Origin of the sequence: Calothrix sp. FACHB-168 (assembly GCF_963889195.1) — a bacterium.
GTDB classification, from domain to species: Bacteria; Cyanobacteriota; Cyanobacteriia; order Cyanobacteriales; family Nostocaceae; genus Aulosira; species Aulosira anomala_A.
Map to the genome: position 1 here is coordinate 1 of NZ_CAWPNJ010000063.1, position 57,671 is coordinate 57,671.

Below are 57,671 nucleotides of genomic sequence, written 5' to 3' on the forward strand. Positions count from 1 at the left end.
GATTCTGGAGATAGCAAAGATAATATCGCCATTGTCACAGACAACGAAATTCGCGGCTTGGGAATGGGTGGGAAAATTGACTACGGTAGCTTTGAGAAATTAAATCTACAAACAGGTGATGGTGAGGATAACGTCACTGTAGAAAGCACCCATAACGGTGAAACCAACCTAAATACTGCTGATGGTAATGACAACATTTATATCGAAAGTATTTACGGTAATACCACAGTTAGATCTGCTCAAGGAGATGATAATATTACCGTCAGCAGTTCTCAACAATTGTTGGATAATATCGCCAATACTTTAACCGTTAGCGGTGGGATAGGTGGGGATATCTTGAATCTGGATGATTCTGGAGATAGCAAAGATAATATCGCCATTGTCACAGACAACGAAATTCGCGGCTTGGGAATGGGTGGGAAAATTAACTACGGTAGCTTTGAAAAACTCAATCTGCAAACAGGTGACGGTGAGGATAACGTCACTGTAGAAAGCACCCACAACGGTGAAACTAACCTGAATACTGCTGATGGTAATGACAACATTTATATCGAAAGTATTTACGGTAATACCACAGTAATAACTGGTAACGAAGGTGACACCGTAAATGTAGAAAACTCAAGCCTGCTATCTTCTGTGTTAATAATAGATGGGAAAAAATGGCAGGATTAGTAGCGAGTTGCGCTAAACACAATATGTAGCGATCGCTTGGTGATTGACTCGTTATATTGGTCATTACTGGTAATTTTGATGCAAATTACAGCTAGTTTCAGGTAAATAAACCACACTGTAGGGGCACGGCACCAGTAAAATTATTTTATGTGCCAAAAGATTGTCGGTGTTCCCTACGACAGATGTGGTTTAAATACTGCTCGGTTAAGGAAAATTGTAGGTTGGGTTGAGGCTCTGCGAAACCCAACCTAAGCGGGTTAAGGTTTTTGAGCTTAACCGAGCAGTATTGGATGTGGTTTAAATAGGTGAAAACTGCTGTAAATAGACTCTGGGATAAGTAGGGCGATAGTGCGAGCATCTTGCTCGCGCGGGCAAGATGCCCGCACTACAAATATTCAATTGTTTATTTTTACACGACTCCTTAAGCAACCGTGCAATGTAAATTTGCTGTGGTTTGCTTTCTCAACAAACTTCCACAAAGATTTATAATTCGTTATGATTGTGATTTATCTTGGTTGCAGGGTGCTGAAATGAACTGTAGTAATTTTTGATATTTTATGGCTAAACTTTCCCACGAGTTAGAACGCTTTTTTTTTGAAACTGAACAACCTACTCACGTTAAACTAGCAGATATTTTGTTGCTGGCAAAGGAACGAACCTTTGGATTTTTACTTGTTATTTTATCTTTACCTTCAGCTTTACCAATACCCGCACCCGGTTACTCTGTCCCTTTCGGTATCCTAATTTTTTTACTAGCGATACAAATGATCGCAGGTTCTAAAACGCTGTGGTTACCGCAGAAGATGATCAATCATCCAATTAAACTAGAAACAGCCCAAGGAGTTGTGAAAACAGGAATTCCCTGGTTGCGCAGAATTGAAGCGATCGCTCGTCCGCGTCTGTCCTATATCTGCGTTACTTTACCCGGTAGAGTTGTCATCGGTAGTGCGATCGCCTTAATGGCAATTTCCATGATGATTCCCATTCCGGGAACTAACACTCTACCAGCAATGGGAATTTTTGTGACTAGTTTTGGTTTACTCGAAGATGATGGTGCAATTAGTCTCGGTGGTTTAGTGCTTTGTCTTATGGGCGCTATTCTCACTAGTTCGATTTTAATTGCCCTGATGTGGGGAGGTTCTAGTATACTTGATTACATCAAAATTTGGTTAGGCCGTTAAAAAAGGTAATCCAGGAACTTACAAAAAATAAATTACCCATATTTCGTAGTGCGAGCAGCGTTCGACTGAGCGCTCACGCCGAAGTCTTGCTCGCTGGTGTTCAAAAGCGAGCAAGATGTTTGTCCTTCCCTGCGGGAGGCTGCGCCCTAAGCGAAGCCTCTCGTTCGCGTAGCGTCTCCCCTTGGGAGAAGAGAAGGCTTTACGCACTAAAAATTTATTGGGTATCTAAAAAATTGCATGTCCCGTATGTATATTATTTACCGTAGTTGAGAAGCGATCGCCTGCCCTGTGTTGTCTGGTTGTGGCAGAACTTGACAGGAACGGTAAACGCTACCACAGGAGTAGATGAGAGTGGCAACTAACCCCGTCCAACCTGTTTGATGATTGGCTCCCAATCCCGCACCATTATCACCGTGAAAGTATTCGTAGAACAAAATCAAATCACGCCAATGAGGGTCAGTTTGAAACAGAGAATTACCACCATGAACGGGACGATATCCGGCTTCATTACGTGCAAAAATACTCATCAACCTGTGGGATAACTCAATTGCAACTTCTTTTAAATTGGCAAATTGACCAGAACCTGTAGGACATTCAATTTGAAAATCATCCCCTAAGTAATGATGAAATTTTTCCAAAGATTCAATAATTAAATAATTCATGGGAAACCAAACAGGGCCGCGCCAATTAGAATTACCACCAAACATCCCATTACTTGATTCTGCGGGTTCGTAACTGACACAATGGTTCTGTCCATCAACTGCAAAAATATAAGGATGTTCAGCATGAAATCTCGACACAGAGCGAATACCATGCGGACTTAAAAACTCTGTTTCATCTAGCATTTTTTGCAGAATTAATTTCAGTTTTTCGGGGTTGACAATGGCGAGTAATCGTCTAGCTTCACTGCCTGTAGTTTCTAAACAAGCTATATTTTGTTGCAGACTGGGACGGTTTTTAATAAACCATTCAAAGCGTTTTTTAAACCCAGGAAAAGCCTGTAAGACATTAGCCTCTAAAGTTTCCACGGCAAATAGAGGCACTAAACCTACCATTGACCGTACCTTTAAATGCAGCCACTTACTATCAGGTAAATTCAGTACATCATAGAAAAATTTATCTGTCTCATCCCACAGGTTAATATTCGCCTCACCCATGTGATTCATGGCATGGGCAATATAAAGAAAATGTTCAAAAAACTTACTAGCTATGTCTTCATAGGTAGGATTAGTTTTAGCAAGTTCCAGAGCAATGGTTAACATATTTAAGCAATACATTCCCATCCAGCTTGTAGCGTCAGATTGCGATAAATAACCACCTGTAGGTAATTTATCACTACGGTCAAAAATACCGATATTATCTAGACCTAAAAACCCGCCTTGAAAAACATTATTGCCATCATGATCTTTGCGGTTAACCCACCAAGTAAAATTGAGTAATAGCTTTTGAAATACTCGCTCTAAAAACTCTGTATCCCCACGTCCATAAATTTCCTTTTCAATTTGATAAACTCGCCAAGTACCCCAAGCATGAACTGGAGGATTAACATCACTAAAATGCCATTCATAGGCAGGAATTTGTCCGTTGGGATGCAGATACCATTCTCGCGTTAATCTATCCATTTGGCGTTTAGCAAATTCTGGATCAATTATGGCTAAGGGAATGACATGAAAAGCTAAATCCCAAGCAGCATACCAAGGAAATTCCCATTTATCAGGCATGGAAATAATGTCATCATTATAAAGATGCATCCATTCTTGATTACGGGGCTGATTTCGTTGGGGAAATGGTTGGTTAGAGTCACCACTCAACCAGTCTTCTACTACATAGTAATAAAACTGTTTTGTCCATAATAAACCAGCAAAAGCTTGTCGCTGTACTTGGCGAATATCTGCTGATAAATTATTCGCAGAAATAAAGTGATAAAATTCGTCGGCTTCTTGCTGGCGCAGTTGTAATGTGGTATTAAATTCTTCAGCTAAAGGTTCTGCTAAATTTTCAATATCAGACAATCTTAGGCGAATAATTTGCGTTTCTCCGGCACCAATTTCTAATTGGTAATGAGTCGCTGCTTTTGTACCTGTTTGGCTGGGATTTACCGCTTGCTGATCGTCGTGAATAATATAGTCGTTAATTCCATCTTTCACATAGGGAGAATGATTTTCAACTCCAAATAATCGCTGGTAGTTAGTTTCATTTTCAGTAAATAAAACATTGTGGCAATTTTCAAAGTAAAGCCAGCGATTGCCTAAAGAAGGGTGAGATGCATGAATAAAATTGTCAGAATAACTTAAAATTGGCTTTTGGCTGTCACCTTGCCAAGACCAAGTATTACGAAACCAGACTGTAGGTAAAATATGCAGGGTTTTAGCTGACGCAGCCCGATTAACAATGCTAATTTGAATGAGAATATCTTCGGGTGAATGTTTGGCATATTCGACAAACACATCAAAGTATTCATGACGATCAAAAATGCCTGTGTCTACTAATTCAAATTCTGGTTCGTCGTAGCCCCGACGCTGATTTTCTGCTACTAATTTTTGGTAGGGAAATGCTTTTTGGGGATATTTATAAAGGTATTTCATGTAGGCATGAGAGGGAGTATTGTCAAGATAAAAGTAATATTCTTTGACATCTTCCCCGTGATTACCTTCTGGCCCAGATAGCCCAAATAGCCGTTCTTTGAGAATGGGATCTGCACCATTCCAAAGCGCGATCGCAAAACATAACCGTTGATGATTATCACTAATACCCGCAATCCCATCTTCACCCCAACGATAGGCGCGAGAACGAGCCTGTTCGTGGGGAAAATATTCCCAGGCTCTACCATCTGTACTGTAATCTTCGCGCACTGTTCCCCATTGGCGATCGCTCAAATAAGGCCCCCATCTGCGCCAATAGGCTTCACGGTTGCGGTCTTGTTCCAGTCTGTTTTGTTCTGCGGTCATGTTTTTTACTCTTTTTGCTAGTTTTATTTACGCAGACCAAGCTTCTCGAAAGTCAGCGTATAGCGTCAGTCCACCGTCAATAAATAGGGTTTGTCCGGTAATATATGCAGCTTCATCAGAGGCTAAAAAAGCTACCGTCGCCGCCATTTCCTCCGCAGTTCCCGCACGACCCATCGGGATATGACTTTCCACAACAGCTTTCTTTTCGGGGTCGTTTACCCAATCTTCGTTGATGGGGGTGATAGTTGCGCCTGGTGCGATCGCATTCACGCGAATACCCCGGTTTGCATATTCCAACGCCAGGGTTTTGGTCATATTTTCCATCCCACCTTTGCTGATGGAGTAGCTGACATACATCGGTCGGGGAATAATTTCGTGAACGCTGGAAATATTAATGATGATTCCCGGTTGATTTCGGGAGAGGAATTGTTTGATTGTTTCCCGTGCGCAGATATAAGCACCACGCAGATTTACCCCAATGACTCGGTCGAAGTCTTCAGTTTTGATTTCATGGGATGGACATTCAGTTTGAATGCCAGCATTGTTGATTAAAATATCAATACTGCCAAATTTATCCACTACAGTATTGACCATTTCGATAATGTCGGATTCCTGAGACACATCACCTTGTATCAATAGAGACTGAACGCCGCAGTTATCGATATCGCCACAGGCTTTCTGCATAGCCATTTCCTCAGTATCTTCCGCAGCTTCGGGACTTTTGCGGTAGTTAATCGCGATATTGCAACCTTCTTGTGCCAGACGAATAGCAACAGCTTGTCCAATTCCCGAACTTGCACCTGTAATCAAGGCGTTTTTACCTTTTAATCCTTTCATAAAATTTTTCCTCTATAAGTAATCAACTAATTGCTAGGACTTACGCACCGAACATCAAAACCCTCACAAGGGTGGTCAAAAGTCAAAAGTCAATGGTCAAAATTCAGGTTTTGGACTATGGACTATTGACCATTGACAAAAAGCATGAAAAATATCTGACACTGCGTAAGTCCTAATTGCTATGAATCTTTTTTTATCGGGTAATCCGGAGAATTTTATCTTGCTGTGCTGGACAATTCCCCCGTCCATCACAATTACTGGTTGTGACATATAATTCACCATCAGGCCCCATAATCGCCTCGCGCAGTCGTCCATATTGACCTTGTAAATACACCTCATGACGCTCAACTTGTTGGGGAGATTGGGGGTTGAAGGCGACACGTTGCAAATGTTGGGAACGCAGAGTTGCAATAATTAAGCTACCTTTCCACTCCGGAATAGAATTACCAGTATAAATTGCTGCTCCTCCAGGCGGTAAAGCTTCGCGCCACACAATCGACGGCGTTACAAGTCCTTCCCCAGTTTCGCAACGGTAGATAGTAGGCCAGCCAAGGTTATCACCTGCTGTTGCTAAACTGAGTTTATCGTGACCTCTTCTACCCAATTCACCACTAGGGCCGTGGTCTGTTACCCATAGAGTTGATGTATCGCGCCAATCAAACCCCTGAGTGTTACGAATTCCACTGATATAAACAGGATTTTTCCCAAAAGGATTGTCTTGGGGTATTTGTCCGTCAGGAGTCACCCGGAGAATTTTTCCAGCCAGGCTATTAACATCCTGGGAACTTTGCGGTTCTCTCGCATCGCCAGTTCCAATGTAAAGCATTCCATCGGGGCCAAAGCGAATCCGACCCCCATTGTGAAATTGCGCTACAGGAATATTATCAACAATTACCCGATCTGCTGAAGCACTAAGTCCGTCTTGAGATAATCGCCAGCGTTCAACACGATTCACCTGTGACCCATTTCTATCGGCAGTATAGTACAAATAGAAAAATCGGTTCTCAGCAAAATTGGGATGAGTTGCAATTCCCAGTAACCCATCTTCACCAGTCTCCGTGACTTTGATAGTAGCTACTGGTTTAGGAATCAGTTTCCCACCCCGCACAAGGCGAACTCTTCCCGGCCTTTCCGTAACTAACATATCTTGATTGGGTAAAAAAGCAATTCCCCAAGGAACTTCTAAACCTGTTACCACTTCTTCAGCCTTTAGCTTTACCTGTCCCTGGGAACCGAAGCCACTGTCTACTAAAGTGCAGGTTTGATTGTTACTCCCAGTTTGTTGGCTGACTGGTTGGGCTGTTTGTGTTTGTTGATTATTAATATTTGTGGAATCAGTTGTAGGTAAGTTACAAGCTGAAAGTCCTAATAATACCATACTACAAAGTAATTTTGTTGTAAGAGTATTTGTCTTTTTCATAATTTATTCTCTGCCAAAAATTGCCCTTTGCATGGTTGAGGAAGTTGCTGATTAATTGAGTTTGGCTTATAATGAGTTGCAAATTTAAGAATATTAATTAAATTAGCAACTTGAATTTTTCGGCACAATGAACACCATGATAATATAGTTTGTCTGTAACCAAATTTTATTGCATCTACCCATAGACCGAATTAGAAAAATTTGCCTTGAATATTCGGGACTTCCACAAATTAAATTATCCAGCGATAGGATATTTTTTTTGAGAAGTCCCTTGTTCGCGACCTATTTATGATTGCTGTATGTACATTTAACCAGAATTTATCTAGAGATATATCCTTAACGCATCACGATATTTCGTTGAGAATTTGGTGTCTGTATAGTTATTTCATCTGTTACTTGACGGTATTGTAACCAAGCGAATAAAGCAGCAGTACCCAGAAAAATTAAAGTTATACTGGCTACAACTTGCAGCATGATACTGTAACGCATAATCAAAATTAAGGAAATGTAGATTTTGGAATTTGGTAATAAGTTGAAAGGGGAATTTTTTCGCAAAAATTCGCAAATCAACAAACTAGGAATCTTAGCTAAATCTATGAACTATCAACCTGTAAATTAAGTTAAACAAGGTTGTAATGTTCCATGTGAATATTAGTCACAGGTACATCTAAATTGTGTAAAGCTTTTTCAACTTCATTCATCATTTTTGGTGCAGCACAGATAAAGTAATTGCGAGTTGCAGGACGTTTAGGAATATAGCGTTCTAGCAGTTGTTGATCGACATATCCATTTTCCCCTGACCAATCTTCTGGAGGTTTGCGAAGAACGTGAATAACTGTCAGGTCTAATTTATCTTTTAAGGTGTCAATCTCTTCTCGGTAAGTTATATCTTCCCAAGTTTTACTCGCATAAATTAAGAGTAGAGGGCGCTCGTCTTGACGTTCTGCTAAGGTAAAAAGCATACTGATAATTGGTGTGATCCCTATCCCTCCAGCAATCAAGACAAATCCAGCTGTATTCTCATAGAGGTCTGTAGTAAACACGCCATAGGGGCCATCCAAAAAGGCTTTAGTACCTGGTTTGACATCCTTAATTGTGTTGGTGAAATCTCCTAAAGCCTTAATTCCAAATTCAATGCGATCGCGTTTTTCGGCACTAGAAGCAAAAGAAAATGGATGTTCCCGCATTCTAAACGGCGATATTTCCAAAGTCAGCCAAGCAAATTGGCCTGGTTGGAAACTAATCCCATCGTGTCCTCTAGGACGCAAAACCAAATTCCAGACATTACCTCTTTGGGGGATAGCCGCTTCCACCAAGTAGGGTTTTTTCTGCATAAAATAAGGTTTAATCAATCTCACATAAATCAACAGCCACAACGCCGTTATTGCAATAGCAGTCCAGATTAACGCTTTCCAAAACAACCCTAAGTAGTTACCCACACCCAAAGCATGTCCTAAACCAAATGCAACGATAATCACAGCTAAAATGCCATGAGCTATACGCCAAGGTTCATAAGGAATGTTCAGTTTTTGCCGCCAAATTGAGGTGACAATAATTGCAATTAGCGCCAAAGTAGCTATTACTGCTGCCCTTGCTCGCCACGGTGCTTGGATAAAATTTAATAGTTGTAGTGTCTCTGGATTATGAATGAATAGAACTATGGGATGAGCCAGGATAAAAAAGAATGCAACTATGGAAGTATAGCGGTGAAACTGAAGAATTAAGTCAACACCATAGGAGGCTTCGATGCTTTTAATCCTAGCAGTTAAGGCAAACTGCATTGCCATCATTGCTAAACCAATAAAACCCAAAGCAGCAGAAAATTCTAACCAAAAACTACGTTCATCACTGGGTGTCGGTGGGTATAAAAGTAAGATGAATAGAGGGAAAAGGATAATCAAAATATATGCTACTATCCAAGATACCCCGATAACTACAGGATTTTTCATCAATAAACTTCTCATCAGCCCATACCTCTAAACTTTTTGTTGCAATCCAGCTTGCGATCGTCTGTTAATTTCTGTCCAATTCACCACATTCCACCAATTATTGAGATACTCAGGGCGGCGATTTTGATATCTCAGGTAATATGCATGTTCCCATACATCGTTACCCATAATTGGGTATAAACCATCCATGATTGGACTATCTTGATTAGCTGTAGTTACTATTTGGAGTTGATTTTGGGCATTACGCACCAACCAAACCCATCCACTACCAAATCTGTCTCCACCTGCTTGATTAAATTGTTTTCTAAAAGCATCAAAACTACCAAAGGTTTGATTGATTTGTTGGGCTATTTCTCCTGTTGGTTGTCCACCACCATTAGGACTCATAATTTGCCAGAAAATTGTATGATTGAGATGACCACCACCATTGTTGCGTACAGTATCCCGAATATCTTCAGGGATATTATTTAAGTCGCGCAGCATGGCTTCGACACTTCTATTTTTCAGTTCAGGATACTTTTGTAAGGCTTCATTGAGATTATTAACGTATGTAGCATGGTGTCTGTCATGATGCAGTTTCATTGTTTCTGCATCAATAGCTTTTTCTAGTGCGTTATAAGCGTAAGGTAATTTTGGTAGCTGTGCGGGAGTAGCAGTTAATTCTCTATCTGGATATGCTACCGGTGGAGAGTTGGTAGTTAGAGGAGTTTGTTGTGTTACAGGTGAGACAGTAGCAGTTGGTGACTCTGTAATTTGGTTTTCTTGACAAGCAAATAGTACAGACACCAAAAAAATTCCGGCGATAAACAAAACAAATTGTTGTCGTAAAAATTTTGTCAGCATAGATTTTCTCCAATTAAAAGTTGATATTTCTCGTTTATTGAATAATTCCCAATACAAACACTCGCCTTTTATGTAAGCGGTGCTATCAGTCTTAAGAGTATAGAGTTAATAATTGCCAAGGCGATTGAGCCAAGCAAAGCACTCCAAAAACCGTATCTGAGACGAAAACCAGGTACGATCGCAGCTGATAAAGCAAAGATAATTGAATTGAGAATAAAAAAGAATAAGCCTATGGTAATGATAATGACTGGCAAGGTGAAAAAGGTTAAAACTGGAAGTAATAGAGCATTTAAGATGCCAAAAACTGCGGCGGTAATTAATGCTTTACCAAAATTATCTATTTCTACGCCTATTGGTAGTCGAGAAATAATCAAAAAACTGATAGCTGTGACTACCCAAGTAATAATCAGCCCAACCATAAAATATACTCCTGAACAATATTTTGATTATGAGCGATAAATGTGAAGAGAAAGTGACTGTTTTATCCTGCTGTTAATCAATTAAAGGGGGAATAGGAAACGGGTAACAGGGAACAGAATGTAATGTATGTGGATTTAAACTCCACTTAAAAATTCCAAATATCTTTTACCTTCTATCCCAAGAGATAATTTATTGGTTAAAATCAACAATAATGTCATTGTAAACTGCAAATGTGACTAAAATGTGATTCACAATAGCTGTAGATAATTTAGAAAAATGATTACTTCTCGATTACCAAAATGAAATATGCTGTTATTCAAGCAAACTTGATATATAGCAATCCTATTTAAGTTGCGAAAAATATCGGTTTTGGCTGTTGGCTGTTAACAACCCTGCTTGTAATATTTCACAAATCATTTAGGATTGCTATAAGTTGGGGATTAAATTAACAAATTTCTCAGTTTCTTTAATTGGTGATTTATGTTTCAAAGAGTTTTGATTTGCACAGATTTTGCCGATGGTTTACAGCGTCTCACAAATTTTGTTTCTAGTCTGGCGCTGGCTGGGATGAAGCAAATTGTGTTTCTACATGCTGTTCCATTGTGGGAGAAAGGGATTATTCCCCAAGTTGATACAGAGAAAATAGAACAAGCTCAAACCCAATTAGCAAAAACCGTTGATGCAGGTTCGACTGATGTCGAAGTTAACATAGAAGTTCAATCAGGTAAGCCTGTTGATATTATTCTCAAAGTTGCCCAAAGCTATCAATCTCAATTGATTATACTGGGTTCTCAAAGTCGCAACTTACTCACAGAAAAATTAGTGGGTAGTACAATGGCTGATTTATCTCACAAAACAACTATTCCGCTTTTAGTATTGCGTCCACAATTAATTTCTACTTATACTGCTGAAGAATTAAAACTCCGTTGTCAGCACCTTTTCCGCTCTTTACTACTTCCTTATAATGGGACTCCAGCAGCGAATTATCTTGTGCAACAGGTGAAGCAATTAGCGCAACAACAATCCGAGCCATATATACGAGATTGTACGCTATGTTGGGTATTAGAAGAAGCTCGCCGTCGAGATTTACCCCAAAAAATTTCACCCCAGCAGGCGCAAGAAAGCTTATCTAAAATCAAAGCTGATTTGCAGGAGGTAAATTTGCAAGTGGAGACAGAAGTTCGCCAAGGATACTCTATCAACCAGATTTTAGAGGCAGCAACAATGGTTGATATTAGCGCGATCGCACTTTCTTCAGCAACAATCGGTACAGTCCAAGAATGGCTAGTTTCCAGCTTTGCAGCCGAATTACTGCGTTTTAGCTGGTATCCTGTACTCTTTTTTCCACCCCAACGGCGCTAAACCTGATATCGATAAGCTAATCTGCTTTTAAGTTGCACAATCCATTGTGAGGGCTGTTGACGGTTGACGGTTGACGGTTGACGGTTGACGGTTGACGGTTGACTGTTGACTGTTGACTGTTGACTGTTGACCTAATTACCAGGATATGCCATAGTACTGAGCAAGGCATTTTCTGCTTGTCGCGAATCTAACCGAGTATGTTGCACTACAATCGGTACATCCGAGGTAATAACACTGGCAAAATCAGTATCATGCGGGATTGGTTCTGGATCTGTCAAATTATTAAAGCGGATATGCTTTGTGCGTTGTGCAGGAACAGTCACTAGGTAAGGGCCAACAGGGTTTTTATCACTGTAATAGATCGTAATTTCTACATGGGCATCCTTGTTACCAGCATTAAGAATACACACAGTTTCATGACTAATAAACTGAGGTTCCGGCCCGTTGCTGTATGGAGGAATATAACCTTCAGCTATCGCCCAACAAGTACGTCCAATTGACTGATTCATCGAAAATCTCCTGGTAAATACCGCACTTTTCTACGTGATGTCTTTCGCTGCCACATCCAAGGAATACCTATGCTTGCCAAGATACTGAATTTAGCTAACTCAAGGATTAAAAACAAATGTGATTAAAATGTGACTGCCAAAGAATTTCTCAATATCCCAAAAACTCTATTCTGCTTCTGCTTCCAAGACAACCCCTTCATACAGTAGTGCGATCGCAATTTCAAATTCGATGCTGGATAGGGTAATCATATCTCCTTCAGTATAGGGATGGTAAAGCCACATTCTTCCCTCTCCCCGACAGTAGCGTTCGACGGAAATTTTTTCTGCATCTATCAATAAATATTCTTGCAAAGAAGGGATTTGCAGGTAATTAGTGAATTTTTCGCCCCTATCTCTGCTGCTGGTACCAGGAGAGAGAACTTCGGCAATTATTTTTGGGTTTTGAATAAATTTGCGGGCATTCAGGTCTTGAGGGTCGCAGCTGACGATAACATCAGGATAATAGTAAGGACTTTTAGGCGTAACTTGCACTTTCACGTCAGACACATTCACTCGGCAACCTCTAGCACGTAAATGTGGGTATAAGGCTCTGTAAAAATTAAGTGCAATGTCATTATGAGGAATTGTACCACCAGTCATCGCAAAAACTTTGCCGTTGACGTATTCGTAGCGAAAGTCTTGCAGGGGTTCCCATGCGAGATATTCCTCGATGGTCATTTTTTGCGGTTGTTGGGAGATGGCTACCATAGCAAGATTTTTCTTTGTTTGTTTTGATTTTAGCTTGGAGCTTAGGGAGACAAGCACAAACTGCCTGAGTTTACCTTCGATAAGCAGGCTACAACCAATTTCCTACCAAAACAAACGGTGCCCAATAATAGGGATGGGAAAAATCTGCATCTTGCAAAAATGCTATTTGGGTTGTGCGCAAAGCTTCAACTTTACTGATTCCTGGTTGCTTGAGTTGTTGATAAAATTTACCCATAAATTTGGCTGTAGATTCGTCTTTGACAGCCCAAAGGGTAGCTAAGGTACTGCGGGCGCGGGAATGGACTGCTATTCCTGCCAATCCTAGAATAGCGCGATTGTCTCCTTTGGCTGTTTGGCAAGCACTGAGAACCAAAAGTTCTAGTGGACTGGCTTCATCTTCGTTTCTAGATTTAATTAATTCGGCTAAGTCTTTGATCGGAATTTTTTTATCCCAGGTGAGGATAAAGGTTTCATTAAAGCTACTACTAAACTGAGCGTGAGTCGCTAAATGCAAAACTGAAAAAGGCTTTGATTGGATAGCTTGTCGCAGGTTCACACTGGTAAATGTTTCATTGAGGAGAAGTTGACTGTTAACTGCTGAAGTGATTTCTTTGAGTTCCAATTGTACTCCTGGTAAAGCGTTAAAGCCTTGGCGTGCTTCACTCAATCCTGCTATCATCACTTGCAAATTTTCCCCTTTGAGCGATCGCGCTTGCAATAGTTGCATTCCGGGTGAGAGCGCAAGGCTATATTTCTGGATTAGATATTGTTTACCATCATGCATCGCCGCCATTGGCAGATTTCGCAAGGAACCATCTAACACAAATGCTAAGGTTTTCACTTTACTTTTGGCTAACTCAGACTCCACTGGACGAATTAGCCATTGATATAGTTGTTGATATAGTCGCAAACGTTCTTCATTGGCGTAAGCACGATTGAGGGATTGGCGCATCTGTTTGATGCTGTTTTCGATCTCAGCTTGGGATAGAAATGTGTTGTAACTTGCTAGGGGTTTTCCAGGAATAGATACAATTACGGATAAGCGATCGCGCAAAATAATCGGATAAATAACGGCTGCTGTCTGATCGATTTGGTCAATTTGCTGTGGTTTGCCTTCTAAACAGGCTTCCCGAAAAAAATTGTCTAACTCGGCTAATTGCAGGGCTTCAATTGTTTTCCGGGCTTGCTTTAAGTTCTCTTGGCTGGGGTTAGGTTGTAATAATAAATCTACCAACTCTCGATAAATAGGTTCCACTTTCTCTTGGAAAGAAAATTGCACATCCTGACTAATTGCTACTAAGTCACTACGCAAAAGATTCAGGGCATCTAGAGATAATTTATAAGCGGCGATCGCAGCTGGAATATCTCCTTGAATTTTGCGGATGCGTCCGATTTGCCAATAAGTTTGGTAGGTGATATCAGCCGCTTGCATCCCTTCAGCAAGTTGTTGGGCTTGTTGTGTTAGTTGCAATGCTGGGGCTAGCTGCTGTGTTTGCAGGTACAATCCTCCCAATTCAGTTAAAGCATAAGCTTTAGCTCGCATATCTCCCAAGTTTTCGGCTTGTTTTATCCCAAGGGCTAAAATCTGTGCCGCCTCTTGGTATTGCGCAGACTCTTTGCTATTCTCTGTCTCTAATTTAACCAGACTGCGGGCAAAGTTAACAGCTGCATACACAGAGGTACGTGAGGGGGGAAGTTTCTTCAGTTGAGATTTAATTGGCGCTAATAAAGATTGAGCTTGTTGCCATTGTAAGGTTTCTAGATAAAGACTGAGTTGGTTTAAATTGGCTTCGACTTGCACCCGCAGGTTATTTGTCTTGGCTGCTGCTTGTTGATAGTAATTTAAAGCTACTGGGGTTTGTTGTAAGTCTCTGGCATTATTTCCCAAGCTAAACAGGATTTGACTGATGTCTGCATTAGGGTTGAGGCGATCGCTAATTGCTAAACTTTGCTGTAAGACTTTTTCGGATGTTTGCAAATCTCCTATCACTTGTAAAGCCACTCCCAGACTGTGCAATGCTTGCACTTTTAGTAGAGAATCGGGCTGATTTTGCAAGTTTTCAAGGATTTTGCTGACCAAATTTCGTGCTTTGCTATAAAATCCTAAAGATTGCAAAGCTTGAGATTGATTAATTTGGCTACCTATTTCTCCTACGCGATCGCCAGCATCGCCATAGGCTTGTTCGGCTTTTTGCCAGGTTTTCAGGGCTGTTTCGGCTTTTCCTTGTGCCAGTTGCAAATGTCCTTGAGTATTGAGAGCGATCGCCCATATACTTGCATTGGCTTTGTTTTGTTGTAAAAGATTCAGGCTGTTGTTAATAGCTTTCTCAGCTTTTTGCCACTCCCCTAAATTCTGATAAGCTAAAGATAGATAGCTCAATATCCAAGCTTGATTAATTATATCGCCTTGCTGCTGAAAATTAGTTACCGCCATTTCCCAGAGTTTAGCTGCTTCCGCAAAGCGCGACGCTTCAAACAGAATTTTGCCTTCTTCTAGGGGGGATTTGTCGTCTTGATTGACACGATTGGAACCTACTAAAAATCTGCCCTTGCCCGTTTTTAACATCCATAACAAGTTAGTTTCTGCTAATGCTGAAACATTGCTGCTAATCAGCCAAAATATTATCAACCCCCAACAGTTAATCAAGTTTATAGATGGTATTAACTTACGCTTTATATACATTATTTTACTATAAAATTTCTCACGACAATTTTTCACCCTTCTGAGTTTATCGGAATTTCAATTATAAATTCTGTTCCTTCTCCTAATGTAGAAAAACAACTCAGCTTACCCTTGTGTTGTTGTTCTATAATCTCGCGAGAAATCGACAATCCTAAACCAGTTCCTTTTCCCACCGCTTTAGTAGTAAAAAACTGTTCAAATATGCGTTCTTTAACTTCTGGTAAAATACCTCCTCCATTGTCTTTTATGGAAATCATCGCATAGTTATCTTTCTTAACTGCCGTAGCAATATTGATAGTACCTTTTATTTTCCCTCCCTCTGCCAAAACTTGCTTTGCAGATTCATCAAAAGCATCTATGGCATTAGCAATAATATTCATAAATACTTGATTAAGTTGTCCAGGAAAGCATTCAATTCTTGGTAAATCACCATAGTTTTTGATAACTTCAATATCTAGACGGTTCTGGTGAGTTTGCAGCCGATACTTTAGCAGTACTAAAGTACTTTCAATCCCTTCATTAATATTAAAACAGGCTTTTTGAAAAATATCGGCACGAGAAAAAATGCGGAGACTATTACTAATTTTTGTAATGCGTTCTACACCCACATTCATCGATGAAATCATTTTTGGTATATCTACAATTATTCTGTCCAATTCGATATCTTTAGCATCTTCGACAATTTCTGCAACTGGATCAGGATAAAATTTCCGATAGAGTTTAAAATGGTACAATAGGTCAGAAATAAAGTTTTCCATAAAGTTTAAACTATTGCCGATAAAACTCAGAGGATTATTAATTTCATGGGCAACACCAGCAACTAACTGACCAAGAGCAGAAATTTTTTCAAATTGGACTAATTGCAGTTGATATTCATGTAATTCTCGCACTGCTTGATAAAGTTGTGCTGTACGTTCTTGTACTAGCTGCTCTAGTTCCGTATTATAAACTGCAAGTTTTTTCGTCAAAAAACACAGCTTTAAATGGATGTTAATTCTGGCGATAACTTCTTCTGCTTGAAAAGGTTTAGTAATGTAATCTACTGCTCCTAGAGAAAGACCTTTGACTTTATCAATGGTTTCTGAAAGAGCAGTCATAAAAATTATCGGTATCTCCTGAGTAAGAGAATTTTTCTTAAGTTTTTGGCAAGTTTCAAAACCATCCATTCCGGGCATAATTACATCTAATAAAATCAGGTCTGGACGAGCGTACACTGCTTGCTCAATCGCACTTTCTCCATCAGTAGCCACCAAAATTTCCCATCCCAAATTGGCAATTGCAGCACAAAGAACTTTAAGATTGGTGGGTTTATCATCAACAACTAAGATAATAGCCCGATCGCAATTATTAGCATTCATAAAATTCCCCCTGCAAAGATTTGATAAATTCCCGAATACTCTTAATTTCAAAGTTGTCAGCTAATTCTTGAATTTTCGTAGTAAACGGTAGATATTTTGGATCTAATTTCTCCAGTTCAGCCAATAATATTTCTATACCTTGAATATTCCCCCGCATAGCAAAATCTAACAGTTGATTTAGTTCTGCTGCTGGTGGAGGTATTAATTTATTTTGGCTGACAGCAGATACAGAATGGCTGAATATTTGGGCTTGATTACTGGTTTCTTCATAAATCCACTCTAATTGTAAATATTGTTTAATTAGCTGGAGCAGGGCATCAATTTGTATTGGTTTGGGTAAAAAATCATTGGCTCCTGCTTGCAAACTTTTTTCGCGATCAAGCTCAAATACACTAGCGGAAGAAGTGATAATTGGGAGATTTTGCAGCTTCAATGAATTTCTAATTTTCTCGATCATTTCCCAGCCATCCATCACCGGCATTTTGATATCAGTGAAAATCAAATCTGGCTGAATTACCTCTAATTGATCTAAACCGTCTTGACCGTTAGTAGCTGCAAAGCATACAAATCCCAATGATTCAAGTAATTGAATAATAACGGAACGATTTTCCCATTGATCGTCAACAATGAGCAGCTTGGGTTTTTTATCTTTAATGCCAATTATCTTTGGTTCTTCAGATACCCTAGCGTGATTTACCCAATCCTTAGCCACTAATAAGTCTAGATCTAACCAAAATTTACTCCCAACGCCCAAAGTACTGGCAACTTGGATTTTACTTCCCATTAATTCAGCTAGTTTACAGCTAATTGCTAACCCTAATCCTGTGCCTTCTATTCTTTTATTTTTTTCACCTACCTGTTCAAATGGTAAAAAAATCTCTTCTATTTCTCCTGGTAACATTCCCACGCCAGTATCTTCAACTTGAAATCTCACTTTGTGGATGATTGATGTATTTTTCTCCTCAATTTTTAACAACTCAACCTGGAAAATAACTTCTCCATCCTCGGTAAATTTAATTGCATTACTCAGTAAATTAATTAAGATTTGTCGTAACCGTTTTTCGTCAGCGTAAATTCCTTCTGCCAAATCACAATCGCCTTGAAAACTAAAAGCGATTCCTTTTTGGACAGCACGGATACGACACATTTCTGCTACGGCTATTAAGAAAGCAGGGAAGTGGAAATTACTCTTGTACAGTTCGAGTTTGCGAGATTCAATTTTAGATAAATCTAAAATATCGTTGATCAGAGTGAGGAGATGGGAACCACATTGATGAATGATGTGAATCCCATCTAGTTCAGATTTGCTGAGGTTGGGAGAACGTTGCAAAATTTGTGCGTAGCCAAGAATTCCATTGAGGGGTGTACGCAACTCATGACTCATATTGGCGATAAATTCACTTTTGGCTAGGTTCGCAACATCAGCAGCGATTTTGGCTGCTTCTAATTCTTGGGTACGCTGTTTAACTTTTTGTTCGAGAGTGCGAGAATATTCCTGTAGTTGCTTGTTGGCTGCTGCTAGTTGGAATTTTTTATAAAAGTTGGTGGTGACAATGGCACTGCTGATCAAAGCTAGTAATGGCGAAACAGAGGGAATCCACCAACCTCCAAGAAATGCCAGATAGCCAGTAGTGAAGATGATCAAGATTGCCAAAATGATACCTAAAACTAGCAATCCTTGAATTCGTTGCTGACGGAGGAAGTTAATATCTAGTAACCACCATGTTAGAAGGCTGCTAATAAAAGACCAGCAGAAAATCCATAACCACTCTTGATGATAAGTCCAGGTTTGGATCAGTGGTCGCCGGTTCATAGCGGCGCTTAAAATTTGACTGGTTAAATTAGCGTGAAGGATTACAGCCGGCATTGGTGTGCCACTATTCAATGCATTCTTGCTGTAGCCAACGTGAAATTCATCATGAATACTCTTAGCTGTAGAACCGATCAAGACAATGCGATCGCGAATCAACTTCGGATCTACAGAACCATTCAGCACATCCCGCAGATTAACTATATCAAACCGATTCCCAAAGCCTCGATAGTTGAGGAAAATTTGGTATCCCCCGGTATCTGCTCCTTGATAATTAAACTCATTTCCCTGGATAGCTGTAAATACCGCTTTCCCCAACTGCAAAGTATCCCCACTTTTGTCTAGGGTTTTTAAGGAAATGCCTTCTTTTTCCAGATACATTAAACTGAGGCGTGCCGCTAAACCTAAAAAAATCTCACCTTTTTGATCCCCAGCCGATAATAAACCCCGCCGGACTGTGCCATCTTTATCTTCCACCCAATCCACAATAGCGATTTGGTCTTGTTGCAATAAGGTAGCTGGTGGAGGTACATGTCTTCCTGCTAATTTCATTACACCGATTAACTTCGGTGTAGATTTCATCACCGTAACTAATTTGTCATGACCTGGTTCTACAGGCAAATTGCGATAAATATCTAAACCAATGACTGTTGGTTGTTGTGCTTTGAGTTTGGTGAGCAATTCGGCTAAGACAACATCAGGTATCGGCCATTTACCAACTTGGGAGATGTCTTTTTCATCAATGGCAACGATGAGAATCCGCTCCTCTGGTGATTCTAAGGGACGCAGATTAAAAAATTGCTCCAGGGTTTGCCACTCTAGTAGTTGGAACAATCCAGCCATCTTCCCAGTAATCACACATAACGTTACTGTAGAAACTGTAATCGTTACATAGCGCCATTGGACTTGCCTCACCCTCCGAATGATTAGAGATTTCCATAAGCTTTTCCAATTGAATCGCATTGGCTTTTCCTTGGCATAGATGATGGGGAAAGTATTTGCGTGCAAACATTTCAGCAGCCTTCTTTGTTCCTCATCTGTTCATTCAAAATTGCAAGTTGCAAGGTAAATGCGTCTTCATCCCCAATAGGTTAATTTATCAGAGGTTCATTGGCGATCGCATTCAACCCCACAGAATTTAACAGTTGTTGCCAGGAAATGCTGATAGTCGGATTATGGGGTTGAGCTTGCTTTAATTGCGCCAAAACAGAGGCAGTATCATACCACAGTCCATTGTTAGCTAAGTGAGAAACCAACTCCAACGAAGGAGACAAATGTCCTGAATTTTTGACATTGACAGGCGGATGCACTCGCTGAACCCATCCATTTACCAACGGACTATCAGGCTCTAATTCAGCAGAGCAAATCATCGACAAAGACCATTGATAGTTTTTACCTGTCTGGAGTGCTGGCACATATTCAGAGAGTTTGATTGCCATGACACCAGGTTTTGCAGGTAAAGCGATCGTTGTTTGGTAGTGGTTGTTGGCTTGTTCATCTTGCAAACTAAATAATGCTTTTCTGGCGCTAGTCTGAGGAATGTAGACCAGTATTGTTGGTCGCTCTTTGACGGTAAAACCAATTTTGTTTAATGGTAGTACAGGTGTTACTGAGGCCTGCTGAGTTTCTGTGTGAGCCGAAAGACAACTGTTTCCATCCCGTGAGGCTCCCCCAGTAGACTCTCTTGGTGCAAGTATGCGTGGAGGTTTGAAAGTGACTTGAGCGTTACTTGGTGCGATCCCCACAGGGATACAAGACACTGATATTAACAAGGCGCTTCCCAATAGACGGTATTTAAGCATAAAGCTACACTCATCTTGAGTACACTATCTTCAGTAATTCTGATATCAACTCTTGACTAAATGTTTCCTAAACTTACACTAAAATTGCATTAATTATTTCCACAGAAGTTTTTATCTCGATAAAAATACGGGTATAGTTCACCGATTTTCCTTTATTTTACAATTGTCTGACTAGTACAGTACGGTGTAAGTTTAGGCATGGTCAACATCTATAGAGGCTAATGTTTTCGGTCTCAATCACCCTATCCGAATTGATGCCGCTTTGTACTAGACATTTTTGGACGCTGATAATCATCTGTACCTTACCAAGACTAACTGTAATCTGCTATGAGTCTGTGGACACAATTAACAAGGCATTATGTAAAGTTTTGTAAAGAAGAAGTTGTTACATTTGGCTAATCATCGCGCCATAGCCTGCTGATTTTTACTCTTCTTAATCTAATCATCTTTATTTCCGATAGTCTACTTAAAAGCTCTCGTCATATATATTCTACTGGTCTGTGTAGATAGTAATTGCAATGATAGTCTGTCAAAACTACTAAAAAAACTGAAAACATGATCTACATTAAATAGAAGTTGAATAAGGCAGAATAATTGCATGATCCTGAGAATAAACAAGTTATTATCAGTTGCAAAACTGGCAAGGAAAAGCATTACTCATCAGCAAAATCTTATGTATTTTTGCACAAATAAGAGAAAGCAAGCTATTCTTCAAGGGAAGTTTTTTTTGCTAGTATTATTTATCTGTGCAACTATTAGCAGCTTCCAACTAGTGCAGGCTCAAACCACTGGATATACTACCACAACATCAACAACGGCAACAAAATTTCAAATCTACTATGGGCCTGAGACTACCCTAGACCAGATGATTGGGATGGAAATGGCTGCCAATATCTGGAGTCAATTTCTGGCTGATAATGTCACGATCAAGCTATTTGCATCAACCACTAGTGGCTTACCAAAAAATGTGCTTGGTTCTTCAACACCAGAAATGTTAAAAAACAGGCATTCCTATGAGGAACTGCACAAACAATTGTCTAAAGATAAAAAATCAGCCAATGATTTTACGTCAGATAAAAACCGTTTGAAGTTTCCTTATTTGAGTGTCATGCTCAATGGAAAGGTGATAGAAAATGTTGACAAAATTAACATGACTCGTGCTAATGCCAAAGCCTTAAGGTTCCTTGCAGGTAAAGATACTACTGATTTTGACGGTCATATCGTATTAGCTAAAGACCTAAAAAATTTAAGTAATGTCAATCAATTGACATGGAGTTATAACTACAAAAGCAACAAAATTCCACCTAGCAACTTAGACTTTGTGACTACAGTCATACATGAAATGGGTCATATCTTAGGCTTTGTGAGTGGGATAGATAATCCCCATTTGGAAGCTGCGGTAAGAGATCAACAGCACCCAATCACAGATGATGTGATAGATCAGATTTTCACGCCACTAGATTTATATCGTTTCTCGAAAAGTAGCAAAAATCAGGCAATAAAATATGACAGTGGTAAATACTCTTGGCGAGGAATACCAGATATATCAATTGGTCGCAGTCCTTTTTTCACCTTTGATAAAGGGAATTCAATAGTTCAGAACACAGCCACAGGAGAAGAGATTTCCTTAGGTGGAGATGGGGTACAGGGTTCTCATTGGAAACAAGGTACAGATGGGATCATGAATCCCTATCTGCAATCAGGAAAAAGAAAAGTCATCACCGATAAGGATCTTACCGCATTGGATTTAATGGGTTGGGATGTGCGATCGCCTGCTATGGGATTATACGAATTAGCAGCTAACCTCCCGACTTTATATGAACAAGCCAAAAAAACAGCCCAAGAGAAAATCAAAAACCCTTCTACTTGGATTTTGCTCTCTCCCCCAGAACTAGTAAATCCTGTAGGTGGGGATGCCAAAGTTACCTATACTTTTGGTGAAGGTAATAGTCAATCCTGTAGCTCCAATAACGGTGTAACATATTGCTATAACTCCAGTGGTAGTACATCCTGTAGCTCGAATAATGGTGTTACATCTTGCTTTTCCGAAACAGGTGAAGTTAAGACTATCTCCCCCTCTTCACTAGACTCATCTCTTAAAACATTTTGCCAAAATCCCCAAAATCAGTCCCAACCCAATTGCATCTTATGGCGTGCATCTTTTAACCATAAATATTGGGATGCATATTACCAAAAAATGATTTTTCTTAACCAAAAATGGCTACCCGAAGCACCTACAAATTACTCCCTTACCAGTACAAACTTAGCGATGTAATTTCTTTGAATTAACAAATGACCAATGACCAATGACCAATGACAACCCCGATCATTAATATGTAATTGCACCGACATACCTATATATTTTCCCAACTTAAAAAACTATCAGATGCATACTACCAATCAATTTCAGCTAAGGAAAGTCAACAGTCAACAGTCAACAGCTATATGTTTCCTCAGATTACAACAATTTTCCAACAGACTTTTAATTTACTTCTACAAAAGCAATACTTGTTGCCCCTAATTATTATCTTTCTGTGCTGCAAAAGTCCCTTATTAGTGAGAGCGCAAACTCAAATTAATCCTGATGGAACTCTACCTACTAACATTAATAATAAAGGTGGAGGAATATATGAAATAACCGGCGGTTCCCAACCTAATAATGGTGCTAACCTGTTTCACAGCTTCCAAGATTTCTCTGTACAATCAGGAGACACAGCTCGTTTTGTCCATTCCCCAGGTATTAATAATATTATTACCCGCATCACTGGCGGATCACCTTCTCAAATTAACGGTACCATTCAAACATTAATCAACAATACTACAGATATCGGTCGTGCCAACCTGTATTTTATCAATCCCAGTGGTATAGTATTTGGCGAAAATGCCCGTTTGCATATAGGTGGTTCCTTTGTTGCTAGCACCGGAGATAAACTAAAATTTGCCGACGGAACAGAATTTAGCGCCACTAAGCCTACAGCCAACCCATTGCTAACAGTTAGCGTTCCCATTGGCTTGCAATACGGTTCAAATCCCAACAGTAGGATTCATGTTAATGGTAATGGAAACAATTTATTAATTGATTTTAATTCTGGTTACGTAGACCGGAGTAACCGCCCACTGGGACTGTACAATGTCACCCAAACAGGTAAAACCATAGCTCTGTTGGGTGGAAATGTCGTATTAGATGGGGGAAATATCACGCTCCCAGAAGGAAAAGTAGAAATTTGGTCAGTTAAAAGTGGTGAAGTTGCTTTAACCAATAATCATCAACAATTACAACTTCAACCAGGACAAGGAATTAACTACGGTAACATAGAACTCAAGAATGCCGCATCTATTGATACTAGTGGTAACAGCGCAGGTAGTATTATCCTGCGAGGTGGAAATATTAGCCTGAGCAATAGTTCAGCTATTGTCACAGACACTTTGGGGAATGGTAGCTCCGGAACACTAAATGTCTTTGCTTCGGAATTTCTCAAAGTACAAGGAATAGCATCTAATCCCAATTATTGGACTAGTATATTTGCTGATGTGGCTCCAGGGGCAACTGGAAATGGTAGCAATATTGTCATTGAAACCAACACCTTGCAAGTGGCGGATGGCGGACAAATCCAAACTGCAACTTTTGGCGATGGATTTGCTGGTAATTTGAGTGTCAAAGCTAGGGAAATACAAATTATCGGTGAGTCCCCAATCGGGGCTAGTGGTATATTTTCCCCAGTGAATCCCGGCGCAACTGGTAATGGAGGTAACTTAGATATTAAAACTAATAGTTTGCGCGTGGAAGCAGGCGCTCAGGTATTTACTAGTACTTTTGGCTTGGGTAAAGCTGGAGAATTAAATATTCAGGCTGATGATATAGAAGTTACAGGCATTTCTGATTTAGGCCCTAGTATAATTGCTGCCACAGTCGAAAAAATACCTGGATTTCCCGGTTCAGGTGATGGACAGGGTGGGAGTGTGAATATTCAAACCCAAAATTTACGCCTTGTCGATGGCGGTCAAATAGCTTCGGCTACCAGGGGGTCGGGAAATGCTGGTAATTTGCAAGTTAACGCTGATAAGGTAGAGTTAGTAGGCACTAGTCAACAAAGTCGTAGTGGGTTATTTGCTAGCGCCTTTCCGGGAAATGGTGACGGGGGTAATATCATAGTCGCTGCTAATCAGTTAACTATTAGCGATGGTGCTACCATCAGCGTGAGCAATTTTCAAAGCCAAAACCGCGATACCCCAGGTACAGGAGCAGCCGGTAGTATTCAAATTAACGCTCCTTCCCTGTTGATGAACAACCAAGGGACAATTGCTGCTGATACTAATGCTGGTGATTTTGGTAACATTTCCATCGAATTGCAAAATTTGTTGATGCGTAATGGCAGTAAAATCAGTACCAATACTCTCAATAGTTCTCGTGGCGGTAATATTACTATCTCCACTGATATTTTAGTTGCCGAAGAAAATAGCGACATCACCGCCAACGCCCAAAAAGGTTTTGGTGGAGGGGTAGTAGTGAATGCTCAAGGTATTTTTGGTACTGAGTTCCGCGAACAACTGAGTCCCAAAAGTGACATTACTGCTACTTCAGAAAGGGGGCCAGAGTTTAATGGTGTGGTAAAAATCAATACACCAGATACATATCCATCCCGTGAGTTAGTCAAACTACCGACAAATGTCACTGACTCCTCAAAGCGAATTGCTACAGGTTGTGCCAAGACAGCAGAAAGCAATCGTTTCATCATTACTGGCCGGGGTGGGTTACCAGAAAATCCCGGTTATACTCTGCGGGGTCAGACTCTGTGGTACGATTTGCGGAATTTACCATCCCCAAGCCAGACAGAACGCAAACTGCAAACAACTCAAACAAGCCAGCCAGAAGTTAGCAGCAACAGAAATCAAGTAGAAGAAAGAATTGTAGAGGCGCAAACATGGGCGATCGCTCCCGATGGTCAGGTGGAATTAGTAGCGATCGCATCTGATGCAACTCCTCAATGGCAAATTCCTCATTGTCATGTTTAGAACCCGCACATTTATTAGGTTTGTTAACCGTCAACAGTCAACAGTCAACCGTCAACAACTTAAAGCTATTCCCAATGTCTCTAGTTTATTACTTTTCCAGACCGAGTTTGTCACCTTGCAACCTATAAGCTAATCATGGATATCGAAATAACCCAACGATATCTATCATTATTCCTTGATTGGAGTAAGACCACCTTTGTTTAATGGAAGAGAGAAAGGATTTGTGAACACTCCCTTTTACCTTTCTACTCTTCCTTTTCTTCCTAGTTAAAACTATCTAACTGACCAAAATCAAAATTGCCATCGTCCAGGATACAAACTGATGCTGGTTTTAACAGCCTAAATACATTTGCACAAGAAAAAGAAGGTTATTCTCATGCAAAATATTCACAGCAATATCATCGCCACTTTCAATTCAGTGGAAATGCTGCCACAAATCGATGCAACAGCCTACATACACCCCTTAGCAGCTGTCATTGGTAATGTCCATCTTGGTAAAGAAGTCATGGTTGCACCAGCAGCTTCGGTACGCGGAGATGAAGGACAACCGATTTGGGTGGGTGATGATGTGAATGTTCAAGATGGTGTAGTTATTCATGCCTTAGAAACCCATGTAGAAGGTAATTTGGTACGCGAGGCGGTGGTTGAAGTTCAGGGAAGACTCTACGGTGTTTATATTAGCGATCGCGTTTCTCTCGCCCACCAATGCCAAGTACATGGCCCTGCTAAAATTGGCACTGATACTTTTATTGGGATGCAATCACTGGTTTTTAAAGCCACTGTCGGCAATAACTGTGTTTTAGAACCGAAAACTTTGGTTATGGGTGTAAACGTTCCGGATGGGCGATATGTTCCGGCTGGCTCTGTGATTAGAACTCAGGAAGCCGCCGATAATTTACCCCTGATTACTGCTGATTACCCACTGCGACATCTAAATCATGCTGTGGTAAACGTGAATATCCAGCTAGCTCATGGCTACCAAGAGAAAGCAATTATGGAAATTGCTTACAGCAACAATCAATGGACAACACAGAAGTCTGTATCTACTCAGCCTAACTATATCAACATAGAATCTTGTCTCCTTCCCTAGAAAGCGATGTCTACGACGGGCTACGCCTACGCACTCCCGCCTGAAAAATCTAGGACTTACAGATAACACAACAAAAGTAGCGTTCATACCCTGCAAAAATTTGCTATGCGTCTACATGAATGAACGCTACACAAAAATCAGGTTTTTAGTTACATCTTGCGTAAGTCCTCAAATCAATTATTAAGGACTAGTTCAATATTATGTCAGCCTTAAATCAGTCTAGTTCTGAGAGTTCTGCACTCAATTTGATTCGCCACTGGTTAGACAATCTAGAAGTTCATAACCCCAAAGTGGCTCGGTTGTTTTGCATAATCATTCCGTCTCAGTGTCCGTTTGAGCGTAATGTCACACTCTTCAATCACGTTATCTTTCACATTCCACCTTTGTGTCATGTCAATCCTTTATATGAGCAACTGGTCGGTTTACGTTTTCGGAGTTTATCTTACCTGGCGGATATATGCGGTGAAGATATAACACCATATTGTAGATAATCAGTCAGTTAAATCTGCTATAGCAATTCCGATCATCCGCGACAGAGAAAATCACTACATAATCTGTCAACAGTCAACAGTCAACAGTCAACAATCAACAGTCAACCGTCAACAATCAACCGTCAACCGTCAACAGTCAACCGTCAACCGTCAACAGCCCTCACAATAGATTGTGCAACTTAACAGCAGAATAGCTTATTGATTCCCATACCTAAGCAAAGGATGAGCCAATGTTCTTTAAATCTGAAGTGATGAAACCTTCGAGAAAGAAAATTACGTCTCTCAGATCATTTAAAGGTAAATTTCACATTTATACTGGTGAGCATTTGCACTGGTTTCAAGTGATTTTTAAACTTAAATTCTCAGTAATTAAACCAATTTTGCCTTGGATAATCTTATGTGCAGTCTATGGATTTTTAGTTTCATTGCTTTACGAATTTAAACTTTTGGCATCTATTGATTTTAGTAAAATCCTTCCTAATGTCATTGTTACTCTCAACATAGTTGTGGGTTTATTATTAGCTTTCAGGACTAATTCAGCCCATGACAGATTTTGGGAAGGGCGGAAATTATGGGGAGCATTGGTAAATACTGTTCGTAACTTAACTAGGGGAATTTGGATTATTGTTAATGAATATGGTGCAAAAAGTAGAGGAGAAAAAGAGGCAGCATTAAAATTAATAGTTGCTTTTTCTTATGCTATGAAGCAGCATTTACGACGAGAATGTGTCAACTCTGAGTTAAGGCCTTTGTTGTCGGAAGCTCAATATTTTAAGCTCCAGGAAGCCAATCATCCCCCCTTAGAAATTTCTTTCTGGATTGGCGACTTTTTACAGAGTCAGTATGAGCATAACAATCTCAATATTTTCCAGTTGAATTCTTTGCTAGAGTTGTTAGATGATTTAGTAGATATTTTAGGAGGTTGTGAGCGGATTCTCAAAACACCAACGCCTTTAATATATACCATAGTTCTGAAGATATTGCTGATAATTTATTTCCTGCTATTGCCATTAGAAATAGTTAACGGTTTACATTGGTGGACTAGTCCCACAATAGCTTTTATTAGTGCGGTTATGCTGGGAGTTGATGAAATTGGCGCTGAAATTGAGGAGCCTTTTGGACATGACCCCAATGACCTACCTTTGGATCTTATTTGTACGACGATGCGCCGCAATACGGAAGATTTAATTAATTGTGAAAGAGAAAATTCTTCTGTAGCAATTGTACCTGTGTTGAAAAATTATGAGTCTTGGCGTTCATCATGAAGGTTGTCCTTTGTTCAGAGGTACTAGGGGCTACTTAAGAGATCATTTATAGAGTAAATATTAAGTAGTGGCGCGACAAGGCTAAAATGGTGCATTAATAAAACTCTTGTGGGATGGGCGTCTCGCCCGTCCTGGGCGGACAAGATGTCCACCCCACAAGAAAATTATATTGCAACATTTTAGGCGTGTCAGTCCACTACGATTTAAGGTTTACTTTATAAATAACCTCTAAGCCAGATAGTCGTGAATGATTGGATCATATCTGTGAAGGTGCCCCTACTGCTGGTGAGGAAATAATGGCAGGAACTTGCACCCTGAGAAAAAAGTACGGTTTTATCAGACTTTGAGCGCAACTTCCTGAGAAGAAATGCGGGTTTAGAGAAAAATTCTCCCAAAAAGCAGTTGTTCTAGATTTTTATCACGACTTTGTCACCTTTTACATTGGATACTAATTATGCCTGTGGCAAGAAATTTTGATGAAGGTGAAATGAATAGCAGTCTCCTTTACCAATCAGTTGATTCCTTACTTACTCGGAGAAATGACAATCCGTTGATTAAGGATTTTGATGCTTCCAAGCAGGTCGAGCTGTTTATTACATTAAAACAGCTTCAGTTTAGCGGTCAACTTGTGTTGACTGATGTCATAGGACGAGGATGGATTGTTTATCTGCATTGCGGTTTTATCGTCTATACCACTGGTGGAGATCATCCGGTGAGACGGTGGAAGCGGAATTCAGCAATCTATTTACCCCAGCAACCTGCTGATATTTCCGCACTACAGTATGAATTGGTGAATACAACGGCTGAATATTTTGATGCCTGTTGGCAATACCAATTATTGTGTATGTGGGTAGAGCAGCAAAAAATTACCAAAGAGCAAGCAGCTAGGGTTGTTTGGTCTACGATTGTTGAGGTTTTGTTTGATATCACCCAAGCAACCCAGGTTACTTGTGAACTCAGACCAAATAAAACTCTACCCAAGAGAGTCGTACTGATTGATGCAGCGCAAGCCGTTGCAGAAGCCGATCGCCTTTGGCAAACTTGGAAGGCGGCAAAATTTGCGGATTGCTCCCCTAATAAAGCCCCTACCATTGGCCAGGGAGGAGAACTGCAACAAAAAATTTCTGCCTCTGTTTACCAAACCCTCAGCCAACTTTTACAACAACAGCAAACCCTGCGTGAAATGGCTCTTGAGACGAAGCAGGATCTCATGACTCTGACTCGTTCACTTTTGCCCTATATTCAGTTGGGCTTGGTGGAATTGAAAACTATTGCTGACTTACCAGCACCCATGTTTTCATCATCAACGTCATTAGAGACTAAAGAACCTATTATTGCCTGTTTAGATGACAATCCTTGGGTTAGCCAAGAGATGGAAAAGATTCTGACAGCTGCAAACTATCGATTTGTTGGTCTGAACGATCCGTTGCGGGCGATCGGTGTTTTATTAGCACTGAAGCCAGATCTGATCTTTCTCGATTTGATGATGCCTAATACAAATGGGTATGAAATTTGCAGCAAGTTGCGTAAACTTTCTTGCTTCCGCCATACGCCAATTATTATTTTGACGGGAAATGATGGCGTAATTGATCGAGTCAGAGCAAAGATGGTTGGTTCTTCAGATTTTCTCAGTAAGGAAACAGTTAATACTCAACAAGTCATAGGTGTAATCAATAAGCACCTGAGACAGATTCATTTGACTTGAAATCATAATTGGAAAATTTGATGCGTTTTTTATCGTACATTCAAGGGTTTAAATCCCCGACTGAAAATGTCTTTAATTTTGAATTTTGAATTTTGAATTTTGAATTGTTAATGGAGTACATCTATCTATGACTATTACTTTAGCTACTGAAGATACTTTCAGTGATCAAACTAATCAAACAGTTGCTTTAGTAGTTGATGATTCCCCATCTGCGCGGGAAGCGATCGCACAGTATTTGCTGCAATTTGGGTTTCGTGTTTTGTTTGCCAGTAATGCCGGAGAAGCAATACAACAAATCAGTAAAAATAGACCAAATATTATACTCCTAGATGTTGTCTTACCCGATCGCAGTGGTTTTGCTCTTTGTCGGGACTTAAAGGCAAAAGTTGAAACAACTAACATCCCCATTATTCTCTGTTCCATCAAAAAAACCAATGCTGATAAATTCTGGGGATTAAAACAGGGAGCAAATGCTTACTTATGTAAACCAATTGCTGAGTTTGAACTACTCAGCGCTATCAATAATTGTTTAGGTGTCAAGTCTGACATTTGAGGAAATACCTATGGCGTTTGACTCTTTAACAGATTCAACAACAGTTTTATCTTCTACTATAGCTAGCAAGCAGTTTTTACGGTTCCAGCTTGTTCCGCAAACAACATTATTACTGCCAATTTCTCAGCTAGTTGAAGTGTTGACAATCGCTGTTGATCAGATTACGCCCATTCCTCAACTTCCGGCGTGGGTAATGGGAGCTTCTAACTGGCGGGGTGAGGTACTGTGGATGGTTGATTTGGCTCATCTAATCGGGTTCACTCCTTGGCATCAACAAGGTATAAGTACAACCTGTGCGGTAATTGTACTACGTGCTGGCTCGATGAGTACCTTAAACAACAGTGCTGAGAACCAGATGATCGGGTTAGTAATTAATCGCGCAGAAATGATGGAGTGGTGCGATCGCGCCATGCTTCAACCGCCGTCGTCTGATGTTATCACTCCTGAGTTAATACCATTTGTGAGCGGATACCAATTGAAATCTAATGGTGAACGCTTGGCTGTTTTGGACGATCAAGTCATTATTACCGCCATATCCCAGTCAAACTAATTCGTAGTTCGTAATTCGTAATTCGTAATTCGTAATTCGTAATTCGTAATTAATTTTCTGGGCTTCAGACGACTGCAAATAACTGCTTAGTTTTCCATTAGGTAAATTCCATGACTTTGAATCCTCTGAGGTCTTTGATGGCTCACTCTGAAAATTCCAAGACCAGTAGAAATTTATTCAAAACTCAACAGCTGATTCACCTATGGGGAAAAGCTTTGAGTCTATCCATCTTGAGTTTACCCAAGAGTTTGCCCAGAAAAGTCACACTTTTGGCGGTAGCGATTGGTGTGATTCCCATCGCCACAGTTGGGAGTATGGCTTATACTTTGGCAAGTCGCTCAATCACAGCACAAATCTTTGCAGAGCAAGAAAGCCGGATCATTGGTTTGCGAAGCGGACTTAGCATCACCATTAATCAGTTTGTCGAAGATGCGGAAGCGCTCGCTAAGTCACCCGTAATTACAGATTTACAACAATTAAACACAACGATTTCTCAATTACCTTGGCAAACAAACTCACAATTAAGTACCCCAATTACCTCAGAGCAAAAGGTCAGCACATTAGATAATTTTATTGAGACTAATAACGGCAAATACGATGGTGTGGCTATCATTGACAGCACGGGTAAATTGCTATTCCAATCCCATTCCTCACGCTTTTTTAACAGGCATGAAAACTATAGTGAGCGAAAGCATTTTCAGCGTGCATTTTCAACTCAGTCTGTAGCGATTAACGATCCCAAAAATACTGTATCAATAGGCAGAAGTCACTTAGAAGTTGCGGCACCAATTAAACATCCGGAAACAGGTGAAGTAATTGGCGTGGTTCTGCTGCGAATGTCATCAGACCATCTAGGGCAAATATTCAAATATATTCAAGATAATAGTTGGGAATATCAAATAGTTAGTCCGGAAGGACAGATTTTTGCTGCTGCTGAAGCAGATTTGATCGGTAACTTTGCTAAAGACGATTATCAGGGATTGACCCAACCTTGGTCAGAGATATTGCAACATCTCAAGGAGAAGTCGGTACTGACTAATGTAGCCATAGATAAGAATGATCACGAACAAGTCCTAGTCACCTTTGCTAGTATGCCAGGGTTAAAGGGAGTACCAGAGCCGGGATGGGTAGTAGGTATAGCTCGTCCTACCGCCGAAACCTTTGCACCGTTAAGGACGCTGCGCCAAATTCTCTTTATGGGAATGGCGATCGCCGCTCTCATGGTGGGAATCATTGCCGCTATCCTCGCCAAACGAGCTACCCGCTCTCTGCGAGATGCAACCTCAGTTGTGGAAAAAATGGGGCTAGGAACATCTCATACCCGGTTGACTGTGGAAGGAGAAGATGAATTAGCTGTGTTATGTACCACCATCAATAATATGGCGGCACAAATCCAGGGTTTTATACAGGAAAAGGAACTCTTGCAAACAAGGGTACTAGAGTTACTGGTGGAAGTAGAACCGGTTAGTCAAGGTGATTTAACAATCTACGCCAATGTTACAGATGACGAAGTGGGTACAATTGCAGACTCTTATAACTATGTAATTGAGAACTTGCGGAAGATTGTCACTCAAGTAAAAACTGCAACTAACCAAGTAGAAGCAACAGCCAACCACAGTGAAAGTTTGACTAAAACATTAGTCAAAGGTGCTGTGCAACAGTCCAAGAAAATTACAGCCGCCATCCAGCGCATTCAGGTAATGGATCGCTCAATCCAGGCGATCGCTACCAACGCTAAAGCCGCAGAAGCCACAGTTCAACAAGCGACTGCAACCGTCGAAATGGAAAATGAACTGATGAATTTAACGGTAGAGGGCATTGGAGCAATTCGCGAAACAGTAGCAGCAACCACGAAAAAAGTCAAGCATTTAGGCGAATCTTCCCAAAAAATCTTTACAGTCGTCAATTTAATTAAGAATTTTGCCGAGCAAACCAATGTTCTAGCCCTGAATGCATCCCTAGAAGCGGCTCGTGCTGGGGAACAAGGGCGCGGCTTTGCGATCGTGGCTGACGAAATCCGAGAGCTAGCCCAGCAATCAGCAAAAGCTACGGATGATATTGAAAAGCTCATATCCAGCATTCAGAGGGCAACTAGTGAGGTAGTAACGGCAATGGATGTAGGTACAGAACAGGTTGTATCGGGAAGCAAATTAGTAGATGAAACCCGTTTAGGCTTGAATCAAATCGTCACAGCCAATGCGCAGATTTATCGAGTAGTGGAAGCGATCGCCCAAGCAACGGTTGAGCAAGCGCAAAACTCGGAGATTGTCACCCAAGCGATGGCAGAAGTTGCAACCATTGCCCAACACACAGCCACCTCGGCCACTAATGTATCGGCTTCCTTCGAGAAACTGATCGCCGTCGCCAAAGTGTTGCAAGGAAATGTTAGTCAATTTAAGGTGCAGTAAATTGTTGATGGTTGACGGCGATGCACTGAGCTTGCCGAAGTGTTGACGGTTGACTGAGAAAAAAGGAAATGGGTGGTTTAGTTATGCCGTGCTTTACTAGTGGTTCATCGCCTTAATTCTGTGGGGTAAGTTTCTTCTTCTTTTCTCTTCCTTCGCGCACTTCGCGTCTTCGCGGTTCGTTTTGTACCCCTCAAAATCACTAGTTTAGATGGCTCATCAAGGAGTAGATTATGTTGATGTCTCGCGATGTTCATGACCAAACTTATCAATTTTTCATTGAAGAAGTCCCTGAACTCCTGCAAGCGATCGAAACAGGGTTACTCACATTGAGATCTGAACGTAGTTCTCACAAACTCCATGAATTAATGCGAGCTGCTCATTCCCTCAAAGGTGGTGCTGCAATTGTGGGACTTGATGGTATTACGGCGATCGCTCATCGACTAGAGGACATTTTTCGGGCACTCTACGATGAGACTATAGAAATTGATGCCAGTCTGGAAGTTTTACTGCTACAAGCCTATGATTGTCTACGAGTTCCCCTAACAGAGCAAATTACAACTGGCAACTTTGACCTAGAGTCAGCCATCATCACTGCTGATCCTATATTTACTAACATAGAAAAAAAACTCCCAGATGCACTGGCTCGGGTTAACTACTATATACCTGATTCTGCGGATCTGAATGTTGACATTGTTGCATCAGTTTTTCAGGTGGATATAGCTCATGGTTTAGAGCTACTGACAGCTACAATCGCTGCTAAACCCACAAATGATGAAATGGCGGCAGAATTACGGTTACAAACGGAGCTTTTTGCCAGATTTGCTGATTTTTTAGAGCTTCCAGGCTTGAAAACTATCGCCGAAACCACTTTAGCAGCCCTAGCCGCTCACCCCGAACTAGCATTACACATCAGCCAATTAGCACTTGCTGATTTTACCTCCAGTAGAAAGGTTGTGCTTGCAGGCGATCGCACCCAAGGCGGTAGTCCCTCAGATGCTCTCACCGCCTTGGCTGCAAACACTGTCAGCGATGTAGCACCAGTAAGTATATTTAACCCAGCGATCGCTTCCCTGAATTCAGAAGAACCTCTCTCCCTTTCCTTAGAAGAGTTATTAAGTGGGAGACAATCTGTGACAGCTGCACAACAGAGCGATCGCAGACCAGTTTTTCTGTTTGAAACTGATATAGAAGCTCTAGCCTCAGAATCACCAACTCAGATTATTTCTGATACCGCAGCAGTAGAACAATTACCATCTCTACCCCAGCTAAATCTTGCTAACCATAATCCTAACAGCCCTATTATCACTAACGAGGTAACAGAATCTACTCCGCAGCAGGAATTTCAGATTCACAAACAGGCTCCGGAGCATCTTTCCACCCCATCGGCTAATATTTCAGTTCGGGTTGACCTCGCTCGCTTAGATCGGATGAATAATCTCTTGGGCGAATTAACTATTAACCGGAATATGTTTGCCCTTGAGAATGAACAAGTTCAGGAAGCTATTGAAGAATTACTTCGTCGTTTTGATCGCTTTCAAGAAGTCATCGAGGACATACAAAATTTATCACACACGATGTCGATCGCTTCAGAATCTGCCCAATACCCAGTGCCCAATAAGGCGGGGTGGCTGTCGTCCTTCTCCACCCACGGTTCAGAGTCTCCCGTCGCTTTCAATCAATCCCTAGATTCTGAACATAGTCTTTCTGTATCTGGTTTTGAGCTATCGCCTTCTGGGTTCTCCTTAGCGGAATTTGATACTTTAGAAATGGATCGCTACGGAACTGCGCATTCCTTACTACAGGGAGTTTTAGAAGAAGTTGCCCAGCTTAGAGAAGCAGTAGATGATATTGCCTTATTTAGTGGACGCTCAAATCGAACAATTCGACAGGAGCGGCAAATGCTCTCTCAACTCCGGAATGAACTGATGTGGTCGCGGATGTTACCGATTGGTAACGTACTCAATCGTTTTCCTAGAGTCTTGCGGGATCTATCTCATACTTATAACAAACCTGTCAACTTGAAATTAATCGGCACAGAAGTACAGGTAGAAAAAGCCATTGTAGAAAAGCTCTATGACCCACTTTTGCATTTACTTCGCAATGCCTTTGATCATGGGATCGAGCCAACCGATATTCGCCGTCAACAAGGAAAATCAACCCCAGGGGAAATTGAAATTCGCGCCTATCATCAGGGTAACCAAACTGTTGTGGAGGTACGGGATGATGGTCAAGGAGTGAATTTAGAACGCATTAGCGATCGCGCGATCGCTAATGGCTTATTATTACCAGAACAATTGGCAGTCACTTCTACAGCAGAGTTAATTAACCTGATATTTGAGCCTGGTTTTTCTACCGCCAGTCGGGTGAGCGAACTTTCTGGGCGGGGAGTCGGCCTAGATGTGGTGCGAGCAGAGCTACAATCCTTGAAAGGCAGCATCACCATGACCTCCTCTCCCGGACAAGGCACAACCTTTACTTTACGCTTGCCATTTACATTAACAGTAGCAAAATTACTGGTTTGCTCAGTAAATTCCACAGTCATTGCCTTACCAATTGACAGCATTACCAGGATTATCAATTCTGAAGCAGCGCAGACACAAGAAATTGGCAGTCAGCAATTTTTCACTTGGCAAGAGCAGTCTATTCCTGTTTATCGATTGGCTAGTATTTTAGAATACAACTGTCATCTGCCGGACAATCTATCTAACAGTAGTGCGATCGCTACTTCCGCAAAAGAAAACAAGACTCCACCCCTGCTGTTAATCCGTCGAGAGCAGGAGATGTTTGCACTAGAAGTTGACCACATAGCCAGTGAGCAAGAACTGGTGATCAAACCCTTTGGCGCGATGATCGCCCCTCCCAACTATATTTCTGGTTGTACCATCCTGGGAAGTGGCAGTCTAATTCCCGTGATTAATGGGGTGATGTTGCTAGAAGAGTTTTTGGCGCAAAGCAAAACTACCATAGCTGCTGAGTCGTTAGCTAATTATCAAGATTTGTCTGCCCAAACAAGTTTAGCTCCTCAGGTGGCACACACAATGCCGACAGTGCTTGTGATTGATGACTCGGCTACTGCTAGACAAGCTTTGGTTTTCACTTTAGAGAAAGCGGGTTATCGAGTTTTGTCAGCACGGGATGGATGGGAAGCAATTGAACAACTGCAACACGGTTCAATCAGAGTACAACTGATAATTTCTGATGTTGAAATGCCAAATATGAATGGATTTGAGTTTCTAGAATATTGTCGCCAAGATCCTGAACTCGCAAAAATACCTGTAGCAATGTTGACAACTCGCGGTAATAATAAACATCGAAATTTAGCAATACACCTGGGTGCTAGCGCTTACTTCACCAAGCCTTACATAGAGTTAGATCTACTATCGGCATTGAGCAAAATAGTCAATAGTCATTAGTCATTAGGCATCAAGTAAAAATAAGTAGTGCGAGCATCTTGCTCGCGCGGGCAAGACTTCGGCGTGAGCGCTCAGTCGAACGCTGCCCGCACTACAAATATTAAATTGTTCAACTTATTTTTACACGACTCCTTAGTCATTAGTCATTAGTCAACAGTCAACAGTCAACAATCAACAATCAACAATAATTAGGATTATATTATGTCTTCCAATTCTTTGAAGAGACAGTTAGAGTCATTTGGCCGGATAAAAGACCGCTTTCTAGGAACACCAGAACAATCGTTAGAGCAGGCGTATCAGGCTGCCTTAAAAATCGAATTCATCGAAGGTCGATACTTCAATGGTGAAAAAATACGTAATAATAGCCACATTGACTTTCCCCAGGAAGATTTTGAGAAAAATTTGGACATTCTTCAACAAAGAATGAAAGAATTCAATGGCAGCAGATCTACACTCAGTAACCTCGGACAAGATCACCTGATGAGGCTGATATTTGTCGAGGGAATTTTAGCCAAATATAATCACGATGCAGACAATTCTAGTCTAGCTAATATCCCATCTTCAAGTTCTAGCGCGGTTGTTAAACAAAACTCATATTCACCTGCTGTAAATATCATTGAAGTTAAAGACGTTAAATCTGTCCCCGCTAATAAAAGAAAAAAACAAACTTCAGAATCTCACGCACATGCTGAGTCAGATAATGGTAAGTCAGGAGTACTGCCAAGGTCAATCAAGAAGACCCTCGATAAGGTTAAAAACGATCTAAATCCTGGAGCAGAAGAAGAAATAGTTAATGCATATCGCCGCTCTAGAGCAATAACTGTGATTGGTCTAAGGCTTTTGGCATTGTTAATTATTGTCCCCCTATTGACACAACAAATATCTAAAAATTTCTTAATTCTGCCAATGGTAGAAAAGTTTAGGGTAGGAGAAGAATCCCAAGTCTTTTTGAATTCGGAGATGAAGGAAGAAGCCTTGAAAGAACTCAACACCTATCGCGAAGAACTCGAATTGGAAAGCTTGATTGGTACTGCTCCTAAGATAGAGGCGGAAGCTATGGAGGAGAAAGTTAAACATAAAGCAGTTGAACTGACAGAGGAATTTCGTAATAAGAGTAATAGTGCTGTTAGCAACGTTTTTGCAGATATAGTGGCGCTTGTAGCTTTTACCCTAGTACTGTTGTTTAGACGACAAGATATTGCTGTCCTCAAATCCTTCATTGATAATATTGTCACAGGTCTGAGCGACAGCGCCAAATCTTTTGCCATCATCTTAACTACCGACATATTTGTTGGTTTCCACTCACCTCATGGATGGGAAGTTTTACTCGAAGGCTTGTCAGCACATTTAGGAATTGCAGCTAATAAAAGTGCAATCTCTTTGTTTATCGCTACCGTTCCAGTTGTCGCTGACACAATGATTAAATATTGGATCTTCCGATCGCTCAGTCGGATGTCTCCTTCAACCGTAGCTACCTTGAAGGAAATGGACGATTAATATCAATATCATTTTCACTGAAAAACTCATGATTAAGACTGCCATTTGGTAGGAAGTGAGGAGATACTTACAATCCAAAATTGTCAAATCCACCAGGTATTTATCATGTTTATCACTTCATTAATTACCTTCGCGCTGAGTACGGTTTCTTTTCACATTAGTGCAAAGCTTACGGATGATATAGAGCGGTTATTAGTGAGATTAATCGCCTTGTGCTTACTTTTTGCTAGTCTGGCTTTTGCACCTTTGTCAATCCAACTGCTAATTGTCATTGCTTTGCTAATTACGGCAAAAAAGACTCATAAATTGAACCCAGACAACTCAGTACTGGATACAACTAGAAAATCGAGATAACAACTATGAGCGAGACAATTTTGGATTTTAGATTTTGGATTAAATCTAAATCTAGAATCCAAAAAATGCTGAAATTGCGATCGCCAATATTTGGTTTACTCAAATCATCTTTACCTCTAATGTCCTGACACAGTTTTTGCTACACAACCCTGTGAATCTTGTTGGAGATAGTAGCCCATACCATAAGCTGTGGCGATAAAATCATCAGGTACACCAACTGCTTTTAGTTTCTGTCTCAAACGTTTCACAAGAGCCTTTACAGCATCTTCCTCTGGAGGATCTTCAAAAGACCAAAGGTTTTCTAAAATTTCACCGCGACTGATCACACAACCATTACGACGCAGAAGAAGTTCTAATAAACGGTATTCTTTAGGAGTAAGATGTATAGGCTGACCTTTATAAGTAACCTGACACATATTAGGATCAAGTTGCAAATTTTCCCATTCAATCACAGGGGATAACGCATTATTTCCCCGGCGCAATAAAGCGCGAATGCGAGCGGATAATTCTTGTATCTTATATGGTTTAACCACATAGTCATCGGCACCTGCATCTAGCCCTGCAACTAAATCAACCGTGGTATCTCGCGCAGTCAAAAAGAGGATTGGCATTTGATAGCCTTGAGAGCGTAATTGCCGACAAAGGGTAAGACCATCAAGCTTTGGTAGCATCAGATCTAGCAATAGCAGATCATAAGTAAAACTCTTGACAAATTCCCAGCCTTTTTCACCATCAGTAGCTATATCAACAATATAGTGTTGAGTAGTCAGAGCTTGTGCAAGTAACTCAGCAATGCGCTGATCATCTTCTGCTAACAAAATCCTCATAATCAACTATCTCCTTTAGTAACAGCATTGTCGCAGTTGCAGATGCACGTTTTCAAGGTTGGGCTTCAACTAATTCCCGATCTAATCAAAAGTTGCTCCTTGAGTTTATTGTTGTTTTAAAGATTGTGGACTGATAAAAATCACCAAAGTCCTCGCGCCGTGGAAGCCCCTGGCTTTAGACATGGGGGTAAGGCGCAGGCGAATTTATTCGCCGTCAAGATTGTTTCAAAAGGCATAGCTGTATCCATCCTTTTTGTGAATAGCCGAACAATATTTATGATTTATTCCTGATATTCTTCCGGTCTTGGTTGCGATATCAAAACTACCCGTGGCACGACACAAAACACGTCCAACATATTCGCCAACTTTTTTACCACTGGTAACAACTGCTTTAATAATGTCTCCAGTTTGAAATTCAAAATGGATTTGTTTATTTGAACGATGGCGAATAGGGAACCCGAATTTATCAGTGCCAGCCATCTGCCTTGTTCCGTGTCCATTAGCTGTAACCAACAATGGTTTGATACCTTTGATATTTAATGTTGGTGTTGATTTGCCAACACAAGCAGCATCAATCCAATGAGTCTTGATTAATTTCTGACTAGTTCTGTTGAACTTTGTTAGACCTCCAGAGCCACATTCAACGTGTAAACCCGTAGATTTCAAAACCTCTAAAAGCTTGTATCTAGTAGCATTAACTGCTGCTGCATCAGCTAACGGTTTCTTAGCTTGTGCCAAGATTTTCTCTAACTTAGTAGGGTCTTTTTTGAGGAAATCCTTAATATCCTTAGTCCCTTTTTTGATGTTGCATTTTTCGCAACTTAATGCAAGGTTTGTGATAGAATTAGACCCACCTTTAGAACGTGGGTGAATGTGTTCAATTTGCAAAGGTACGTCTTTGACACCACAATAGGCGCATTGCCGATTCCATTTTTCAAGTAGATATTCTCTGGTTTCATATCCAGTTAATGCGCCTTGCTGATATTCCTTGCCTTCGATTTCAGGGTTACGCATTAATTGCATATCAAACTTAACTAATTCGGTACTAATCGCTGTGATTGGCGCAAATTTGCGTAATCTGTTTACCCATGTTTCAACATTGTGAACCCGACTCATCAGGCTAGGTGCTAACCATCCTTGAGGTTTAGTTCTGTTGATAAATCTTGGCTTTCTATAGCGAGTTTTGCGATTTCTTCTGCCACGTCTTAATTGCCTTCTGGCAATCAAAGCGTCTCTAATAGCAAAACCTCTATGCTTTAATTCAGCAGCAAATATTACTTCGCCTGTTGAATCGTTGGCTAATGCTATTCCCGTGGTTTTAGCACCAGGGTCTAGCTTTAACCGCAATGGTTGTACTGGCGATGAGTGTAATTCTTTGAAAATAATAGTGAATGGAAAGCGGCGATATATTGCTGCTTTCTTATTGCGTAATAACTGCCTCGCTTGTGCTGAATGAATTGGGTTTAGCGGTCTTTTTTCAATATCAATTACAAACACTTTGGACATTTCTGTCCCTCCTTTCGGGTAATGTTAGCTTCGCCAATGTTAGAGGTCGGTACTATCCAAATTGCACTTCCTTAACCCTTGTACAGATGTTTAACAATTTGGTTCTAGAGCAGGGGACTAGCTACGCATCCCCTGGTAGGTCTTTAACTCTTGCCTCTAACGTAGTACTCGAAATACTTAAGCTGGTCAGATTAGGGCTTTTTCAAGCCCCCGGCTTTAGCCGTGGGGTTTCTGACGCTCTTACTAAATATTAATTAATTTTTTGGCGTTGGATTAAGTATTTCTCTCATTCTAGTGAAAAATTTATCACTGTTTTAAAGCATAACATTTAGAACACATCATGATGGATGCGAATTAAAATTTGCATCCTAGTTATAAAAATAATTTATAAAATCTGCGTTTTTTCTTGTTGAACTTCATTTGATTTCACTAAAAATCATGACAATCTATAATTCTTAATTAAAAAATAATTATTTTTAGTAGGCAGAAAAGTTATCTAGTTACTCTGGATTGGTGACTAGATTTAGCTTATTTTGAAACATATATCCTTTTGAATAAAGTTTCCTGAAAACTCACTGAGTTTTTAGTTATAAGTAAAGTTAATGAATAGGTTAGTGTCAGTCGGCGAGAAAAATTCAATGTTTGTGAATAAATACTTACGTTTTGCGATCGCAGATGGGTCTTGAGATTTTCTGATTATGGCTTTTTGTTACTAGTTTGTCACCTAATCAGACTTAAGTGTAAGAGAGTGTAGTACTTGAGAATCTGCTCTTAACCTACTCTGCTGTCAAACTCATGAGCTTGACAGCTTCTCTTGAATATGCAGGATACACAGCTACAGGGCGATCGCTCTTCTTGCTCATCTTTCTGTTGGCAAAAACTCAGCCTCTGGGTTCGCATCTACCAGTAAAATGTAATACATGCTATACAAATTTACACAATGGTGGAAGCAAAGCTAGTTAAGCAAGAAAACAAATTAATTGTTTTACTACCTAAACAAGGGTACTGGGTGCTGTTATCGACAATTCTGGCATCAAGTATGGCTTTTATTGATACTTCAGCATTAAATGTTACCCTCCCGACATTGCAAAATGATCTCCAAGCCAGTGGTGAACAACTACTGTGGATTATCAATGCTTATCTATTAATGCTCGCAGCACTAATTCTCATCGGTGGTTCTCTTGGCGATCGCTTGGGGCGCAAAAAAGTGTTTATGTTTGGCATTAGTCTATTTATCATGGCTTCTTTAGCTTGTGGATTAGCGCCAAATATTGAATTTCTCATCGGGGCGCGTGTAGTCCAAGGTATTGGTGGTGCAATCACAATCCCTGGTAGCCTTGCCATCATCACCGCTTGTTTTCAGCCAGAAGAACGCGGTAGTGCGATCGGTAAATGGTCAGCCGCAACGACGATTGTCACGCTGGTGGGGCCTGTGTTGGGTGGCTTACTTGCTGATGCTGGGCTGTGGCGCGGAGTTTTCTTGATTAATCTACCACTGGGATTAACCACATTGGTAATACTCTATTTCCAAGTTCCAGAGAGCCGCAATGAACAAGTCTCAGGAAAAATAGATTATCCGGGAGCGATTTTAGTCGCCTTGGGACTAGCAAGTTTGACATACGGTTTTATCTCTCTGCACAACTTTGGATTTCAAGATCCACGCATCTACGGCAGTTTAAGTCTTGGGGTTATAGCTTTGGTTGCTTATATTATCGTCCAAATACGCAGCCCACACCCAATGATGCCCCTACATCTATTCAAATCATTGACCTTCAGTGGCACTAATTTGCTCACCCTGTTCCTTTATGGAGCATTAAATGTGGGCAATCTCTTTTTGTCACTCAACTTAGTACAAGCCCAAGGCTACAGTCAGTCAATTGCTGGGATGGCAGATATGCCCTTTGCTCTGTTACTCAGTGGATTGTCACCTTGGGCAGGTAAATTAGCAGACCAATACGGCCCGCGTCCACTGCTGATCCTTGGCCCCTTGTTGGCTGGATTGGGGTTCCTGATCATGGCATTCGTGGGACTGACAGATGGTGCTGAGGATTATTGGACAACATTCTTTCCTGGCATCACAGTATTTGGTTTGGGGATGGCAATCACTGTAGCGCCCTTAACTACCACAGTTATGGGTTCAGTCCCGACTCACTACGCAGGGACTGCATCGGGAATTAACAACGCCGTGGCGCGGATGGCGGGAGTACTGACAATTGCCATTGTCGGTTCTGTGGCACTATGTAACTATGGGAACAAGTTAGAAGTTCACACAGCAAGTATTCATTTGTCTGAGGCAGGACGGATCTTGCTTGCATCCCAAGCCAATCAGCTTGGTCAAACATCAATGCTAGCAGGAGTTAGACCAGAAAATCTCCAGGCGGTTGAAACTGCAATTAAGCTATCTTTTGCCGATACTTTTGGGCTAGTTATGATTATATGTACTGGATTGGCGTGGATGAGTGCGATCGCCGCCGCACTTATGGTGATGCCAAAATCTAAATAAAATTCCAGCCCCTCGTAACTCCCCTCAATGGTAGCGATCGCACTTATACTGTTACTGCGGGGAGCGTCCCAATTTTGACGCAATACCCTTCTAGGGTATTGCCATACCAACAAAGCCTGCCTTCGCAGGCTAAAAGTTTGATAGCCTGCGTTCGTCGAAGACGTTCCCGAAGGGTAGGCAGGCTTCGTATTTCTAGCCCCACCCTTATAGGGTGAGGGCGTTTTTGCACATTTGGGATGCTCCCTTACTGTGTCAAAAACTTTAGTTTGTAGATGCGTTGCCTGAATTGTTCGGCTCTTTGCTGGTTCGGGATTTCTGCTACTAAAGTTTCTATAAGTTGTTTTGATGTTATCTGGGGGTAATTATCTAAAGTATCTTTGAGAATTACACTACCAAAAGGCCCTACAAAACTATTCAGTTCTCGCCGACAATTTTCTAAAAATTCCGGATTGCTAATCGCCGGATATGTGTCCAAGAGTTCCTGGGAATTTTGAGAAGTTTGCAGTTTTTCTGGGTTAGGTTCTACAGGAAGGTTGATCCGACTGCTAAATTCTTTTGCTCGTTGAGAATCAGGAATTGCAGCAGTTAGCACTTCAATAAATTCCTTTGGTGCTATCTGTGGATTTTCTTGCAAAGTGTGTTTCATCAAAAAACTAGCAAAAGGCCCGACAAAACTAGCTAATTCTCTTTGACAATATTCCAAGAATTCTGAGTTGAAAGCAACAGGGGTTTGTGTTGGTAATTTGTTAGTTGTTTCAATCTCTTGTTCCAGGCTTGGTTTATGTTGATCTAATACAATCAGTTCCTCTGGCGATTGATGAGAAATTGCTGTTGGTTTTTGTTGTGGATGAGAAATATTATTTTGTGTAGTTGGTGCTGAATTGCTATCATTTATTATATCAGATAATGTAATTGAATTCTTATTCAATGTGACAATAATTTCTCTAGCTGATTGGTAGCGATCGCTTGGCACTTCTGCCACCATTTTGTCTAGGATGTTAGCGAAATAGTCACTGACTTTGGTATGATAACGCCATTGCCAGCAAAAAGTTCTATCCATCAGCATAGATGGTATTTTTCCAGTCAAAAGCACTATTGCACAAACACCAAGTGCGTAGATATCGCTACAAGGATAGCATTTTCCCAAACGCAGTTGTTCTGGTGGCGAATAGCCAATTTTTCCCACTATTGAATTGCCAACTGAGTAATGATAATTGGGAGAATTAGCAGCGAAAATTTGAGTAATTTTTTCCTTAACTACTCCAAAGTCAATTAGCACTGGCTGAGATTGATTTTCAGGAAGCATGATATTTTCTAGGGAAATATCGCGATGAACAATATCGCGATCGTGAATATATTCCAAAACTGGCAATATATTTAATAGCCATGCTTTCACTTCTGCTTCTGAAAATGCCTTTTTTGTGTGAGTGAGACGTTCATGTAAAATTTGCGCAAAATTTTTACCATCAATATATTCCTGGACAATAAATAGCCGTTCATTTTCTGTCAACCAAGCTAAAAATTTGGGAACTTGAGGATGTTGAATTTGGTATAAAACTTTTGCTTCGCGCTCAAATAGTTCTCTAGATTTACGAATTAGGTCTTCTTGGGATGTTGTCGGTACAAATTCTTTGACAACGCAAGGTTCACCAAAACGTTGCGTATCAATTGCTAAATAGGTTCGACCAAATCCTCCCTGACCAAGAAGTTTCTGAATTAAATAACGATTATTGATTAAAGTGCCTAATTTAATTTCTGGTTTCATTGCTATATTCTGATAATTTTATGCATATATTTTTAGATAATTTCGTCATCAATCATACCGTAGTTCAAAAGTTTTAAGTGCCAAAGAACTGTTGGGAGATGTGGGAAATTATCGAATTTGAGATTTCAAATTTTGGGAGCATCCCAATTTTGACGCAATACCCTAGAAGGGTATTGCTATACCAACAAAGCCTGCCTACCCTTATAGGGTGAGGGCGTTTTTGCACATTTGGGATGCTCCCCAAATTTTGGCTTGAGGAAATTTTACGGGAAAATCCTAAATGCAAAATTGAGGTTACTTTAATTTATACCGTCAAACATCAAAAAATTATGCAGAGAACAGGCTGTTAACTGCGTTCATACCAGAAAATTCATTGTGAGGATATAATAATATTTGATTTTTAAAAATCAGTAAAAGTCTATTTTCTTCTTGCCTGTTCCCTCCCTACACAAATAATTTCAGCAATTAAATCGGATTAATATATATTTCAAGTTGAAGTATAGATATTTTAAAAAAGTAAGATTTCGTGTTCAAAGTTTTCTGGAGTCGGTTCTGTTTCCCAAACTAATCCTTCTTGTTCTTCACCCAAAGCAATTTCAATGTAAATACTTTCTACAGCAGTTTTAGCTTGTACTTGGTTACCATCAAAAGGCTGTAAATCTTCTGTCAAAATTCTCAATTTAAATCCGCCGGGAATCATCTCTCCCCTAGTTGCATTTCGCAGTTCAAAGCGCCATACTCGATTTTCAATGTTACTTTTAGGCTGGACGCGCAATTCGTATTGTTGTCCAGCAATGGTTATTTTGCGTACTAAAGTTGGTAATGTAAATGCTGGCGCGGAACTTCTAGCACCAGCATAATTGATTTGTGAATCGATACTAGCCCAACCAAATTTTTGAGCAAAATCTGACACCCCTGTTTGCAACCATTGGGTAATCGACCATTGTTGTTGTTGTCCTTGGCGTTGTTCATACAATCGCTGTCTCCAACCGCCATGTTCTAAAATTGCTCCCCAGGTGGAAAAGGGTACTGCTAAACGTGGTAAAATTAATTCTGGATTTCCTAGTCGTTGCAGTAAGTTTTGGGCTTGAGCGATCGCTAATTCTGGTAACGGTGCAATTTCCTCAGCACGGGTTGCTTCGTCAGGACAGATTTGACTCGCCATCCATAAGATATTCAGGTGAGAAATCAAATCTGCACCATCTAAACAATAAGCGCGATCGCTTGCATCGTAACTACCCATACTTTTCAATAAAACTTGGGTAGTGTATCCCCAAATGCGGATATAACCCTCTTCCACGTTAACTTGTACCGCTAGATAATAATCTGCTGTCCAACTGGGAATATCCACCCACTCTTGGGGAACGCGCAGTTCGCTTAAATCCATTGCTTCCGATGGAATTAAGACTAAGCGTTTACCTTCCCAAGAAATCCCTACGCCGTTGACTACTTCCCAAATGCTGGGTAAAGTAGCAAGATTCGGAAAAACAGCCGCATTGGGAGCATATTCTGTTTGTAGCCACGGTAAAAAGGTATTTAAGCTCAAGCGGTTGAGATATGCTATCCAACAGCGATTATTGCTAGAAAATCCTTGACTTTGCTGCCAAATTTGGTTTTGTTCGGCTTCGGGAATTTCTAACCACAAATGTGTAGGGTTGATTAAGTTGACTGTGCTGGAATCAAACATTTTAATTTATACTACTCCAACTAAGATGAGGAAGGATGATAGTAGGCTTTTAACCATTCCTCTAAAACTGTGCTGATATAGTTAAGTAGCAGCGAGTTTAGAGAAATATGCAGTGATTCCTTGCTCCAGTTGGCAAGTTTGAGTATTAATGAGTCTTTGGCTTTGCTGAGTCTGCGAGAAATTGTATATTGTTTAATTCCCAACTGTTTGGCAATCTGCTGTTGAGTTAAATCTTGGCTGTAATAAAGTTCGATAATCTTTTTTGCTTCCTCATCTAGCTCGTTCAAGGCGGCGATTAACACATTGCTGATGAGAGATTGCTGTGACTTTCGCTCCTGCAATTCTTCTTGAGCAATAATTTCCGTCATTAAGGAATCTTGCTTAAGTTGTGGTAATATATCTTGATACTCTCCTGAATCGTCATCATTTCTGGACGCATTCAAAGAGGCCATACTGGGGTAAAAATAATCTCGTACTGCTTTGGCACTAGCAACCAGCCATTTTTCCATCGTTTGCCCATCGCACTCTGGCCCTGGTGGGGAAAGTTGGGTGTGACGTTCCGAATTGTAAAGCTGGGCGATCGCCATCCATGTCGATTCATCTGGCTTTGACAGCTGACGAGTACCTGTAGGATGCTGTGGCGCATAGATTGCTTGGTAGCATTTCCAAGCTAATACGTAGCGTTGTATTGTTTCTGCACTCAGTCCCACATTTTGTAAAGACTCTACCAGACGCTTTTGAGTTAGTTTGCGTAACAATCGCCAGTTAGTACTAATATCAATTTCATTGCGCGATCGCAACATTTCCTTGATTTCGTTGCTGAAAATCGTACTCGCATAATTATTCAAATTAAACCCCATGTTGGGTTTAAATCCTTTCAAAATCTTATCTACACGAGTTATGACCATTTGAAAACAGTCAGACACTGTGTATTGAGTAGCAGAAAGATTACTAATTATTTTATCAGCAGACCAATAACAGGTTTCTTGTAAATAAGCCGAGAAATGTTCTCTCGCCAAACCTTCCGGCTGATTTTGCCACAGTTTATACCAATAACTTATCCAAAAATTCTCTGAATGTTCTGGCTGTGATAAACTTGCCTGACACTTGAGTAGATTTCGCCTTAGTTTAGCATCAACTGCCCAACCAATCACCCTGTCAGCATCTAATTGTAAAAAAGTTGTAAATAATTCAGTGATACTTTGACGAGTTCGCATAAAAGTTACTACTCATTTTGGCATCAGTCTTCAGTTTTGACACTCCACCGCCCTATAAGGGCGGGGATTCTACATTCAACGACTCGCCGTTAGACAGCAGGCTTGCACCAACCGCCCAAGAGGGCAAATCTCCTGTAGCGTAAGTTCCCTTGTGCCCCACGGTACTGAGTCCTAATCTCAAAATGTTGATTGCTGCATTGATGTCCCTGTCTTCCGTATATCCGCAATGAGGGCATACATGGGTTCGAGTAGACAAGGATTTTTTAACTTTTTCGCCACAGTTAGAACAGTTTTGGCTTGTATTGTGGGGTGGCACGGCAACAGTCACCTTCCCATATTTGTGACCAAAATACTCTAACCAACTGCGGAAAGTGTACCAACCAGCATCAGAAATTGATTTAGCTAGATGTCGATTTTTTACCAGCCCTTTGACATTTAAATCTTCATAGGCTACCAAATCGTGAGATTGGATGACGGAGTATGCCAGTCTCTGACAATACTCTTTTCGTTGCCTACTTACCCTTAAATGTTTCCGGGCATATCTATTTCTAGCTTTGTGGTAATTGTTTGATTGCCGAAGCTTTGCTTTGTTTTTCTGTTGGCTGAACTTTCTGGATTTATTGCGGTTGGCACGGTTCAACTGTTTTTCTGATTTACGGTAGAACTGGGGTGATGGTTCTACATTACCTTTATTGTCGGCAATGAAGTACTTTAATCCCAAATCAAGACCCACTATTTGATTAGTAGGATGTGTCTCAATTTTGATATTTACATCAATCGCAAACTGGGCATAATACCCATCTGCACGACGTACTAAGCGCACGCGCTTAATTTGTTTGAGTCCAACGTAATTAAGGTCGTAAGTTCCCTTTAATTTTAGAGATCCAATCCCTTTTTTGTCGGAGAAAGTTATTGATTTTCTAGTTTCTGAAAGCTTCCATCCAGATGATTTATATTCAACCGAACGGCAGTTTTTCTTAAATTTAGGGAATCCTTTCTTGCCCTTGATTTTCTTTTTACAGTTATCGTAAAACCGAGCTATTGCAAACCAAGAACGTTCAGCCGCAGATTGTCTAGCCATTGAATTTAGTTCATCAGCAAAGGGGAATTCCGCAGCCAATACCGCACAATACTTATTCAATGCGTACTTATCCACCTTTGAATCTTTGTTATCCATCCAGTAGCGCAAGCACTTGTTTTGAATGAATTGGCTAGTACGAATTGCTTCGTCTATCGCTTGATATTGCCTGTCTTTCCCTTTGATTTTGAACTCGTAAACAATCATGGGTATCGACCAATCAACCACATACTTATGCTAGCACAAAAAGCATAAACCGGTACTAAAGGACGGGGTTTTAGACCCAAATTTTCGATAAATTAGAATTTATGGTTTCGCAAAAATAATTTTATGACAAGTTACCCATAAGTATAAATTTGCTCTATCATTGATAAACGTTAATAATTTTAATTTAAATTAAACATTAATAAACCTAAATCTTACTCATAATACCATTAATTTCCCAAATCAGAGTACAAGATATCGATTACTGTGGGATAGTGGGTGAAATTATTGTCAGCGATCGCTATTTTAACTTCAAGAATATTCATATAGCGGAAATCTAGAGCTTGCTAGGCTCAACAAATCTAATTACCCTTAAATTTTCTTACTTAACCTTAACTCAGTTTGTGAACGGGAGATTTTTGGACATCAAACTCCTTAAGTTATCAACATTTCACTTTCTCTGTGCAACAGGCAAACTAGTAATAACAGCGATGGCTGTGGATTTGGTTATGGACAAATTTAGCTTTTTTGGAGTTACCTTATGTTTGGTCATGTTACCTCCCAAGGAGAGAATTGGCGAATGCTAAAGTCATATTTAAAACATTTTTGGTGACAACAATACGCAAGAATAGCGATCGCTCAATAGGCTAGTGCTGCATGGCGTAAATAACCTTGATAATCTAGAGTAGTGCGAGCATCTTGCTCGCTGACAAACGCGAGCAAGATGCTCGCACTACAATGGTATGCTCATTTCCGCCGACCTGTACTAGTGCATAAACTTTGCACCTTCATCGTTATAAAGCATTAGCAGCCAAAATACAAGTAAAATGACTTGGTTGCAGCAATTTAGCCAAAAAAGCAACGGTACTTGAGGATCTGATAATATTTTAGAGAATTGGGAGTAAAAAATTTCATTTTCGCAGTAGTTGAGCGAAGCCGAAGCTGACTTAGCGCATAGGCGAAATGTCAATATCCTGGATGGTGAGATATGATGCTGAGACTGTTAGGCAGCAAAAATACAAGATTTTGCGATCGCACTATCGCCACTTGGATTTTAATACATGAATAGCAAATTTTTGCTATAAAAAGTAAAAGATAAAGTAATTTTTTACAGTAACTCCTTTTGAGAGTTTTTGAGTTGATTATAACTCAAAGAAGCTAATTAAAAACAATAATTTTAGGATAAAACTAGTAAAAATGTCTCCAATAGCAGTTGGTTCTAGTTATTCAAATAATACATTAAAAACGGGAGAAGCCAAGCTCTGGATTTTATTAGTTGGTGTTAACGAATACCAGGATTCTGGCTTACCTTCTTTGCGTTACCCTGCTGTGGATTGCCAAGGGTTAAAAGAAGCACTAGTAAAAGCCACAAAGGGATTTCCCAATAAAGAAGTAATAATTCATCATGATTTTGCGGCACAATCACCGACCTTGGAAACAATTCGTAGTAGCCTGCAAAGAATTGTCTCGCAAACTCAATCCCAGGACTCGATCCTGTTATATTTTTCTGGACATGGAATGTTAGATCCTCATACTCAGCAAGCTGTACTTTGTTTAGCAGATACCCGCAAAGATGACTTGCTGTCTACAGGGTTGGGTTTGCAAGAATTATTACAGATGTTAGAGGTGACAGCAGCAAATCAGCAAATAGTTTGTTTAGACACCTGTCATAGTGGAGACTTCAAGTTATTAGGAGGAAACGCCGGTAGTGCTAGAGACGGAAATATCCCCGAGAATTTATTTAATTCTGCACCAACCTTGATGAAGGTGTTACAACAACGAGCCTCAAAAAGTAAAGGATTTTGCGCCTTATTATCTTGCGATCAAGGACAAAAATCTTGGGAATTTCCCGAACTAGGACATGGTTTATTTACTTACTACTTAATGCAGGGGTTATTAGGTGAAGCTGCTGACTCCCAGGGTATCATCGAAGCCGACGGTCTTTACAAATATGTTTATCGTCAGACGCTGCAATATATTGATAAATTAAATCATCAACTGCGTCTGATTAATCAGCAAAAGCTCGAGCGCGGCGACAGTAAACTTCATCCTGAATATCCTTTGCAAACACCCAAACGAATTGTGGAAGGTGTGGGAGAATTAATTTTAGGATTCAAACCTGATGCAGTTGAATCTCACAAACAGCGACGAGCGCTAGTCATCGATGGATTTGCAAACAAGAAAACTACAACAGACTTGAGTCGTCTATTTGCTGGATCTGGTAACTTTGAGGTAGAGTTGTTTCCTCAACAAGGTCAATCTTGGTCAGAAATTAGACAAACAATCCAAGAATTTTTACATAAGCGCGATCAATCTACAACTCAATCTGTTTCCCATCTAGGAACAATCAAAAATACACCAACCTCCTTATTATACTTACGGGGACACATCGAGGAAATCGAAGACGGGGAAGCATGGTTAGTTTTAGGCGATGGAATGCGTCTGAGTCGCTCTTGGCTAAGACACGAGTTACGACGTGCTACAAAGTCTCAACAAATAATTATTCTGGATTGTCCTGAAGCGACTACCCTGAACAATTGGATAGAAGATTTGCATAGCGGTACAGAACAAGGACAATGTATAATTGCTGGTGCTTCTACAGCCCAGGAGCCAGAACTATTTGAGCAAACCCTTCTGGAAACACTGAGCGCCGCTAACCCGCAAGCTGGGTTACCAATTGCTAAATGGATTACTCAATTACAAACCGCATTACCAGCAAAAGGTGTCAAAGTTGATGTCTGTTTATCAGCTACACAAGCAGTAATTGATATTTTACCGGGTAATATTAATATAGTTTTTCAAGATTTACAACTAAACGAATTAGCATTAAACGCAGAAAAACAACAACAGGAGCAGAAAAATTTACTTTCTCAAGACGTTAACAATTTACCAACAGTAGAATTTCCTTATCTACCTTCATCCCAGTCATTGATAGAACAGCCTGTCTCTGTTACTGCGCCTATTACTGCTGATTATGTAACGGAAGCACCACCGCAATTAAATTTCCAGCTAGACTCACAACAGTATTCTCAAATCGAATATTTGCTGAAGCTATCAGTAGGATCGATTGCGCCTGCAATTTTAAAAAAGACTTTAAAAAAAGCTACTAACTCTCAAGAGTTAGTAGGAAAATTAACCACGCACTTGTTACCTGAAAAGCAACAAAGTTTTCAGCAACAAGCAATAGCTATTTTAGAAAAATCGACTGTTGAATCTCAAAGTAAGTCAGATAATTCCTCAAGAATTTCTCCCGAATTTATCAGTAAATGCGAGCGCGAGTTAGCTTATGCAGTAGGGCCAATTGCTAGGTTTGTAATTCAAGATATTTTGAAAACTTCCCCGCAAATTTCTTTACTAGAATTTGTCAAGAAATTATCAGCAGGAATTCGCGATCCACAAAAGGCTTTAGAGTTTGAACATCGAATTCTGGGTAACTGAAAATAATACCAATTCAAAATTCAAAATTCAAAATTCAAAATTCAAAATTAAGAATCCAGACAGAACAAGGCGTTGAGGTTGTGTATCTGTCGCATTCTTTTTTCAAATTGGTATGAGTTAGTCAGGAGGATATTCTGGCTAGGCGATCGCTTGCATTAAATTTTATTTAATATTGGTATTATTGTTTAACATATCCAGAGCAATTTCTAAACTATACTTCATCCGGTTAAAAGCTTCTGCTAACATTCCGATTTCATCTTTATCTTGTTTACCAAAACTCGCTTCCATATCGCCAATGCTCACTTTTTCTGCTACATTCGCGATACTTTTGATTCGCTGTATTACTGTCTTTTTAATTAAAAAATTAATAATTATAACGATGATTGTAAAAACAATCACTAACATTCCTAATATTAAGTAAGAAGACCGTTGTGCAGTTTTAAAAATTTCCTCAGCCGGAACATAGACCATTTGAGCAGCAACAATTTCATGTAGCTTCCACCCAAAACCATTTTCTCTTCCATAGGCTGTTATTTGACTTTTAGGAGCCGCTTCCGGCGTGCTATGACAACGTAAACAACTTTCTTGATTGACTATAAAAGGTCGAGCAGTATAAAATATTTTCTCTCCAGATGTATTAATAAACCCAGATAACTCTTGGTCTTTTTTGTCTGGCTGCTGACGAAATTTTTTAAGAATATCGGCTTCAAAATCATCCGCTTTATCTCGGAAATTGGTTGGATTTAGCGCTGCATCTTTATAGCTAAAAGCTAGAAATTTAGGATTGTTTTTGCGGTAAATTTCTACCATTTCTCTCACAGAAAATGTTGGTATAGATTCTGGGATAAACACTTCTTGAGTTTCAACTTGCGGTAACAATAAAGGTTGTACGCGATCGTTGGTATATTGTCGCAGCGAGTTGGCAATTTGCATAATTACTACTGCTTTCGAGGACACCTCTTTTTCTGCGTTGTGTTCCAGGACTTGTGATAAAGCAGTACCGCTAATTAAAATGCCACCGATCAACACTACGATCAAAATTAAATTAACTTTTGTTCCTATCTTCATGGGTGTACTTACTGTTTAATCGTCTATACTATACAGCCAAACATGACAATACATTAAAATATATTAGATTATATTAAAAATATATTTTTTATTTTGCTTAAATGTCCGCTAATGCGTTTTTATTGTTACTGTGGTAATCTGATTTTAGCCTCTATTTGGGTATTTTACATTAAATTTGGCTGTTATCAGCGTATTATTTTTAACATTTAATCATCAAATTAACCGATGTATTAAGCAGGGTTTTTCTGCCTCGATATGTATATTGGTTGTCAACCATCTGCATTTTCGATTCTGGTAGTTGCTCTTTCATCTCAAGTTTTCTCAGTAAATTCTATGATTAAAATTAACTATTTATACTTCAATCATGTCATGTTCCCTCTTCTGAGATTATCTGCTCCTCCCTTTGTGCAGCACCTATTAAGAATTGCTTTAGGTATTATTATCCAGGCTAAAAGAGTAAGATGATTGTTAGACAGTCAAAAGCTATCCTTATACAAAATAATAGAATCTATTGATGAAAATTAAGAGTTCTCGGCGTTTATTTATTTTGCAGATGCTCTTTTTATTTGCTGCTTGTGAAAAACAAGATAGCTCAATTAAATTTACAGAGTTAGTTATTGGTGTAATTAGCTATGGTAAAGAAAAACAAAAGCTAGAACAATTTAGTCGATTCCGTGAATATTTAGGTAAAAAAATCAGAGCTAGGATTCAATTAGAGCCAACTTTCAATGAAAATATGGCGATAGAACGTATCAAAAATCATACTTGGTCATTAGTTTTTGCATCTCCTGGTTTGGTAGCAATTGCTAAAGCGAAATATCAATATTTGCCTATTTTTCCGTTGATGGTAGAGGTAAATCTCCGCTCTATTTTCGTGGTTCGCAAAGACAGTCCTTTGCAAGACTTGAAAGATTTGCAAAATCAAACAGTGGCTTTAGGTCTCCCTGGTTCTGCTACTGGATATTATTTTCCACTATACAATCTTTATGGTTTAACATTAGCAGAAATTTTATTTGCTCCTACACCAAAAACAGTACTTGAATGGGTGGCGCAAAACAAAGCTGCTGCTGGTGCTATTTCACTGGAAGAATTTAATGTGCATCGCCTAGAGCTAAGTAATGTAGAGTTTCGCATATTATTCTCAGATTCTCAAATTGTCCCCCCAGGCGCTGTTTTGCTGAGTCCGCAACTCGACAAAAATCATCAAGATTTGATTCGTAATTATCTTCAAGAAGCGCCTCCTACTTTAATTCAAGAAGTTGGATATGTACCGAATGTGGAAGTATCCAATTATGAATATATGATTTCTGTGGTCAACCGGGTCACATCTATTGCTACTAACCTGCGTACTAAACCTGTACGCATATTTTGATTAAGTAAGTCGGCGTGATTAAATATAACTGGTGAGGGTCGTCATTTGTCATTTGTCATTTGTCATTTGTCATTTTTCATTGGTAAGGGTTTTAATGGTGTTTACGTTTCTTAACTTAGTTCAGTTTTTTTATACTGACTGACTTAGGTGACTCTGGGAGTAATTTACGCTATTTGAAATATTAATTGAACTGCTTCTCGCCGTCCGAAACTCAAGCTTAGTTCGGGTTTTAACTTATACCAAGTTCCGGGAATTAAAGGATACTTATTGATAAAAGTTCCATTAGTACTACCCATATCTTGGATATAATATTCTTGACCATCAAAGCGAATCTGGGCGTGAATTCTGGAGACAACTTCCGAATTTGGTAAATCTGCAAGGTTGATATCGGGATAAATGCGATCGCTCACCTTACCAATAGTAATTACCTCAAAATTTTCAGGAAAGAGAATTGTCTGATGAGTTTGGGGATGGAATAACTGTCCTATGGGTTGTTGGACGATTGTGGGAGATGTCAGAGGTTCAGAAACGAATGATGGAGGCTCATTACTAGGTGGTAGTGGTAAATGTATGGTTTTAGCCGTAAAGCTGAATACTTTAGTAGTTAGTAGAAAATTAAAGATAGTAAATGAAATCAAGGCAAAAACGGCGCTAGTATAAAATACTGCTTTTATTCCCCCAAAAACTACGGCTATACTTCCCAGCACTGGGCCTAATGTTTGCCCCCAAGATAAAATTGTCATATTGATTGCCATAAATCCCGCACGAGATTCTTGTGCAGCTAATCCAGCTAACAGTGCTTGAGAACATGGAAGGGCGACACCTTGAGCCACACCTAGTAAAAACATGGGGATAAATAGCAACCAAAAGTTAGAAACTAAAGGCAGAATGAAAAGAGCGATCGCAAATAACAAAAAAGAAAGTTTGATTAGCTTAATTTCTGAAAGATGTCGCAACAATCGCCCTAATTGAGAAGCGGTAATGGCGAGAGAAATTGACATACTAGTCAGGATGAAGCCATTGACGGTATCCGATGTCTGGAACTTTTCTACTGCTAAGAAGGGAATAAAAGTTAAACATAAAGTTTGCAATAAAAATAAAGCCATCACCGCAAATAATAATCCAATTACTGGACGTTGATTAATATTGCTCCAAGTGTTTTGGACATAAGCATTAAAATCAAATTTTTGCGTATGTTGTTGTTTTGGTACTTTCAACATTATGAGAGCAATTACTGCTAGCGGTGCAGCCAGCACTGAAGCAAAAAATGTATATCTCCAGTTAAATTCTCCTAATTTTCCCCCAATTAAAGGTAGCAGTGCGCCACTAATACCAATCAAGCTGGCATTAAATGCCATCGCCATTCCTAAACTTCTACCACGATAAAGGTCAGCAATAATCGTAACTTGTAGCGGTTCTAAGCTAGCTGCACCAACACCTTGTAATAATCGCCATCCTAAATGAGTAGTAAAATTAGATGTTAAGCCACTGAACAGACCACTAAAAGCAAATAATAGCAGTGAAGGAATTAAAATTGCTTTTCTACCTAAACTATCAGCTAATATTCCAAATATCGGCGTGATAATGGCACTAGGTAATTGATAAAGTGCTGCTGTCCATGAAATTTGCGCCTCAGAAACTTGGAAAAAATGCTGTATAGTTGGCAGTACGGGGTTAAAAAGTGTTCCCCCAACTATTCCCATGACTGTCACTAAATTGACGATGTAAAAATTTTTATCTTGGAAAATATTTGTGGGATTTTTGGGTTTGAGATTTGTCATCGAAGTCTGCATGAATTTGGATTTTGTTGTTGACGGTTGATTGTTGACAAGCGGGTTGATAATATCAACCCGCTTTTAAGCTGTTCCATATTTAACTTGCATATATTGGGCGGGCGAGACGCCCACCCCACAAGAAATATACAATTTCAGATTATGCAAACTAGATGTGGTTTAGCTTAGTAAAAAATTTAGCTTAAGCTAAAGCAGCGCCTAATTGTCTTCCGGTTTGGGGGCCGACTACTCCATCTACTGTTAAATTGTGGTCTTGTTGAAATTTTTTGACGGCATTTTCAGTAACTTCATCAAATAAACCGTTGACGGGAATTTGATATCCTAAGCGAGATA

General features: G+C 40.1%; 42 protein-coding genes and 1 pseudogene (1 of these 43 running past the window's edge). 20 read left to right on the forward strand and 23 right to left on the reverse strand.

Features of this window, described 5'->3' with window-relative positions:
- Together AACW45_RS30580 and AACW45_RS30585 are read left to right on the forward strand one after the other, a co-directional pair.
- Positions 1 to 672: hypothetical protein (locus AACW45_RS30580; protein ID WP_190629636.1), on the forward strand; the 672-nt coding region annotated here is incomplete at its 5' end.
- Between the two features lie 557 nt (positions 673 to 1,229).
- Positions 1,230 to 1,853, forward strand: coding sequence for an exopolysaccharide biosynthesis protein (locus AACW45_RS30585; RefSeq protein ID WP_190629639.1), 624 nt, complete (start codon positions 1,230 to 1,232; stop codon positions 1,851 to 1,853).
- A 257-nt stretch (positions 1,854 to 2,110) separates the two neighbouring features.
- Here AACW45_RS30585 and AACW45_RS30590 read toward each other — a convergent pair whose 3' ends face one another.
- The 7 genes from AACW45_RS30590 to AACW45_RS30620 all read right to left on the reverse strand — a co-directional run bounded on the left by AACW45_RS30590 (position 2,111) and on the right by AACW45_RS30620 (position 10,269).
- Complete coding sequence (locus AACW45_RS30590; RefSeq protein WP_190629641.1) at positions 2,111 to 4,801, reverse strand: MGH1-like glycoside hydrolase domain-containing protein; 2,691 nt, start codon at positions 4,799 to 4,801, stop codon at positions 2,111 to 2,113.
- A gap of 27 nt (positions 4,802 to 4,828) precedes the next feature.
- A complete protein-coding gene (locus tag AACW45_RS30595) occupies positions 4,829 to 5,638 on the reverse strand; it encodes an SDR family oxidoreductase (RefSeq protein WP_190629643.1) in 810 nt (269 codons plus the stop codon).
- A gap of 193 nt (positions 5,639 to 5,831) precedes the next feature.
- Entirely contained in the window at positions 5,832 to 7,058 is a 1,227-nt protein-coding gene (locus tag AACW45_RS30600) for a PQQ-dependent sugar dehydrogenase (RefSeq protein WP_190629645.1), read from the reverse strand.
- Positions 7,059 to 7,394: 336 nt separating this feature from the next.
- On the reverse strand, positions 7,395 to 7,547 hold the full coding sequence (locus AACW45_RS30605) for a hypothetical protein (protein WP_190555554.1): 153 nt from the start codon (positions 7,545 to 7,547) through the stop codon (positions 7,395 to 7,397).
- Positions 7,548 to 7,678: 131 nt separating this feature from the next.
- Positions 7,679 to 9,022, reverse strand: coding sequence for a ferredoxin reductase family protein (locus AACW45_RS30610; protein WP_190629647.1), 1,344 nt, complete (start codon positions 9,020 to 9,022; stop codon positions 7,679 to 7,681).
- Between the two features lie 12 nt (positions 9,023 to 9,034).
- Positions 9,035 to 9,850: a superoxide dismutase gene (locus AACW45_RS30615; RefSeq protein ID WP_190629649.1), complete on the reverse strand. Its 816-nt coding sequence runs from the start codon at positions 9,848 to 9,850 to the stop codon at positions 9,035 to 9,037.
- A gap of 68 nt (positions 9,851 to 9,918) precedes the next feature.
- Positions 9,919 to 10,269 carry a phage holin family protein gene (locus AACW45_RS30620; RefSeq protein WP_190629651.1) on the reverse strand — a complete coding sequence of 117 codons (351 nt, stop codon included), beginning with the start codon at positions 10,267 to 10,269 and terminating at the stop codon, positions 9,919 to 9,921.
- A 481-nt stretch (positions 10,270 to 10,750) separates the two neighbouring features.
- Between AACW45_RS30620 and AACW45_RS30625 the strand changes: the two genes are divergently transcribed.
- Positions 10,751 to 11,632, forward strand: coding sequence for a universal stress protein (locus tag AACW45_RS30625; RefSeq protein ID WP_190629653.1), 882 nt, complete (start codon positions 10,751 to 10,753; stop codon positions 11,630 to 11,632).
- A 16-nt stretch (positions 11,633 to 11,648) separates the two neighbouring features.
- Here the strand turns inward: AACW45_RS30625 and AACW45_RS30630 are convergent, their stop codons facing one another.
- The 7 genes from AACW45_RS30630 to AACW45_RS30660 all read right to left on the reverse strand — a co-directional run bounded on the left by AACW45_RS30630 (position 11,649) and on the right by AACW45_RS30660 (position 20,541).
- Complete coding sequence (locus AACW45_RS30630; protein ID WP_190629655.1) at positions 11,649 to 11,801, reverse strand: hypothetical protein; 153 nt, start codon at positions 11,799 to 11,801, stop codon at positions 11,649 to 11,651.
- Positions 11,764 to 12,141, reverse strand: a complete 378-nt coding sequence (locus AACW45_RS30635) for a sensory rhodopsin transducer (RefSeq protein ID WP_190629658.1) — start codon at positions 12,139 to 12,141, stop codon at positions 11,764 to 11,766. Before AACW45_RS30635 ends, AACW45_RS30630 begins: the two co-directional genes overlap by 38 nt.
- Positions 12,142 to 12,306: 165 nt before the next feature.
- The gene (locus tag AACW45_RS30640) at positions 12,307 to 12,888 is read right to left on the reverse strand and encodes a Uma2 family endonuclease (protein WP_190629659.1); all 582 of its coding nucleotides are present in this window, start codon (positions 12,886 to 12,888) and stop codon (positions 12,307 to 12,309) included.
- Between the two features lie 88 nt (positions 12,889 to 12,976).
- On the reverse strand, positions 12,977 to 15,535 hold the full coding sequence (locus tag AACW45_RS30645) for a CHAT domain-containing protein (protein WP_242046832.1): 2,559 nt from the start codon (positions 15,533 to 15,535) through the stop codon (positions 12,977 to 12,979).
- Between the two features lie 68 nt (positions 15,536 to 15,603).
- Complete coding sequence (locus AACW45_RS30650) at positions 15,604 to 16,929, reverse strand: hybrid sensor histidine kinase/response regulator (RefSeq protein WP_190629663.1); 1,326 nt, start codon at positions 16,927 to 16,929, stop codon at positions 15,604 to 15,606.
- Positions 16,919 to 19,702 carry a CHASE2 domain-containing protein gene (locus tag AACW45_RS30655; protein ID WP_190629664.1) on the reverse strand — a complete coding sequence of 928 codons (2,784 nt, stop codon included), beginning with the start codon at positions 19,700 to 19,702 and terminating at the stop codon, positions 16,919 to 16,921. The genes AACW45_RS30650 and AACW45_RS30655 overlap by 11 nt, the downstream gene beginning before the upstream one ends.
- A gap of 128 nt (positions 19,703 to 19,830) precedes the next feature.
- Positions 19,831 to 20,541: a DUF928 domain-containing protein gene (locus AACW45_RS30660; RefSeq protein ID WP_190629668.1), complete on the reverse strand. Its 711-nt coding sequence runs from the start codon at positions 20,539 to 20,541 to the stop codon at positions 19,831 to 19,833.
- Between the two features lie 673 nt (positions 20,542 to 21,214).
- Between AACW45_RS30660 and AACW45_RS30665 the strand changes: the two genes are divergently transcribed.
- The 13 genes and pseudogenes from AACW45_RS30665 (at position 21,215) to AACW45_RS30725 (ending at position 38,880) form a co-directional block, all read left to right on the forward strand.
- Positions 21,215 to 22,816, forward strand: coding sequence for an NF038122 family metalloprotease (locus AACW45_RS30665; protein ID WP_242045777.1), 1,602 nt, complete (start codon positions 21,215 to 21,217; stop codon positions 22,814 to 22,816).
- A 281-nt stretch (positions 22,817 to 23,097) separates the two neighbouring features.
- Positions 23,098 to 25,554 carry a two-partner secretion domain-containing protein gene (locus AACW45_RS30670; protein WP_339385107.1) on the forward strand — a complete coding sequence of 819 codons (2,457 nt, stop codon included), beginning with the start codon at positions 23,098 to 23,100 and terminating at the stop codon, positions 25,552 to 25,554.
- Complete coding sequence (locus AACW45_RS30675) at positions 25,547 to 25,687, forward strand: hypothetical protein (RefSeq protein WP_190629675.1); 141 nt, start codon at positions 25,547 to 25,549, stop codon at positions 25,685 to 25,687. The genes AACW45_RS30670 and AACW45_RS30675 overlap by 8 nt, the downstream gene beginning before the upstream one ends.
- A 243-nt stretch (positions 25,688 to 25,930) precedes the next feature.
- Positions 25,931 to 26,644: a gamma carbonic anhydrase family protein gene (locus AACW45_RS30680; protein WP_242045776.1), complete on the forward strand. Its 714-nt coding sequence runs from the start codon at positions 25,931 to 25,933 to the stop codon at positions 26,642 to 26,644.
- Between the two features lie 236 nt (positions 26,645 to 26,880).
- Positions 26,881 to 27,135 (forward strand): annotated as a pseudogene (locus AACW45_RS30685) (Mo-dependent nitrogenase C-terminal domain-containing protein); the annotation flags it as partial.
- 230 nt (positions 27,136 to 27,365) lie between these two features.
- Positions 27,366 to 28,400, forward strand: coding sequence for a bestrophin family protein (locus tag AACW45_RS30690; protein WP_199330991.1), 1,035 nt, complete (start codon positions 27,366 to 27,368; stop codon positions 28,398 to 28,400).
- A gap of 454 nt (positions 28,401 to 28,854) precedes the next feature.
- Positions 28,855 to 30,105, forward strand: a complete 1,251-nt coding sequence (locus tag AACW45_RS30695; protein WP_242045775.1) for a response regulator — start codon at positions 28,855 to 28,857, stop codon at positions 30,103 to 30,105.
- A 127-nt stretch (positions 30,106 to 30,232) separates the two neighbouring features.
- Positions 30,233 to 30,658: a response regulator transcription factor gene (locus tag AACW45_RS30700; RefSeq protein ID WP_190629679.1), complete on the forward strand. Its 426-nt coding sequence runs from the start codon at positions 30,233 to 30,235 to the stop codon at positions 30,656 to 30,658.
- Positions 30,659 to 30,668: 10 nt separating this feature from the next.
- Complete coding sequence (locus tag AACW45_RS30705) at positions 30,669 to 31,208, forward strand: chemotaxis protein CheW (RefSeq protein ID WP_190629682.1); 540 nt, start codon at positions 30,669 to 30,671, stop codon at positions 31,206 to 31,208.
- Between the two features lie 110 nt (positions 31,209 to 31,318).
- A complete protein-coding gene (locus AACW45_RS30710; protein ID WP_190629683.1) occupies positions 31,319 to 33,616 on the forward strand; it encodes a methyl-accepting chemotaxis protein in 2,298 nt (765 codons plus the stop codon).
- A 230-nt stretch (positions 33,617 to 33,846) separates the two neighbouring features.
- The gene (locus AACW45_RS30715) at positions 33,847 to 37,029 is read left to right on the forward strand and encodes a hybrid sensor histidine kinase/response regulator (protein WP_190629685.1); all 3,183 of its coding nucleotides are present in this window, start codon (positions 33,847 to 33,849) and stop codon (positions 37,027 to 37,029) included.
- A 201-nt stretch (positions 37,030 to 37,230) separates the two neighbouring features.
- Positions 37,231 to 38,526: a proton extrusion protein PcxA gene (locus AACW45_RS30720; protein ID WP_190629688.1), complete on the forward strand. Its 1,296-nt coding sequence runs from the start codon at positions 37,231 to 37,233 to the stop codon at positions 38,524 to 38,526.
- A gap of 105 nt (positions 38,527 to 38,631) precedes the next feature.
- Positions 38,632 to 38,880, forward strand: a complete 249-nt coding sequence (locus AACW45_RS30725) for a hypothetical protein (protein WP_190629690.1) — start codon at positions 38,632 to 38,634, stop codon at positions 38,878 to 38,880.
- Positions 38,881 to 38,996: 116 nt separating this feature from the next.
- Here AACW45_RS30725 and AACW45_RS30730 read toward each other — a convergent pair whose 3' ends face one another.
- Together AACW45_RS30730 and iscB are read right to left on the reverse strand one after the other, a co-directional pair.
- The gene (locus tag AACW45_RS30730; protein WP_190629692.1) at positions 38,997 to 39,707 is read right to left on the reverse strand and encodes a response regulator transcription factor; all 711 of its coding nucleotides are present in this window, start codon (positions 39,705 to 39,707) and stop codon (positions 38,997 to 38,999) included.
- 225 nt (positions 39,708 to 39,932) lie between these two features.
- Complete coding sequence (gene iscB, locus AACW45_RS30735) at positions 39,933 to 41,213, reverse strand: RNA-guided endonuclease IscB (protein ID WP_190629694.1); 1,281 nt, start codon at positions 41,211 to 41,213, stop codon at positions 39,933 to 39,935.
- 795 nt (positions 41,214 to 42,008) lie between these two features.
- Between iscB and AACW45_RS30740 the strand changes: the two genes are divergently transcribed.
- The gene (locus AACW45_RS30740) at positions 42,009 to 42,176 is read left to right on the forward strand and encodes a hypothetical protein (protein ID WP_190629696.1); all 168 of its coding nucleotides are present in this window, start codon (positions 42,009 to 42,011) and stop codon (positions 42,174 to 42,176) included.
- Entirely contained in the window at positions 42,154 to 43,716 is a 1,563-nt protein-coding gene (locus tag AACW45_RS30745) for an MFS transporter (RefSeq protein WP_190629698.1), read from the forward strand. The genes AACW45_RS30740 and AACW45_RS30745 overlap by 23 nt, the downstream gene beginning before the upstream one ends.
- 244 nt (positions 43,717 to 43,960) lie before the next feature.
- On the opposite strand, the gene AACW45_RS30750 is transcribed toward AACW45_RS30745, so the two are convergent.
- The 4 genes from AACW45_RS30750 to AACW45_RS30765 all read right to left on the reverse strand — a co-directional run bounded on the left by AACW45_RS30750 (position 43,961) and on the right by AACW45_RS30765 (position 49,670).
- The gene (locus AACW45_RS30750; protein WP_190629700.1) at positions 43,961 to 45,481 is read right to left on the reverse strand and encodes a serine/threonine-protein kinase; all 1,521 of its coding nucleotides are present in this window, start codon (positions 45,479 to 45,481) and stop codon (positions 43,961 to 43,963) included.
- Positions 45,482 to 45,989: 508 nt separating this feature from the next.
- Entirely contained in the window at positions 45,990 to 47,168 is a 1,179-nt protein-coding gene (locus AACW45_RS30755; protein ID WP_190629702.1) for a DUF1822 family protein, read from the reverse strand.
- Between the two features lie 20 nt (positions 47,169 to 47,188).
- Positions 47,189 to 48,385, reverse strand: coding sequence for a sigma-70 family RNA polymerase sigma factor (locus AACW45_RS30760; RefSeq protein WP_190629704.1), 1,197 nt, complete (start codon positions 48,383 to 48,385; stop codon positions 47,189 to 47,191).
- A gap of 52 nt (positions 48,386 to 48,437) precedes the next feature.
- Positions 48,438 to 49,670 carry an RNA-guided endonuclease InsQ/TnpB family protein gene (locus AACW45_RS30765; RefSeq protein WP_190629705.1) on the reverse strand — a complete coding sequence of 411 codons (1,233 nt, stop codon included), beginning with the start codon at positions 49,668 to 49,670 and terminating at the stop codon, positions 48,438 to 48,440.
- Between the two features lie 1,194 nt (positions 49,671 to 50,864).
- Between AACW45_RS30765 and AACW45_RS30770 the strand changes: the two genes are divergently transcribed.
- On the forward strand, positions 50,865 to 53,105 hold the full coding sequence (locus tag AACW45_RS30770; protein ID WP_190629708.1) for a caspase family protein: 2,241 nt from the start codon (positions 50,865 to 50,867) through the stop codon (positions 53,103 to 53,105).
- A 162-nt stretch (positions 53,106 to 53,267) separates the two neighbouring features.
- Here the strand turns inward: AACW45_RS30770 and AACW45_RS30775 are convergent, their stop codons facing one another.
- Positions 53,268 to 54,173: a c-type heme family protein gene (locus AACW45_RS30775; protein WP_190629710.1), complete on the reverse strand. Its 906-nt coding sequence runs from the start codon at positions 54,171 to 54,173 to the stop codon at positions 53,268 to 53,270.
- 514 nt (positions 54,174 to 54,687) lie between these two features.
- On the opposite strand from AACW45_RS30775, the gene AACW45_RS30780 reads away from it, so the two are divergent.
- Positions 54,688 to 55,545, forward strand: a complete 858-nt coding sequence (locus AACW45_RS30780; RefSeq protein WP_190629712.1) for a phosphate/phosphite/phosphonate ABC transporter substrate-binding protein — start codon at positions 54,688 to 54,690, stop codon at positions 55,543 to 55,545.
- Between the two features lie 164 nt (positions 55,546 to 55,709).
- Here AACW45_RS30780 and AACW45_RS30785 read toward each other — a convergent pair whose 3' ends face one another.
- On the reverse strand, positions 55,710 to 57,326 hold the full coding sequence (locus AACW45_RS30785) for an MFS transporter (RefSeq protein ID WP_339385108.1): 1,617 nt from the start codon (positions 57,324 to 57,326) through the stop codon (positions 55,710 to 55,712).
- Positions 57,327 to 57,519: 193 nt separating this feature from the next.
- On the reverse strand, positions 57,520 to 57,671 hold the 3' portion of the coding sequence (locus AACW45_RS30790; RefSeq protein ID WP_190629716.1) for a peptidoglycan-binding domain-containing protein. It continues 67 nt past the right edge of the window; 152 of the gene's 219 nt are visible here — the last part of the coding sequence; its start codon lies off the right edge, out of view; its stop codon occupies positions 57,520 to 57,522.

What these genes read in the sequence shown, in the direction of transcription:
- AACW45_RS30775 (WP_190629710.1), bottom strand. Translation starts at nt 54,173, where the DNA reads ATGAAGATAGGAACAAAAGTTAATTTAATTTTGATCGTAGTGTTGATC.
- AACW45_RS30780 (WP_190629712.1), top strand. Translation starts at nt 54,688, where the DNA reads ATGAAAATTAAGAGTTCTCGGCGTTTATTTATTTTGCAGATGCTCTTT.
- AACW45_RS30625 (WP_190629653.1), top strand. Translation starts at nt 10,751, where the DNA reads ATGTTTCAAAGAGTTTTGATTTGCACAGATTTTGCCGATGGTTTACAG.
- AACW45_RS30750 (WP_190629700.1), bottom strand. Translation starts at nt 45,481, where the DNA reads ATGAAACCAGAAATTAAATTAGGCACTTTAATCAATAATCGTTATTTA.
- AACW45_RS30760 (WP_190629704.1), bottom strand. Translation starts at nt 48,385, where the DNA reads ATGCGAACTCGTCAAAGTATCACTGAATTATTTACAACTTTTTTACAA.
- AACW45_RS30590 (WP_190629641.1), bottom strand. Translation starts at nt 4,801, where the DNA reads ATGACCGCAGAACAAAACAGACTGGAACAAGACCGCAACCGTGAAGCC.
- AACW45_RS30630 (WP_190629655.1), bottom strand. Translation starts at nt 11,801, where the DNA reads ATGCCTTGCTCAGTACTATGGCATATCCTGGTAATTAGGTCAACAGTC.
- AACW45_RS30585 (WP_190629639.1), top strand. Translation starts at nt 1,230, where the DNA reads ATGGCTAAACTTTCCCACGAGTTAGAACGCTTTTTTTTTGAAACTGAA.
- AACW45_RS30680 (WP_242045776.1), top strand. Translation starts at nt 25,931, where the DNA reads ATGCAAAATATTCACAGCAATATCATCGCCACTTTCAATTCAGTGGAA.
- AACW45_RS30745 (WP_190629698.1), top strand. Translation starts at nt 42,154, where the DNA reads ATGGTGGAAGCAAAGCTAGTTAAGCAAGAAAACAAATTAATTGTTTTA.
- AACW45_RS30785 (WP_339385108.1), bottom strand. Translation starts at nt 57,326, where the DNA reads ATGACAAATCTCAAACCCAAAAATCCCACAAATATTTTCCAAGATAAA.
- AACW45_RS30705 (WP_190629682.1), top strand. Translation starts at nt 30,669, where the DNA reads ATGGCGTTTGACTCTTTAACAGATTCAACAACAGTTTTATCTTCTACT.
- AACW45_RS30715 (WP_190629685.1), top strand. Translation starts at nt 33,847, where the DNA reads ATGTTGATGTCTCGCGATGTTCATGACCAAACTTATCAATTTTTCATT.
- iscB (WP_190629694.1), bottom strand. Translation starts at nt 41,213, where the DNA reads ATGTCCAAAGTGTTTGTAATTGATATTGAAAAAAGACCGCTAAACCCA.
- AACW45_RS30755 (WP_190629702.1), bottom strand. Translation starts at nt 47,168, where the DNA reads ATGTTTGATTCCAGCACAGTCAACTTAATCAACCCTACACATTTGTGG.
- AACW45_RS30665 (WP_242045777.1), top strand. Translation starts at nt 21,215, where the DNA reads ATGTATTTTTGCACAAATAAGAGAAAGCAAGCTATTCTTCAAGGGAAG.
- AACW45_RS30730 (WP_190629692.1), bottom strand. Translation starts at nt 39,707, where the DNA reads ATGAGGATTTTGTTAGCAGAAGATGATCAGCGCATTGCTGAGTTACTT.
- AACW45_RS30660 (WP_190629668.1), bottom strand. Translation starts at nt 20,541, where the DNA reads ATGCTTAAATACCGTCTATTGGGAAGCGCCTTGTTAATATCAGTGTCT.
- AACW45_RS30650 (WP_190629663.1), bottom strand. Translation starts at nt 16,929, where the DNA reads ATGAATGCTAATAATTGCGATCGGGCTATTATCTTAGTTGTTGATGAT.
- AACW45_RS30605 (WP_190555554.1), bottom strand. Translation starts at nt 7,547, where the DNA reads ATGCGTTACAGTATCATGCTGCAAGTTGTAGCCAGTATAACTTTAATT.
- AACW45_RS30640 (WP_190629659.1), bottom strand. Translation starts at nt 12,888, where the DNA reads ATGGTAGCCATCTCCCAACAACCGCAAAAAATGACCATCGAGGAATAT.
- AACW45_RS30700 (WP_190629679.1), top strand. Translation starts at nt 30,233, where the DNA reads ATGACTATTACTTTAGCTACTGAAGATACTTTCAGTGATCAAACTAAT.
- AACW45_RS30695 (WP_242045775.1), top strand. Translation starts at nt 28,855, where the DNA reads ATGCCTGTGGCAAGAAATTTTGATGAAGGTGAAATGAATAGCAGTCTC.
- AACW45_RS30655 (WP_190629664.1), bottom strand. Translation starts at nt 19,702, where the DNA reads ATGCGATTCAATTGGAAAAGCTTATGGAAATCTCTAATCATTCGGAGG.
- AACW45_RS30690 (WP_199330991.1), top strand. Translation starts at nt 27,366, where the DNA reads ATGTTCTTTAAATCTGAAGTGATGAAACCTTCGAGAAAGAAAATTACG.
- AACW45_RS30600 (WP_190629645.1), bottom strand. Translation starts at nt 7,058, where the DNA reads ATGAAAAAGACAAATACTCTTACAACAAAATTACTTTGTAGTATGGTA.
- AACW45_RS30675 (WP_190629675.1), top strand. Translation starts at nt 25,547, where the DNA reads ATGTTTAGAACCCGCACATTTATTAGGTTTGTTAACCGTCAACAGTCA.
- AACW45_RS30595 (WP_190629643.1), bottom strand. Translation starts at nt 5,638, where the DNA reads ATGAAAGGATTAAAAGGTAAAAACGCCTTGATTACAGGTGCAAGTTCG.
- AACW45_RS30740 (WP_190629696.1), top strand. Translation starts at nt 42,009, where the DNA reads ATGAGCTTGACAGCTTCTCTTGAATATGCAGGATACACAGCTACAGGG.
- AACW45_RS30720 (WP_190629688.1), top strand. Translation starts at nt 37,231, where the DNA reads ATGTCTTCCAATTCTTTGAAGAGACAGTTAGAGTCATTTGGCCGGATA.
- AACW45_RS30710 (WP_190629683.1), top strand. Translation starts at nt 31,319, where the DNA reads ATGACTTTGAATCCTCTGAGGTCTTTGATGGCTCACTCTGAAAATTCC.
- AACW45_RS30620 (WP_190629651.1), bottom strand. Translation starts at nt 10,269, where the DNA reads ATGGTTGGGCTGATTATTACTTGGGTAGTCACAGCTATCAGTTTTTTG.
- AACW45_RS30635 (WP_190629658.1), bottom strand. Translation starts at nt 12,141, where the DNA reads ATGAATCAGTCAATTGGACGTACTTGTTGGGCGATAGCTGAAGGTTAT.
- AACW45_RS30765 (WP_190629705.1), bottom strand. Translation starts at nt 49,670, where the DNA reads ATGATTGTTTACGAGTTCAAAATCAAAGGGAAAGACAGGCAATATCAA.
- AACW45_RS30615 (WP_190629649.1), bottom strand. Translation starts at nt 9,850, where the DNA reads ATGCTGACAAAATTTTTACGACAACAATTTGTTTTGTTTATCGCCGGA.
- AACW45_RS30770 (WP_190629708.1), top strand. Translation starts at nt 50,865, where the DNA reads ATGTCTCCAATAGCAGTTGGTTCTAGTTATTCAAATAATACATTAAAA.
- AACW45_RS30725 (WP_190629690.1), top strand. Translation starts at nt 38,632, where the DNA reads ATGTTTATCACTTCATTAATTACCTTCGCGCTGAGTACGGTTTCTTTT.
- AACW45_RS30610 (WP_190629647.1), bottom strand. Translation starts at nt 9,022, where the DNA reads ATGAGAAGTTTATTGATGAAAAATCCTGTAGTTATCGGGGTATCTTGG.